This window comes from Levilactobacillus wangkuiensis (genome assembly GCF_016861605.1).
Classification (GTDB): domain Bacteria; phylum Bacillota; class Bacilli; order Lactobacillales; family Lactobacillaceae; genus Levilactobacillus; species Levilactobacillus wangkuiensis.
Genome location: NZ_BOLM01000003.1, coordinates 57,672 through 115,342, shown reverse-complemented (window position 1 = coordinate 115,342; position 57,671 = coordinate 57,672). Strand labels below are relative to the sequence as shown.

The 57,671-nt window shown below is 50.6% G+C and carries 45 protein-coding genes (2 of these 45 cut by a window edge); 28 read left to right on the top strand and 17 right to left on the bottom strand.

Annotation, left to right across the window (positions count from 1 at the left end; all coding sequences use genetic code 11):
* On the bottom strand, positions 1-592 hold the 5' portion of the coding sequence (locus tag JUF13_RS02865) for a phage integrase N-terminal SAM-like domain-containing protein (RefSeq protein ID WP_203637623.1). 233 nt of this gene lie to the left of the window's left edge; 592 of the gene's 825 nt are visible here — the first part of the coding sequence; its start codon is at positions 590-592; the stop codon falls past the left edge of the window.
* Positions 593-1,539: 947 nt separating this feature from the next.
* Positions 1,540-2,577, bottom strand: coding sequence for an adenosine deaminase (gene add / locus JUF13_RS02860; protein ID WP_203637622.1), 1,038 nt, complete (start codon positions 2,575-2,577; stop codon positions 1,540-1,542).
* Positions 2,578-3,558: 981 nt separating this feature from the next.
* On the opposite strand from add, the gene JUF13_RS02855 reads away from it, so the two are divergent.
* From JUF13_RS02855 to JUF13_RS02840, 4 genes are all read left to right on the top strand, one after another.
* Complete coding sequence (locus tag JUF13_RS02855) at positions 3,559-5,502, top strand: acyltransferase family protein (RefSeq protein ID WP_203637621.1); 1,944 nt, start codon at positions 3,559-3,561, stop codon at positions 5,500-5,502.
* Between the two features lie 632 nt (positions 5,503-6,134).
* On the top strand, positions 6,135-6,881 hold the full coding sequence (locus tag JUF13_RS02850; protein ID WP_203637620.1) for a hypothetical protein: 747 nt from the start codon (positions 6,135-6,137) through the stop codon (positions 6,879-6,881).
* Positions 6,882-8,122: 1,241 nt separating this feature from the next.
* Positions 8,123-9,817, top strand: coding sequence for an oleate hydratase (locus JUF13_RS02845; protein WP_125764368.1), 1,695 nt, complete (start codon positions 8,123-8,125; stop codon positions 9,815-9,817).
* A gap of 208 nt (positions 9,818-10,025) precedes the next feature.
* Positions 10,026-10,196 carry a hypothetical protein gene (locus tag JUF13_RS02840; protein ID WP_203637619.1) on the top strand — a complete coding sequence of 57 codons (171 nt, stop codon included), beginning with the start codon at positions 10,026-10,028 and terminating at the stop codon, positions 10,194-10,196.
* A 64-nt stretch (positions 10,197-10,260) separates the two neighbouring features.
* Here the strand turns inward: JUF13_RS02840 and lepB are convergent, their stop codons facing one another.
* Complete coding sequence (gene lepB, locus JUF13_RS02835; RefSeq protein ID WP_203637618.1) at positions 10,261-10,845, bottom strand: signal peptidase I; 585 nt, start codon at positions 10,843-10,845, stop codon at positions 10,261-10,263.
* 269 nt (positions 10,846-11,114) lie between these two features.
* On the opposite strand from lepB, the gene JUF13_RS02830 reads away from it, so the two are divergent.
* The 3 genes from JUF13_RS02830 (at position 11,115) to JUF13_RS02820 (ending at position 14,344) form a co-directional block, all read left to right on the top strand.
* Positions 11,115-11,507 (top strand): cytidine deaminase, encoded by a 393-nt coding sequence (locus tag JUF13_RS02830; RefSeq protein WP_125764372.1) that lies wholly within the window; start codon positions 11,115-11,117, stop codon positions 11,505-11,507.
* A gap of 1,008 nt (positions 11,508-12,515) precedes the next feature.
* Entirely contained in the window at positions 12,516-12,869 is a 354-nt protein-coding gene (locus JUF13_RS02825; RefSeq protein ID WP_203637617.1) for a PadR family transcriptional regulator, read from the top strand.
* Between the two features lie 2 nt (positions 12,870-12,871).
* The gene (locus tag JUF13_RS02820; RefSeq protein ID WP_203637616.1) at positions 12,872-14,344 is read left to right on the top strand and encodes a DUF4097 family beta strand repeat-containing protein; all 1,473 of its coding nucleotides are present in this window, start codon (positions 12,872-12,874) and stop codon (positions 14,342-14,344) included.
* A gap of 332 nt (positions 14,345-14,676) precedes the next feature.
* Here JUF13_RS02820 and JUF13_RS02815 read toward each other — a convergent pair whose 3' ends face one another.
* Positions 14,677-14,919: a hypothetical protein gene (locus JUF13_RS02815; RefSeq protein WP_236000673.1), complete on the bottom strand. Its 243-nt coding sequence runs from the start codon at positions 14,917-14,919 to the stop codon at positions 14,677-14,679.
* 255 nt (positions 14,920-15,174) lie between these two features.
* Here JUF13_RS02815 and JUF13_RS02810 point away from each other — a divergent pair, with 255 nt between their 5' ends.
* Positions 15,175-15,705, top strand: coding sequence for a MarR family winged helix-turn-helix transcriptional regulator (locus tag JUF13_RS02810; RefSeq protein WP_203637614.1), 531 nt, complete (start codon positions 15,175-15,177; stop codon positions 15,703-15,705).
* 486 nt (positions 15,706-16,191) lie between these two features.
* Here JUF13_RS02810 and JUF13_RS02805 read toward each other — a convergent pair whose 3' ends face one another.
* Positions 16,192-16,716, bottom strand: a complete 525-nt coding sequence (locus JUF13_RS02805; RefSeq protein WP_203637613.1) for a DUF1440 domain-containing protein — start codon at positions 16,714-16,716, stop codon at positions 16,192-16,194.
* Between the two features lie 577 nt (positions 16,717-17,293).
* On the opposite strand from JUF13_RS02805, the gene JUF13_RS02800 reads away from it, so the two are divergent.
* The 16 genes from JUF13_RS02800 to JUF13_RS02725 all read left to right on the top strand — a co-directional run bounded on the left by JUF13_RS02800 (position 17,294) and on the right by JUF13_RS02725 (position 37,487).
* Positions 17,294-19,564, top strand: a complete 2,271-nt coding sequence (locus JUF13_RS02800; protein ID WP_203637612.1) for an ATP-binding cassette domain-containing protein — start codon at positions 17,294-17,296, stop codon at positions 19,562-19,564.
* 234 nt (positions 19,565-19,798) lie between these two features.
* Positions 19,799-20,191, top strand: coding sequence for a tautomerase family protein (locus JUF13_RS02795; protein WP_203637611.1), 393 nt, complete (start codon positions 19,799-19,801; stop codon positions 20,189-20,191).
* 23 nt (positions 20,192-20,214) lie between these two features.
* Complete coding sequence (locus tag JUF13_RS02790; RefSeq protein ID WP_203637610.1) at positions 20,215-20,928, top strand: SDR family oxidoreductase; 714 nt, start codon at positions 20,215-20,217, stop codon at positions 20,926-20,928.
* Positions 20,929-21,448: 520 nt separating this feature from the next.
* Positions 21,449-22,978, top strand: a complete 1,530-nt coding sequence (locus tag JUF13_RS02785) for a hypothetical protein (protein ID WP_203637609.1) — start codon at positions 21,449-21,451, stop codon at positions 22,976-22,978.
* A 592-nt stretch (positions 22,979-23,570) separates the two neighbouring features.
* Positions 23,571-24,344 (top strand): WxL domain-containing protein, encoded by a 774-nt coding sequence (locus tag JUF13_RS02780; RefSeq protein ID WP_203637608.1) that lies wholly within the window; start codon positions 23,571-23,573, stop codon positions 24,342-24,344.
* Positions 24,345-24,477: 133 nt separating this feature from the next.
* Positions 24,478-25,542, top strand: a complete 1,065-nt coding sequence (locus JUF13_RS02775) for a WxLIP family cell surface protein (protein WP_203637607.1) — start codon at positions 24,478-24,480, stop codon at positions 25,540-25,542.
* A gap of 30 nt (positions 25,543-25,572) precedes the next feature.
* Positions 25,573-26,028 carry a hypothetical protein gene (locus JUF13_RS02770; protein ID WP_203637606.1) on the top strand — a complete coding sequence of 152 codons (456 nt, stop codon included), beginning with the start codon at positions 25,573-25,575 and terminating at the stop codon, positions 26,026-26,028.
* A 6-nt stretch (positions 26,029-26,034) separates the two neighbouring features.
* Positions 26,035-27,891 (top strand): hypothetical protein, encoded by a 1,857-nt coding sequence (locus JUF13_RS02765; RefSeq protein WP_203637605.1) that lies wholly within the window; start codon positions 26,035-26,037, stop codon positions 27,889-27,891.
* A gap of 636 nt (positions 27,892-28,527) precedes the next feature.
* The gene (locus JUF13_RS02760) at positions 28,528-29,328 is read left to right on the top strand and encodes a WxL domain-containing protein (RefSeq protein WP_203637604.1); all 801 of its coding nucleotides are present in this window, start codon (positions 28,528-28,530) and stop codon (positions 29,326-29,328) included.
* A gap of 124 nt (positions 29,329-29,452) precedes the next feature.
* Positions 29,453-30,511, top strand: coding sequence for a WxLIP family cell surface protein (locus JUF13_RS02755; protein WP_203637603.1), 1,059 nt, complete (start codon positions 29,453-29,455; stop codon positions 30,509-30,511).
* A 31-nt stretch (positions 30,512-30,542) separates the two neighbouring features.
* On the top strand, positions 30,543-31,004 hold the full coding sequence (locus tag JUF13_RS02750; protein WP_203637602.1) for a hypothetical protein: 462 nt from the start codon (positions 30,543-30,545) through the stop codon (positions 31,002-31,004).
* An 8-nt stretch (positions 31,005-31,012) separates the two neighbouring features.
* Positions 31,013-32,683: an Ig-like domain-containing protein gene (locus tag JUF13_RS02745; protein ID WP_203637601.1), complete on the top strand. Its 1,671-nt coding sequence runs from the start codon at positions 31,013-31,015 to the stop codon at positions 32,681-32,683.
* A 722-nt stretch (positions 32,684-33,405) separates the two neighbouring features.
* Entirely contained in the window at positions 33,406-34,203 is a 798-nt protein-coding gene (locus JUF13_RS02740) for a WxL domain-containing protein (RefSeq protein ID WP_203637600.1), read from the top strand.
* A 119-nt stretch (positions 34,204-34,322) separates the two neighbouring features.
* Positions 34,323-35,378 (top strand): WxLIP family cell surface protein, encoded by a 1,056-nt coding sequence (locus JUF13_RS02735; RefSeq protein ID WP_203637599.1) that lies wholly within the window; start codon positions 34,323-34,325, stop codon positions 35,376-35,378.
* Positions 35,379-35,408: 30 nt separating this feature from the next.
* Positions 35,409-35,870, top strand: coding sequence for an LPXTG cell wall anchor domain-containing protein (locus JUF13_RS02730; protein WP_203637598.1), 462 nt, complete (start codon positions 35,409-35,411; stop codon positions 35,868-35,870).
* A 6-nt stretch (positions 35,871-35,876) separates the two neighbouring features.
* Positions 35,877-37,487 carry an Ig-like domain-containing protein gene (locus tag JUF13_RS02725; RefSeq protein WP_203637597.1) on the top strand — a complete coding sequence of 537 codons (1,611 nt, stop codon included), beginning with the start codon at positions 35,877-35,879 and terminating at the stop codon, positions 37,485-37,487.
* A gap of 133 nt (positions 37,488-37,620) precedes the next feature.
* Here JUF13_RS02725 and JUF13_RS14485 read toward each other — a convergent pair whose 3' ends face one another.
* Together JUF13_RS14485 and JUF13_RS02720 are read right to left on the bottom strand one after the other, a co-directional pair.
* The gene (locus JUF13_RS14485; protein WP_268890180.1) at positions 37,621-37,743 is read right to left on the bottom strand and encodes a hypothetical protein; all 123 of its coding nucleotides are present in this window, start codon (positions 37,741-37,743) and stop codon (positions 37,621-37,623) included.
* Positions 37,744-37,769: 26 nt separating this feature from the next.
* The gene (locus JUF13_RS02720; protein ID WP_203637596.1) at positions 37,770-38,324 is read right to left on the bottom strand and encodes a hypothetical protein; all 555 of its coding nucleotides are present in this window, start codon (positions 38,322-38,324) and stop codon (positions 37,770-37,772) included.
* Between the two features lie 100 nt (positions 38,325-38,424).
* On the opposite strand from JUF13_RS02720, the gene JUF13_RS02715 reads away from it, so the two are divergent.
* The gene (locus JUF13_RS02715; protein WP_203637595.1) at positions 38,425-39,075 is read left to right on the top strand and encodes a Crp/Fnr family transcriptional regulator; all 651 of its coding nucleotides are present in this window, start codon (positions 38,425-38,427) and stop codon (positions 39,073-39,075) included.
* Between the two features lie 160 nt (positions 39,076-39,235).
* A complete protein-coding gene (locus JUF13_RS02710) occupies positions 39,236-40,405 on the top strand; it encodes a DUF5776 domain-containing protein (RefSeq protein ID WP_203637594.1) in 1,170 nt (389 codons plus the stop codon).
* 54 nt (positions 40,406-40,459) lie between these two features.
* On the opposite strand, the gene JUF13_RS02705 is transcribed toward JUF13_RS02710, so the two are convergent.
* From JUF13_RS02705 to JUF13_RS02670, 8 genes are all read right to left on the bottom strand, one after another.
* Positions 40,460-42,475, bottom strand: coding sequence for a DUF5776 domain-containing protein (locus JUF13_RS02705; protein ID WP_203637593.1), 2,016 nt, complete (start codon positions 42,473-42,475; stop codon positions 40,460-40,462).
* 206 nt (positions 42,476-42,681) lie between these two features.
* A complete protein-coding gene (locus tag JUF13_RS02700) occupies positions 42,682-44,406 on the bottom strand; it encodes a DUF5776 domain-containing protein (protein WP_203637592.1) in 1,725 nt (574 codons plus the stop codon).
* A gap of 210 nt (positions 44,407-44,616) precedes the next feature.
* Positions 44,617-46,338 (bottom strand): DUF5776 domain-containing protein, encoded by a 1,722-nt coding sequence (locus JUF13_RS02695; protein ID WP_203637591.1) that lies wholly within the window; start codon positions 46,336-46,338, stop codon positions 44,617-44,619.
* 246 nt (positions 46,339-46,584) lie between these two features.
* Positions 46,585-47,913, bottom strand: coding sequence for a hypothetical protein (locus tag JUF13_RS02690; RefSeq protein ID WP_203637590.1), 1,329 nt, complete (start codon positions 47,911-47,913; stop codon positions 46,585-46,587).
* An 808-nt stretch (positions 47,914-48,721) separates the two neighbouring features.
* Positions 48,722-49,384, bottom strand: coding sequence for an ABC transporter permease (locus JUF13_RS02685; RefSeq protein WP_308439863.1), 663 nt, complete (start codon positions 49,382-49,384; stop codon positions 48,722-48,724).
* Positions 49,385-49,386: 2 nt separating this feature from the next.
* Complete coding sequence (locus JUF13_RS02680; protein WP_203637589.1) at positions 49,387-50,319, bottom strand: osmoprotectant ABC transporter substrate-binding protein; 933 nt, start codon at positions 50,317-50,319, stop codon at positions 49,387-49,389.
* Between the two features lie 9 nt (positions 50,320-50,328).
* Positions 50,329-50,955, bottom strand: coding sequence for an ABC transporter permease (locus JUF13_RS02675; protein WP_203637588.1), 627 nt, complete (start codon positions 50,953-50,955; stop codon positions 50,329-50,331).
* Positions 50,952-52,160, bottom strand: coding sequence for a betaine/proline/choline family ABC transporter ATP-binding protein (locus JUF13_RS02670; RefSeq protein ID WP_203637587.1), 1,209 nt, complete (start codon positions 52,158-52,160; stop codon positions 50,952-50,954). Before JUF13_RS02670 ends, JUF13_RS02675 begins: the two co-directional genes overlap by 4 nt.
* Positions 52,161-53,224: 1,064 nt before the next feature.
* On the opposite strand from JUF13_RS02670, the gene JUF13_RS02665 reads away from it, so the two are divergent.
* Entirely contained in the window at positions 53,225-53,704 is a 480-nt protein-coding gene (locus tag JUF13_RS02665) for a hypothetical protein (RefSeq protein WP_203637586.1), read from the top strand.
* A gap of 160 nt (positions 53,705-53,864) precedes the next feature.
* Here the strand turns inward: JUF13_RS02665 and JUF13_RS02660 are convergent, their stop codons facing one another.
* On the bottom strand, positions 53,865-54,455 hold the full coding sequence (locus JUF13_RS02660) for a TetR/AcrR family transcriptional regulator (RefSeq protein WP_203637585.1): 591 nt from the start codon (positions 54,453-54,455) through the stop codon (positions 53,865-53,867).
* Between the two features lie 142 nt (positions 54,456-54,597).
* On the opposite strand from JUF13_RS02660, the gene JUF13_RS02655 reads away from it, so the two are divergent.
* On the top strand, positions 54,598-56,526 hold the full coding sequence (locus tag JUF13_RS02655; protein WP_203637584.1) for an FAD-dependent oxidoreductase: 1,929 nt from the start codon (positions 54,598-54,600) through the stop codon (positions 56,524-56,526).
* 66 nt (positions 56,527-56,592) lie between these two features.
* On the opposite strand, the gene JUF13_RS02650 is transcribed toward JUF13_RS02655, so the two are convergent.
* On the bottom strand, positions 56,593-57,671 hold the 3' portion of the coding sequence (locus tag JUF13_RS02650) for an MFS transporter (protein ID WP_203637583.1). It continues 151 nt past the right edge of the window; 1,079 of the gene's 1,230 nt are visible here — the last part of the coding sequence; its start codon lies off the right edge, out of view; the stop codon is at positions 56,593-56,595.

Sequence of the window (57,671 nt, the reverse complement as noted above, 5' to 3'; positions counted from 1 at the left end):
TGAGAAACCAGTCGTCACAAAGAAACCGCTGCTGAAGCGGGTCGATGAAGTCCCGAAAGGCCTTGAGAAAGGGCTGGACGGTAGCTGGCCAATCGTGGGTATCGATTTTTTCCGTCACGCCGGGCTTGAGGAAGCTTTGCACGGGATAGCCCTGTGACACCAGCAGGAGGGTCAGACGCGTATAAATGTGGAGCCGCTCATCGGCGAGGTAGTCGGTCAGGTCGTCAACCCAGCGATAGTTGACCGGTTGCGGCGCTTGCTTGGGCTTGCTTTTAAGGTCCAGCGTTGGCAAGTAGGGCGTCCAGCGGTGCGAGAACAAAAATTTGAAATAAATGTTCAGGTGGGACAACACCTTGTTGTAGGTCTGATTCTGGATTTGGCGGGCGGTGAGCAACATGCTGAGGTACTGCTCGACGTCCTGCGTTTGGAGATCACGCACGCGGTGGGTCTTCTGATAAGTTGGGTTGAAGTTCTCTAAGTAATGGAAGAAATCCTTCAGCGTGGTCGTGTATTCGTCGCGCGTGGCTTCGGCCATGGCCCGGTCGGTTAGTAACCGGTTGAAGGCGTCTTGGTAGGGGTATTCTTGCGGCATCCAACCGCCTCACTTTCTTTTAAAATTTACTTTGCTAGTTTCATTGCGTTCCCGGCGGCGGATTCAAGTTGCCCTGCTATGGGGCCGCTTCCAGCCTGAGAGGCGGGCTTCCAGCTCGACTTTGAGCCGAAGGGCGGTCTCAAAGGTCGTCCCGTGGGCTAGGCTGGAATAAAACTCCAGCCAAGGCCACCGACACAGCTGGGCAACTTGATCTGCCTCTGGTCACTCACGTTGTGTTAATTTGAAAGACGTGGTCGTGGATGGCTGGTGTGTTGGTGGTTGGGTGTTAAATTTCGCCGGCGGGCTCAAACCGGCCTGCTATGGGGTCGGCTCCAGCCAAAGGACGGGCTTCCACCTCAACTTTGAGCCTGAGGGGCGGTCTCAAAGGTTGCCCCGTGGTCTAGGTTGGCACAGAACGCCAGCCAAGGCCACCGACACAGCTGGCCGGTTTGGCCCGCCTCTGGTCACTCACGGCCGCGTTAATTTTTAAAGACGTAGTCGTGGGTGGTAGGTGTGTTGGTGGTTGGGCGGGTTACATTTCGCCGGCGGATTCAAGTTGCCTTGCTATGGGGTCGGCTCCAGCCTGAAAAGCGGGATTCCGCCTAGACTTTGAGCCGAAGGGCGGTCTCAAAGGTCGTCCCGTGGGCTAGGCTGGCACAGAACGCCAGTCAAGGCCACCGACACAGCTGGGCAACTTGATCCGCTTCTGGTCACTCACAGCCGCGTTAATTTGAAAGACGTGGTCGTGGATGGCTGGTGAGTTGGTGGTTGGGTGGTTAAATTTATCTCGCTAGCAAAAAATTACTGTAGGTTTGCTAAACAATAATTACGTTAACTTGAGTATACCATTCAACGGCTGTCTAGCCGTAGGTTGGCGCTTTTGGCTCAATAGGAAAGGCACGCCTAAATTTACCGGCGTGCCCTAATCGTTTCATATCATTTAATACCTAAGCCGTGACGGTTTCTGCCGCCCTGACCTTGGCGCGGAGCTGTTCCTTTTGGTCTTCGGGGATGAAGGCGCCGTCGATGGCGTTTAGCGTGAGCCGTTCGAGTAGGGACCAGTTCAGGCCAAATTGTTCGTGCATCTTCATGACCTCGCTGGTCAACGTAACATCGGAGACGGTGCGGTCGTCGGTGTTTAGCGTGACCTTCAGACCGGCACTGAGGAACTCTGCCAGCGGGAAGTTTTCGTAGCCGTCGATGGCCTTGGTCTGCACGTTGCTGGATGGGCACATTTCAATCGTGGCGCCCGCGCGCTTGGCTTGTTCGATGGTTGCTGGGAAGCCACTCATGTGTACGCTGTGGCCGATACGCTTGGCGCCTAACGTCAGAGAGACCGCCACGTTATCCACGGGACCCGCTTCGCCAGCGTGCAGCGTGAATGGCAAGCCCGTTTTGAGACCAGCCTTGACTGCGGGGGCGATTTCCAAAGCTGGGTGATTGAATTCATCGCCGGCAAAGTCTAAGCCGACCACACCCTGGTCCTTGAATTTCGCCGCCGTCTGGAATACGTCGATGCATTCGTCCAGTGGGCGATCACGCATGGCACAGACGATGGCGTTGACGGGGATGCCGAAATGTTTGGTGCCGGCATGTAAGCCGTCCAGCAAGGCTGCGATGACTTCTTCAACGGAAAGGCCCTTGGCTGTGGAAATTTGTGGGGCAAACCGGGCTTCTAAGTAGATGAGACCATCTTTGGCGGCCGTTTCGACCATGTCGTAGCCGGCAATCTTCAGTTGTTCCGGCGTTTGCATCAGGTCGGTCACAATTTGGAATCGTTTCAGGTATTGGATGAGGCTGTCCGTTTCCAAGGGTGCCGTGGTCAAATCGTAAAGCGCGGCATCGTCGGCGGGCAGTTCGGCCCCGGTGACAGCGGCCATCTTCCGCAGGGCGGACAGAGAGAGTGAGCCATCGAGGTGGCAGTGCAATTCAACCTTGGGGTATTGTTGGACATTTTCTTTAGTAAAAGGTTTGACGTGGGACATTGCTGAACTCCTCCTTCAATATGTAGCGTACTACGCCATTCTGGGCTGAACTTTGGCGTTGGGTGGCGCCTTACCGGGCGGAAAAAATGAGATCGGAACGCTGTGGGCAGGACGCCCAGAGCCAAAGGGCGGTCTCTGGACTCGCTTTGAACCGCCAAGACCGCGTTTCAAAGTCGCTATTTACGCTGCTAGCGCACCGTAAATCCCACGGCTGGACTCATTTTTTCCGCCCTCACGGCTAACACTGGTTTAGCCCAGATGGTGTGGCTGATTGTTTTTAGTCATGATCAAATGAAATTTCAGCCAATAGCTTCCTTCCAGTATACCATGTAAGCGTTTAACTATCAGTGCAAATTAGGTTGGTTTTGACGGGTTCGCAGCGAAGAACGGACTTTCTCCTCAGAAAAACGTCAGTATTTGACGGTAGCTTGCGTACGTCCTGAGGCGGTTGTTTCGTTGACCTAATTAATGCTGGTACCAGCCAAAATATTTTTTGCGAGTGGGCGGTGGCTAGGGTTCCCGTGAGCGTTGGGCTGGGGACTGAGCTGACTTCCCCGTTGAACGATTAAGGGGTGCTATTTATCGGGTTTCGTGCTAATATTTAGGCTTACCCAACTGTTTTAGGAACTCTTGGTTTGCGATTCTCGCAGGTGAGTTGACTGGTTTCATGCAGGCAGCTTTACCCGTGAAAATGCTGATTAAGATGTCAAATTTTACATTTTCTTTAAATGGCGCAAAACCATTGTTTCCGCGGGGTAAACATTATATGATTAGTTTAATTAAAAAGGCTAATTTGGCGCGATTATGACCGCTGATTAGACCAGCTTGGATGGCAATTAGTTTGGTTGACAAGTGAATCACCATAAAATAAGTCAATATCATAAATAACATTAGCAACTTAAACAACTTGGCGTACCACCATTCGGGGGAGTATGACCAGTCTTGGCAGTTACTGGTTTCAAAAGAGAAGGAGCAATTAAAATGGATCAATCTTACACGCGGCTTACGCGGGAGCTCATCCGCAACCGGCGCGCGGGCAAGCGGCGGTACATAACCGGATTCGACGGGATTCGGACACTAGCCGTTTTGGGGGTCATCATCTATCACCTGGCGCCATCGACGCTACAAGGGGGCTACTTAGGGGTTCCCATTTTCTTCGTAGTTTCTGGCTATTTAATTACTTATTTACTAATACAAGAATGGGATTCAACCCATAGCATTAATATTTTAGGTTTTTACGGGCGACGGTTGAAACGACTGTATCCCGCGCTAGTCACGATGTTACTGGGAACCACGGCGTACATCACGCTGTTTCAGCGGAGTTTGTTGGCCAATATTCGGGGGACCGTGCTGACCAACATGATCTACGGGTATAACTGGTTTGAAATTAAACACGGCCAGTCCTACTTCGACCGGTTCAGTGGCGAGTCACCGTTTACCCATCTGTGGTCGCTGTCCATTGAAGGCCAATTCTACTTGATCTGGCCGTTCGTTGTGCTGGGACTCCTCTGGTTCCTGCGTAAACGGGCACGGGCAGCCGCCATTCTGTTTGGTATCGCCATCTGCTCAGCAATCGCAATGGCTGTGCTGTACGATCCCGCCAACACTAACCGGGTTTACTACGGGACGGACACACGGATGTTTGCGATTCTGGTCGGGACCGCCATGGCCTTTCTGTGGCCAGCGCATAAGCTTAATGAAAATGTGACGACCGCCCATCGGGTCATTTTAGATGTGGCCGGGGGTTTGTCCTTACTGACTTTAGTTTACATGTTCTTTACCATGAATGGCCAAGCGGCTAGCACGTACCGGGGCGGCATGTTCTGGTTCACGGTGTTGTCCGGTATCCTGGTCGGCACAGTGGCCCATCCCGGGAGTGATTTAAACCGGGTGCTGACTAACCGCGCCTTCAGCTACATTGGCCAACGAAGCTACGGCATTTACCTGTACCAATTCCCCGTGATGATTTTCTACGAATCACGGATCAACATTGGGAATCATCCGTTGTTAAACTCGCTAATTGAAGTGGCTCTGATCATGCTGGTCACCGAGATCAGTTACCGCTGGATCGAAAATCCCATGCGGCACTACCACTACGGGCAAATCACCAATGACGTGGCAAGCTACCTGCAACAACCACGGGCGCACCGGCTGGTCAACAGTTTGGGCGTTGTCGCGGCCTTGCTATTTGGCTTAACGGCAGTCGGCTTTGTCCAACAGCCTGCCGCAGCCAAGCCAACGGCCCTGCAACAGACGATTACGCAACGATCTGCCGCAGCTAAGAAGAAGAACGAAGCGGCCGCCAAGAAGCAGAAGGCCTTAGCCAAGGCGGCTTCCAAACGTAAGCACGAAAAGGCCGTGGCATTCTCCAAGATGTCCAAGGCCAACCAGAAGACGGCGAAGTATTACTTCTTAACGGCCGATGAGTTGATGACCAGTAAGCAAACGCCATTGACGGCGGTCGGGGACTCCGTCTTGTTGGATGACTCCGGTGACCTGCAAAAGGTCTTCCCAGGCGCCATCGTCGACGGGGCTGTGGGTCGTCAGGCCGATGCCATGCCAGGCATCATTAGCAGCTTGTCGCAACGCGGTCAGCTCGCCAAAAATGTGCTGGTCAACATCGGGACGAACGGGTACGTGACGCCAGCGCAGGCTGACCAAATCGTGCACGCCATTGGCCCGAATCGCCAGATTTTCTGGGTCACGGCTCACGTGCCAACGCGTGAATGGCAAAATTCCGTGAACAACCGAATCAACAAGACGGCGGACAAGTACAAGAACGTTCACGTGATCGACTGGTACACGACGGCGCAGAACCACAGTAGTTGGTTCGTTAGCGACCACGTGCACCCGAACGACCATGGGAATCGCTACTACACCTCCCTCATCGCCAAGACCATCACCAAGGTCACTAACGCGAAATAGTCTCTGGCAACGCCTTACCGGGCGGTAAAAATGAGACCGGAACGCTGTGGGCAGGACGCCCAGAGCCAAAGGACGGTCTCTGGACTTGCTTTGAGCCTCAAGAAGCGAGTCTCAAAGACACCATTTACGCTGCTAGCGCATCGTAAATCCCACGGCTGGGCTCATTTTTACCGCCCTCACGGCTGAGACTGGTTTGGGTTTGTGAGCTTGTTGTGGGACGTTCGTTTTGAACTCTTAAATATAAAATGATCTTTACGACAGGACGTTTTACCCATGTTTTTGGGTGAACGTCCTGTTTTGTTTTGGTCAGCTTTCACTGAAATTTTGTGCAGTGTGTGAGGCAAAATGGGTTCGTTTTCAGGGAAATTGTACGGCGAAAAAACAGTGAAGTCGCTGGGCGATGATGGGACTTCACTGACTGCCGAATACCGATTTAACAGGGATTTGGCGTCTTTAATTTCCGCCACCTTTTCGCCCCTTAACGTTAGTTGGTTTAATTTACCGTTGGGGTCAGATTTTTACAGTTTTTCAGTCGTTTTTAGGAGATTATCCCGGTCACTTTTTTCCGTGCGTGATATGATACCAAGTGAATTCAGAGATGGATTCACATATAATCTACGGGGGGAATTGTTATGATGAAGAAAGTTGCAATGATTGCTGCGGCAGCTGCGATGGTATTACCTTTAGGGTTAGGCGCCATCGCACCCGCCCAAGCCGAAACGACGGCATTTGCGGCCGCTAAAGTAGCTGCGAAAAAGACGACGTTGACGCTGGTAAGTAGCAAGGCCATCAAGAAGGCGGCCTTCCACGTGAAGAGCGGCAAGCCAGCCCTGTATAGCGCAGCGTTTGCGGCCGACAAAGCCAAAGTTACCATGGCTAAGAAGGGGACCTTAGCTGGTGGCGCCACTTACTACGCAACCAAGAAGATCGTGGTGAAAACCAAGGCGACCAAGACGGCCAAGGCCAAGAACGTCACTTACGCTTACATCAAGAGCGCTAACGGCAAGGTCAAAGGCTGGGTCGCCCTTTCCAAACTGACTGCGGGTAAATTTATGGCTGCAGACGGCAAGAAAGTGGTCAAGGCTGCCGACAAGATCTCTAGCAAGACCTACACGCTGGTAAAGGCAACGAATTTGAAGAAGACCGCTTACCACTTTAAGGCGAACCAACCAGCTGTCTTTAGCGGCAAATTCGCTGCTAACCAGTCCAAAGTGACTTTAGCTAAGAAGGGCGTTTTACCAGAAAGCAGGACCTTCTACGCAACGAAGAAGATTACCATCAAGCAAAACAAGAAGAACGTGGCCTACCTGTACATCACTAAGGAAGGCTGGGTTAAGGCTTCTGCGTTGACTGCTGGCAAGTTCATGGCGGCTGACTAAGGAAAGACCTCAGTAGGTTTTAAAATGGCGCGGGGATGCGGTCCCACGCCATTTTTGTGTGGCCAGCCAGTATAACAAAATTTGTAAAGGGTCCGCCGTGCTATTTGCGTAACATCATGGTAGACTTGAGCCAATCAAAAAGGGCCGCCGCGTACCAGCACGACCACCCTCCCTGGCTTCAGTTACGAAAACGTGGCCAGCAACGAACACCAATAACCTCCCCGTTACTAACCTAAATGATGCGTGGGAAGGTTATTTTTTTTGAGTATGATCACGATGGTCTTTGTAGATTGCGAATATCAATGCAAGCACCGATACGCCTACGCCACACCTACGCCACACCATGTAGCCAAAGCTGAAGCCTCTTTTGTTGGATTTAGTCAAAGACCCATCCCCTTAAGAAACAAAACAGCCACCGTTCCCGCAACGTTCACAAGACCCAGCATACCAGATAATGGTTGGATAACTGGTCTAGACGTCTTACAAATTTCCTTATAAAAACGTTGAAGCCATTCCGGCTGGTATTACAGTATTTGTAAGGGGTCAACGCGGTAACTGTGAGGCAAAGGTGGTAGACTTTGAACTGTTCCGATAGAGATATTGGCGACGAACAACAGCTTTCTCGTCACTTGGCTAAGTGTCAGGGAAGGCTATTTTTTTTGCGAAAAATTCCGTAGAAAATTAACGATTATCGCCAAATCACAGGCAACCAGAGCGATTACATCCAGCTAATCATCACGGTTAGTCTGGCTGAAATCAGTCCAAGACCTGTTGAGCAAATGGCGCCCAATTCGATTGCTGAGACCGGTTGCGGGTTAAACCAGTGTGAGCCGCAGGGATGGTGAAAATGAGCTCAGCCGTGGGAGTTCCCTTGGTGGCAGAGCCACTTAGGGAACTGATATCTTTGAGACGCGGTTCTTAGCGGCTCAAAGTAAGTTCGGAGACCGCTCTTTGGCTCCGGACGTGCGCCCACAGCGTCCCGGCTCATTTTCACCGTCCCGGAGGCGGATGAACGAAACTAGTTTAACCCACATCTAATCATTTAGATAAGCCGGCAATCAAGATTGGACCGTCCAATTTCGCCGGAAAATTGTAACACGACCTGTTGCAATCGCCGTTAGATTAAGCTTTCCTAGCGTTTCTTAGAAATGGCTAATTTTCAAAGTAAACGCTTTACAATGCATGACAAAGCAAGCATAATGGAGTCGTAAAAGGCACATGAATCTACGGAGGTGTTTTTGATGGTAAAAACAAAAGCAGTAATGATCGGTGCAGGTTTAGGGAACATGGCCGCAGCGGTTTACCTGATTCAAGAGGCCCATTGGAGCGGTAAGCAAATCACGTTCTACGGGGTCGATATGCATGGGGCCAACGATGGCGGCACGACCAGCGAATTCAATGATGAATACTGGAACAAAAACCATCCTCTAGACAACCAAACGGGGTACGTTGCCCGTGGTGGCCGGATGCTGAATTACCGGACTTACGTTGATTTGATGGACTTACTGGACCGGATTCCTTCCGCTACTGAGGACGGGATGACGGCCGCTGAAGATACCCACGACTTTGATTCTCATCACCAGACCTACGACAAGGCGCGTCTGTTGCAGGGTGGCAAGGGCATCATCGACGGCGGCAAGCTGGGTCTGAACAACAAGGACCGCGTCTTACTCTCCAAGTTAGTCTTAATGCCAGATGAAGAAGAAACTAAACTAGACAATATCACGATTGCTGAATACTTTAAGGACGATCCGCATATGTTCCAAACCAATTTCTGGTACATGTGGGAAACGACTTTCGCCTTCAGAATTGAAAGCTCCGTCCAAGAATTACGGCGTTACATGCACCAAATGATTTATGAATTCACGCAAATTGAACACCTGGTTGGGGTCAACCGGACCCGTTACAACCAATTTGAAAGTATCATGCTGCCATTGATCAACTACTTGAAAGATCAAGGCGTGACCTTTATTGATAACCGCATCGTCACGGACTGGGAGTTTGCGGACAGTGCCTTACAAGACGAAATCACGGTTACCGGTTTACACATCAAGAATTTGGAAACGGACAGCGAAGACTTAGTCGACATCGATGACGACACCGCCGTGATCTTTACTAACGGCTCCATCACCGACTCCGCCACCATGGGGGACTACAACACGCCGGCCCGGGAAAACATGGAATACGGCATCAGTGCCGCCCTCTGGAAGAAAGCCACGGAACGCTTCTACAACCTGGGGACGCCAGACAAGTTCTTTAACGACCGGAAGAATTCCGAATGGGTCAGCTTCACGTTGACCACGAAGAACCACCTGCTGTTGAACGAAATTACCCGGATCACCACGCAAGTTCCTGGGAACGCGTTGAACTCCTTCCTGTCCACGACGCCAATCACGCCACTGGGCCAGAAGGATGTGAACATGTCCATCGTGGTTCACCACCAGCCACACTTTACCACCCAGAAGCCAAACGAATCCGTTATCTGGGGCTACTTCCTGTACCCACGCCGGACGGGTGAATTCGTCCACAAGCAGTACATCAAGATGACCGGTAAGGAAATGGCGCAAGAACTGATTGGGCAACTGTCCAAGGTCGACCCTGGTCCCGTTAACATTAAGAGCAAGGAACCAGAAATCATGGACAGCATCATCAACAACATTCCGGTCTACATGCCATACGCCTCAGCTCTGTTCAACAACCGGGCTAAGACCGACCGGCCAGAAGTCATTCCGGCACACTCCACGAACTTGGCCTTCACGGGTGAATTTGCGGAACAGCCTTACCAAATGATCTTCACGGAACAAAGCGCCGTTCGTTCGGGTGAAATTGCTGCTTACCACTTCACGGGCATCTCGATGGATAACTTAGTCGACACGCCACGGTATGACAAGGATCCGAAGACATTGTTGAAGGCAACGAGAAGAATGTTTAGCTAAATAATTAGGGGTAGGGGCCGGTTAAGTGGGGCAGTCCTCCTTGCGACGGCCATCGCTTATGTTGTGGGCACAACGCCTTTACCCTGGAAATGAAGGAACCGACCTGATTGGGTTGGCTCCTTTTTTGTTGGAAATTGAAGGGCCTGGCTAGTCTTGTTGCGCCAAGGATGTTAGATTATCCCCAATACAGTCATCGAGGAGGCCCATCGTGACAGAGGTAGACGCACAAAATAACCATCCCCAACCAGAATCAACTGATCAAGACCACGAAAAACTGACAGAGTTAGAGGAGGCGCTCGCTGATGTGAAAGCGGGACGCGTCACGACGTTTAGTAGCGTAGAAGAATTTTTTGCCTTTTTGGAGCATCCAGAAGATTAGCAAACCAAACAAAAATGGCAGCTCAATCATCGCTGATTGTGGCTGTCATTTTTTGTCGGCGAAATTAACTTGCCAAGCTATTCACATTGGTTCGATGTTCAGTGGTTCCTTGCCAGAAGGGCACTTTGACGACACCCATCACCTTGTTGGCACTGACGTAGCCCCAGGCCCGGCCGTCCTCGGAAACGCTGCGGTGGTCGCCCAGGACGAAGTAGTGCCCCTTAGGCACCCGGTTGCCCTTGTAGGTCCAGTTGCCCTTTTGTGCCAGGGAACTCAGTGTCCAATCGCCGGTTCCCGTGGTCCGCTCATTCTGGTTGATGAAGGACTGATTGATTTTTTTATTATTGACGTAAATGTAGCCATTTTGGCTGACGACCTTGTCGCCGGGCAGGCCAATCACGCGTTTGACGTAGTTGGTGTTCTTGGCCGCAGCGGGATCCTCGCCGTAAGCGTCGAAGACAATCACGCTGAGGCGTTTTAACTTAAGCGGCTTGACCACGACCATCCGCTCCTGGTCGACGAGGTTGGGTTCCATGGAGTCCCCCGAAACCTTGACGACCTCAAACAGGAAGGTCCGCACCAGCACCACTAAGACGAGCGCCACTAAAATGGGGATGATCCAACTAAAAACACTGCGTAACACTTTCATGAAGTTATTTCTCCTTGGTTAATTAGGATTAGGGGCCAATCGATTCTGGGGCAGGCAGGATGACCACCACCCACGGCGACCGCTAAATTCAAGTTGCGGATATCTGTGGTCAATTCTAGCATAGTGGACCCCAGCGTTAGCCCGTTTAGGCGGCCGTTTAGGAAAAAATTAAGTAAACCCCAAGAAAATTCGTTCAAATGGTAGCGTTTTCAGTGAAAATATGTAACAATGAAGACGTAAACCGTTTTATTAACGAAGGAGGATTCATCATGGCTGATAAACAAGAATTGTTAAAGGTCGCAACTGACATGCTCGACAAGGCGTACACCCCATACTCGCATTTCCACGTTGGAGCAGCAGCGGTCGGTGCCAGCGGCAAGATTTACGGTGGCTGTAACATTGAAAACGCTTCGTACGGTGCCACCAACTGTGCCGAACGGACGGCAATCTTCTCCGGTATCGCTGCGGGTGAAAAACACTTCACGGCTTTGCTGGTGACCGGGAACACGGACGGTCCAATTGCCCCTTGTGGGATTTGCCGTCAGGTTATTTCCGAATTCTTTGATGCCGATGCGCCGATCTACCTGACCAACCAGAAGGGTGCTTTCACGGAGACCACGGTTGAGGGCATCCTCCCCGGCGCCTTCGTCGACTTGAACTAATCGTAAACGGGTCCATCCGAAGTTCGCTCCCGACGGCGGGTTCAAGGTGCCCTGCTATGGGGCCGGTTCCAGCCTGTGAAGCGGGCTTCCACCTCAACTTTGAGCCAAAGTGCGGTCTCAAAGGTTGTCCCGTGGGCTAGGCTGGAAAAGAACTCCAGCCAAGACCACCGACACAGCCGGGAACCTTGACCCGCCTCTGGTCGCTGACACGGATGTGGGCATTTACGGTTAGTTCAAGGAGCTTGGTTTTGTCCTTTTCACTTTTTCCTGCGACTAGGGCCAGCTCCATCCATTGAAGATTGAGTTGAGGCGTGATTGCTTGTGTCTAGTGGATAACCACGAACTGTTAGGTTAGCTTAAATTTTTGAATACTTAGAATGTGACGCTCAGTAGAAACTTGCTGAGCGTTTTTGTCGTGGAGTGGGAAGGTAGCTATGGATTTGGTGCGGGTTAAACCAGTGTTAGCCGCAGGGATGGTGAAAATGAGCTTAGCCGTGGGAGTTGCCTTAGCGGCGGGCTTGGCCACTTAGGCAACTGCTATCTTTGAGACTCGGGTTGTGAGGCTCAAAGTAAGTCTGGAGACCGCTCTTTGGCTCCAGACGGGCGCCCACAGCGTTCCGGTTCATTTTCACCATCCCGGAGGCGAATTGCCTAACCAAACCCAAAGCGAATTAGCTGAAATCGTAAAATTCAACGCACAACCTGAGCCGGAGGAAGCCAGGACGGAGCCAGCTGTGTCGAGGGTGTTAGTCGGCGTTTCTTAGCCGGCTTACAGCCTGGGACGACTTTGGAAACTCGCGAACTTCAGCGAGGTTTCAAAGCGAGGTGGAGGACCGTTCCTCAGGCCGGAACCGGGCCCCACAGCAGGCGTAGTCCTGGAAGCCGCAGGCGGCCAATCCTCCACAACCAGCACCAAACAAGAATTTTACTATTTCAGATAAATTACTTTGACACACACAGTAGTACGTGATACAGTAGTCTCATCAAAACAGAAAAGGAAGTGGCAGCATGGCTGAGGTTATTTCCAAAGATTTAATCCGGGGCCATACGGATACGATTATTTTAAACATCCTTCAGCAGGGGGATAGTTACGGCTATCAGGTGGCTAAGCAGGTGAAGGCGCTTAGCGATGGCCATTATGAATTGAACGAAGCCACGCTGTACACGGTCTTTCGGCGATTAAAAAAGAACGGCGCGTTGACGGATTACTGGGGCGATGAGTCACAGGGATCACGGCGCAAGTACTATCACATTACGGCAACCGGCACGGAAATGTTGCAGGTGAACACGGCGGCCTGGCGCGTGGCCAAGCCAATTATTGATGATCTGATCACAGGCAAGATTACTGAGGAGGAAGACTAAGCATGGACGATATCACAATGGAAATTCGCACCCGGCTGGACCAACTATTCAGCCAATACCAACCGTCACGCGCACTGACCGAGTTGAAAGAGGAGTTGGTCGGTGACCTGACCGAGGCTGTCACGGATAAAGTCAATCAGGGCCAGGACCCAACCAGCGCCATCGACGAGGCCATGGACCAACTGGGGGACATCGATACGCTACTCAAGGAAGTGGCTGACGATGAGGGTACCACTAAAAATGCCGACACCACGGAGCGTGACGACACGACCGCGTCCGGTTCTGACCAAGACAGCGACGGTGAAACCATCCACATCGACAACACCGGTGATGAATCCCGCGTCCAAATTGGTAAGCTGCAAATTCACGGCGACAAGGTGACCTGGGGCGACCACGTGCTGGTCGACGGGGACAATGATAAGGTTGATCTTGGCAAATTGGTCCAGGTCGATGGGGACCACGTGACGGTGGCCGATGGCTTGGTCGACGTGGACGGCGACGACGTCAAAATCAACGGCGAGCGGCCCCGGCGGACCTATGTCGAATCCCTGCGGTTGGTCAACACGCAATCATTTGCCATCGAAGACATCAATGAACTCGACATTAACTACCGCGATGCCGCTATCAAATTGGGGCCGGCCAGCGCTGATAAAATTGTGGTCAACGAGTACATGAGCCGCGACAACAGCCGTTACTACCTGCGGGCAGCCCGGCACGGCAACTTGTTGGTCATCAAGCAGGGCGACCGGCCGCGGTTGTGGCCACTTCATGCCCGGACTGAGATTTTCCTACCAGTTAGCTTAGCGGGCAAGGTTCTGGTTCACGCCGGCAACGGCAGCTTGGAAATCAGCGACTTGCGGGCCGACTTAGCCGTCGATGCGCACGCCACGAACGGCAGTGTGCGGGCCTTCGACGACCACCTGAAGCAGTTGAAAATGCACTCGACCAACGGCTCCGTACGGCTCGACCAGGTGACGGCCACCACCGATTTATTTAGCAAGAACGGGAGCGTCACGGTGCGTGAGGGTGCCGGGGATGTGCGCGTTGAGTCTAGTAACGGCGCGGTCCGAATCGCCGATCACGTCGGGAACGCCGACCTGCGGAATCACAATGGGGCCATCAAGCTGGATGGCGTCACGGGGCAGGTGCACGCGGCCACGGCCAACGGCACCATTCGCGGGCGAAACGTGAACGGCGGGGGGATCTTCAGTACCGGCAACGGCAGCGTGAATTTACAGCTGACGGGCCTGACCAGCGACGTGTCCGTCGAGAGTGGTAGCGGCAGTGCCACCTTGCAGATGCCGTTACTGACGGACTACCAATTTGACGCGAAGAATTGGAGCGCTAGCGTCAAGGTGCCAGAAGAGGCGAAATTAAGCCTCGATGACCACCACCACAAGATTGGCACTGTGGGGGAGAACGCTGAACACCGTGTGACCATTCAAGCCAGCTCTGGTAGTATTCGTTTAAGTTAGAATGCCTTAAAAAAATCCGTGGATAGTCAATCTAATTGACTGTGCACGGATTTTTTAGGGCAATTGGTTTAGGCCACTCAATTAATCAATCTATGTAACTTTCTAATTGTTACCAGTTCACTTAAACTGTGGTCAATTTTTTGGGCCGTGAGGGTTTATAATCTAGGTAGACTAGGACTAACTTAAAAGGGACTTTTTCGGAATTTGCGGATTGCCGAAAAAGCCAGACGGATTAAATGAAGACAGCGTTTTCTTTGAATTGTAAAGAAAAAGCCAACAATTTAGCAAAAAGGGGTTTATTTTTTGCTGGGGAGAGGCGATACTAGAAGAAGTTACTGACGAGAGCCCTCGTAGAGATGCCACCAAGATTGTAATTGGTGTAAGCGCACTTGGCTGATCCCGGTCAGGGGAATTTCCCGAGAATGGCCCGCGGCTAAACCGAGGTAAACGGTGGAAGCTGAAACGTAGTCGACGGTTCCCGTATACGTAACGTTATTGAATATTAGCGTGGTCACTTGATTGTTTTGATAGGCTAGTTGGAGTAGGTGCTTAATTGGCTGGCTAACACGTTGCATGATAATCATCACGTCCTTGATGAAATAAGATTAATTTCATTATAGAACATCCGTTCGCTTTTTAAAACCCAATTTTTAAATACTACTGGATAACTTAATTTCATGGTAAAATGTACGGAGGGTTGTCCATTTGGGAAAAGCTGACCGGTGACGGGCGGAATTTCATCAGCTAGAATTAAGACCCGTAGCTGTGCGCAATCAAAGGACATAAATGACAGCGCCTGGCGCTGGACTAGAAGGAGTAATGGACTGATAATGACAGAATCGACTAATGAGGCTGTAACCGAAGCTGAACTGAAAAAAGAATTTGACGATCTTTACATGCACATTTTCAAATATATTGGTGACTTTGTCTCCATCCCTACGCAGAAGTATAACCTCACCTTCGAAGCGTTTATGGTCATGGACAATGTCGCCCGAAGCAAGAACGGCCAGACTTTGGTTGAACTCGCTAAATTAGAAGGCGTCTCCAAGAGTGCCATTGCTCGCCAGGTCAACGTTTTGTTGAAAGAAAACTACGTGATGCAAAAGGTTGACCCTAACGACCGTCGGGTGAAGTACATTACCTTGACGGCTGCCGGGAGCCGGGTTCAACGGAACCTCTCCCAAGCCACTGACGAACGGTTCCACCGTTGGTTAGAATTTTTCGGTGGCAAGGACGAAGCCGAACGCTTCATTCGCGTGCTTCACCAAGCTAACGAACGGGCCGTCGCTGCCGGGTTCGTCGGCTTCGACAGTCTGCACGACAAGCGCCGGAACTCCAACCGGAGCCACACGAATCACTAGTAAATAAGTAAACTGTTGAAAAGGCGTGGGCATTCCACGTCCTTTTGACTGCGTAAAATTAAAAACGGTGTGACCTTGAGAAATTTCTCGGTCACACCGTTTTTTGTTGTCGAGATGCTGGCGCCACATAAATAGTTGTATCAAAAAAGGTTCAGTCAGCGGAAGCGGTCATAGGGACCAAAGGATACGTAAGTGCTAACCGAACCAGCGAAACGATTTTAATACGTAATATAAGAGAAACCAGAAACCGCAGCGTAACTAAACGCCAGTGTAGGGGATGGCGGCGGAGGCAGGCAAGGATGAGACCTGGTGTCGGTGTTCTTAGATCGAGCGATTTTAGCTCGACCTTAGAACACGGGCCAACCTTCCAGACGTGATTTGTCGGCTGGAAGTTGCCCTGAAGACCGTACTGCAGGCTTCAGGGCTGCCCCACCAGCGTCGAAATCCTTGACCTGCCGCAGCCGGAATCCCCGGCCGACAAGCAGTTTATTTACAGCGTTGGCTTTCGCGGGTTAGACGGCGGTAGACCTCCGCCCCCACCAGATCATTCGTGACCATCCACACGATGTGGCCCAGCGATTCGGACACGTGTTCCTCCGTGGGTTGGTCCTCAGCGGCGGGAACGGTGCCCATGGCTGGCATGATGCCGAGATGGAAGGCGACCCAGATGGCGAGGCCAAACCAAGTGCCAGCGTCCTTTTTCACGGCCGGAATCTTCTCACCGATGATTTGGTAAAGTACGGCAAACGTGGTCGAGAAGCCAAAGTGAATCACGTAGCTGACCCACGGCAATTGTTGGCCGGAGTAGGTGTAGGTGGCGTGCGTTACCTTAGCAGGGATGCCGAATTGTTCCAGCAAACGCTGGGGTGGGTTGGTGGCGTTGCGCTCCTCGGTGCGGGGTGGCAGGACGTTTTCCCAGCCGAGCTTAACTAAGCCGGAAACAATCCCGGCCGCGCCGCCAGCGATGACGGCTGCGCGGAGATTCAATGGATGACGTTTAAAAAGAGACATGGAAGATTCCTCCTTCGGAATAGTTGCTACGCCCTAAATTATAGCCTTTCGGGGATGGGATTGGGGCAGATTTGTTTGTGGATTTTGGAACAAAATGATGAAAGAAAATCTAACGTCGCTATCCCCGCACAAAATTTTAGAATATGGTAAGGTGAAACGGTAGCGCCGATGACAGGGGAAGCAATTATCTGACTAACATTACAAGACAGTCTGTCGTCAAATCAGTTAAAGAGTTATCCATGAATTGAGTACAGACTAACGCCACGTCAGCCGTAGAATTGCTGAAAATAAGCCAACGCGGTCGATGTGAGTGACCAGAGGCGGGCCAAAGTGATCAGCTGTGTCGGTGGTCTTAACTGAGTGGTTTTCTCAGTTTAGCCCACGGGACGACCTTTGAGACCGCACTTTGGCTCAAAGTCGAGGTGGAAGCCCGCTCTTCAGGCTGGAACCGGCCCCACAGCAGGGCGCTTTGAGCCAGCCGCCGGGAACGGACAGCACCGCGTACCGGCGCAGTTTTCACCATTTTCCAAAGGCCATGACACAGCGTTAGCCCAAAACCATGAGAGGGGAAGAGAAGATGCAACCAACTTTCAAGCAAGGCTTCATTGACATCAAGGATGCCACGCAAAACAACCTGCAGCACGTAAACCTGCGGGTGCCCAAGTACCAGACGACGGTGTTTGTCGGGCTATCGGGGTCCGGTAAGTCCTCACTGGTGTTCGATACGATTGCGGCGGCCTCGCGGCGGGAACTGAACGAGACGTTCCCCAGTTTCACGCAACAGTATTTGCCCAAATATGGCCAACCGCACGTCGGCGACATTGAACATTTGCCGGTCGCCATCGTCATCGCTCAACAGCGGCTGGGGAAGAATGCCCGGTCGACGCTGGCGACGTACACCGGGATCTATTCGTTGATGCGGCTGTTATTTTCACGAATCGGTAAGCCCTTCATCGGCTATTCCGACAGCTTCTCGTTCAACCTGCCACAGGGGATGTGTCCGGCCTGCCAGGGCCTGGGATACGTGGACGACATTGATGAAAGCAAGCTGATTGACCCCGAAAAATCGTTAAATCAGGGCGCCATCACGTTTGTTAGCTTTGGCCCAGACACCTGGCGTTGGCGGCGGTACGCGACCAGCGGGCTGTTTGACGACGACAAGCCAATCAAGGATTACACGGACGAAGAATACGAGCTACTGATGCATGCGCCGCAACAGAAGCTGGACCATCCCGGCGAGGGCTTTCCTCGCACGGCGCTGTATGAGGGCGTTGTGCCGCGGATTCGCCGCTCCGTGATTGGCAAGAAGGAAGCCGAACACCACCGCGAGGCCATTGCGGAAATTGTGACGCGCAAGCCGTGTCCCGTTTGCCAGGGCACGCGGCTGAAGCCGGAAGTCCTGACCAACTACCTCAACGGCCACAACATTGCCGAGGTCACGGCAATGGACCTGCGCCATGTGCTGGCGTTTCTGCAGGGCATCACCGAACCGCTGGCCGCCGACGTGGTGCGAGAACTTAGCACCAAGATTCAGTCGTTGGTCGACATCGGCCTGGGCTACCTGACGCTGGACCGCGGCACCAGTTCGCTGTCTGGTGGGGAAGCCCAACGGATCAAGATTGCCAAATACCTGACCAGCGCCTTGGTCGATATGGTCTACATTTTAGATGAACCCAGCGTCGGGTTACATCCGCACGACATTCAGTTGGTCAAGCAGGCGTTGACCCGGTTGAAGGATAAAGGCAACACCATTTTGGTGGTCGAACATAATCCGGCGATGATCGACTTCGCGGATTACGTGGTTGAAATGGGGCCGTTAGCCGGTAAGGGCGGCGGGACCGTCACATTTACCGGGACCTATCCGGAGCTGCTAGCCTCGGATTCGCTGACCGGCAAATGGTTGCGCCAGGCCCATCATTGGGGCACGGAACGGCAGCCAACCGGGCATTTAGCCTTACGACACGTCACGCAGAACAACTTACAAAACGTGGACGTGGATGTCCCACTGGGCGTGATGACCGTCATCTCGGGGGTCGCCGGGTCCGGGAAGTCTTCACTAGTCACGGCGTTGAAGTCGCAGCTCACGGAGGACTATATCGACCTGGCCCAAGCGCCCGTGGGCATCAACATTCGCTCGACACCGGCCACCTATCTGGGCATTTTGGATGAGATTCGCAAGCTCTTTAGTGACGCCAACAATCGGGTTGGTACCAGCCTGTTCAGCTATAACGGCAAGGGCGCCTGCCCGCGGTGTAAGGGGAAGGGCGTCACGATTACCAACATGGCGTTCATGGACCCGGTCGTGCAGACCTGTGAGCTGTGTCACGGCCAGCGCTACAGCGAGGAAGCCCTGCAGTATACCTATCAGGGCAAGAACATCGCGGCGGTGCTACAGCTGTCGGTCAAGGCGGCGACGGCCTTCTTCCAGGACACGCCGAAGCTGGCCAGTCAGTTGGCCAATCTGGACCGCGTGGGCCTGGGTTACCTGACGTTGGCCCAACCCCTGACGACACTGTCCGGTGGGGAACTCCAACGGCTGAAATTAGCGGTCGAGTTGGGTAAGCGGGGCACCATTTACCTGCTGGATGAACCCACGGCCGGCCTGCATTTGCAGGATACCGCGCGCCTGTTGAAACTGTTCAATGAGCTGGTCGCGGCCGGCAACTCGCTGATCATCATCGAGCACAACCTCGCCGTGATTGGTCAGGCCGACTGGTTGATCGACGTCGGCCCGGATGCCGGGCGCTACGGCGGTCACATCCAGTACAGCGGCACGCCGCGTGAGTCCGTCAACGTGGCCGATTCGCGGACCGGGGTGGCGTTGAAGCGCTGGATCGCCGAAAATTAAAATTTGTGGGAATCCGCTGTCCGGGAGTGTGGGGACGGCGGATTTTATTTAAAGTGGCAGAAACGGCCTGGAATTGACAATTATCAAGTTATTAGGCACCGTTTCGCAGTAAACTAGGTTCTGTTGTTAGCGCGCCACGTCGGATGAGATGGCGCGAGTCACGTAAATCAGTTATTGAAGCCACCCGTGGTAAGATTCAGGGTGAAAATGAAATTAAAAAAAGGAGTTTTTACGATGCCATTAATGCGGATTGATATGTTTAGAGGTCGCAGTAAAGCCGAGATCAAAAAAATTCTGGATATTTCCTATCAGGTGGCGACGGAAGAGCTACACTTGTTGCCCCGAGACCGGTACCAAATCGTGACCCAGCACGACCCGGAAGAAATGATCATTCAAGACGTTGGCTTGGGCTTCGACCGGACGGATCAGTTCCTGATGTTCAGTCTGACCTCCAGCCCCCGCGCCGAGGACGATAAGCAACGCTTCTACGCGCGGCTGGTAAAGGAACTCGAGGCTGGCGCTGGTGTTGCCCCCGCTGATGTGATGATCAATATCGTGGGGAATACACGGGCGGACTGGAGCTTTGGCAACGGTGAGGCACAGTTTATGAACGGAAAACTGAAGTAACTTTAACTTAACGAATGAGGCGAATGGGTTTGGAACAAGCAAAGACGATTATTATTACGGGCGCAACTAGTGGCATTGGTCAAGCAACGGCATTATTGGCCGCGAGTCATGGGCATCGCGTCGTGTTGGCTGCGCGTAAGGAAGCGGACCTGCAAGCCACGGCGGCAGCCATTCACCAAGCGGGTGGTCAGGCGATTTTTAAAGTGACCGATGTCAGTAACCGGGATGAGGTTCAGGCGTTGATTGATTTTGCTTTAGCCGAATATGGCCGGATTGATGTTTTAGACTTGAACGCTGGCGTGATGAGCTTTGCGCCAATGAATGAGATCCGGGTCGATGAATGGGAAAGAATGATCGACATCAACGTGAAGGGGGTCTTGTACGGCCTGGCTTCGGCGATTCCGGTCATGGAAAAACAGCGGGGCGGCCAGATCATTGCGACTGATTCAACGGCTGGCCATCAGGTCGGGCAAAATAATACGGTTTACGCCAGCACTAAATTTAGCGTGCGGGCCATTATGGATGGGGTTCGCGCGGAAGAAGCCGGAGCGCACATCAGGACCATGATGGTTTCTCCAGCATTTGTGAAGACTGGGTTCTTTGCGGACCAGCGCAACGCTAACCTGGAATCGGTCCCAAAACTGCGGCCTGAGGATATTGCGGCCTCGGTGGTCTTTGCCATTGAGCAACCGGCGAATGTGGATATCAATGAAATTGTTTTGCGACCGACTTTGTAAGTGAATATGTGTGTTAGGTAGGCCGTTCATCTCACTGGGTATTTGTGAAATGAGCGGTCTATTTTACATGGTTAGGACATTCGTAGTGGTGAAACCAGTCAGAATTTCAGCTGGCAATAATCCATCCGTGCGCAGATGGGAAGTAGGATTGTGGGTGAAACCTGTGTCAGCGGCAGGGATGATGAAAATGAGCTGACAGGGTCGATGTGAGTGACCAGCGGCGGGCCAAAGCGACCAGCTGTGTCGATGGCCTTAGCTGAGTGATTTCCTCAGCTTAGCCCATGGGACAACCTTTGTGACCGCCTCTCAGGCATAAAGTTGAGGTGGAAGCCCGACCTTTGGCTGGAGCCGGCCCCACAGCAGGGCGCTTTGAGCCCGCCGGCGGGAACGGATGCGACCGCGTTTCGGCTCAGTTTTCACCATCCCGAAGGCGAAAGAAAAAATAAACGTACGTTCCCTATTTTGCGGCGAGTTATGGTAGACTAAAAGAACGCGAATTTTAGATGAAAGGACGTTACGCATGGCAACCACCATTTTGACGCCGGCCGAGAACCGGTTCCTACAACTGAGTCAGCGCGCACTGGCGTTGCCGGGATTGACCCGACTGATGCCACTGCTGCGCGACCACCCCACGATTAAGGACAGCAGTGATTTTCTACCCCGCTCGGCGCGAGAGGCCTTGCTGGAGCAGCGGGTCGACTGGCTAGTTCAGAGCAGCGAGGCGTGGAAATTATTGGCGGACTCGCCGTACGTGATCAATCCCAGCAATAACCGGCTGGATTGGCGGCACTGTGCGCTTTGCCACAAGCCGGTGCGCTACGAATACCACGTGGTGTTGCGCAAGGACGGCCACAAGATCATCGTGGGTTCCGAGTGCGTGAAGAAGTTCATGAGTGATGAAATGCAGTACCTGATGACCATCACTACCGAGGACAACATCCACGCGGTCGCCCAATATGACGATTTGACTGCCCATTATCCACAGGTGCCAGAAATTTTATGGGACCCAGAGGCTTTGCCTAACCTGCCCCAAACCCACCAACGGCGCCAGCACTGGGTGCGACACGGGACCAAGGATACGGTGACGGGGTATTTGAAACGCCCTCAAACGACCTTGCCGGAAACCCAGTTAAAGCCGTACCTGACGGAATATGACGTCCTGACGGGGATTGACCAGGAAGCCGCCACGGCCACCCAGCAGGCCGCTCAACGTCGAGCTGAACGGGAGAAACAGTTGGCCGAAGAAGAGGCGCAGGCGGCTTGGCAACACGCCGAGCACCAAGAAAGTACGGCGGTCCAGGAATTGCGGGCGTCGGCACCGTACCGAAGCTATTTACGGCAGGTGGCTGACTTGATTACGCGCCACTTGCCGCTGACTGCGTTTAAGGAAAAAGTCGCGGCACTCACCATGCCGGCAAGTTTGAAGAAACTGGTCAACTCCTATCAACTAGGGGTGATGGCTACGGAATTTGCCAGAACCGGTCAGATTCAGGCGGCGCGGCTCCAAATCGTGCCACGGTACCTGGTGGCGGATTTGAACCGGGCCAGTCGGCAGCGTGCCAACCAACGCCAACGTGATTGGTGGGATGATCTGTTTAACGCGGCGATTGGCTTTGACCTGACACCAGCGGAACGGACGGCGAGCTTGGCTAAGCTCCAACACTCCTGGGAGGGTCAACAGGTGCCGGCGAGCGTTTACCGAGACTGTGAGACCTTGCGGGACCAGCTAACGGCGGGGGAGGCGTTGCCAGCCACTTGGCCGGCGGAATTGCGGCAGGCGTTCACGCAGCGTCTGGCGGTTCAACCCGCAAATGACTGGGTGCCAGCCAAGAAAAATCATGTGACGACCACCCAACTTCGGGGACTGGTTCACGAGAATACTGAATTTGACCAGATCAAACGGGCCTATCATCGCCTGTATGCCTTGCCAGACGGGGCTGAAGCGGCCACGCTGTCGGCGCTCCAGCAGGTTGCCCTGCGGCGGGCCGATGCGCGCGAAAAACGTGAAAGTGTTACACAATCGTTGGTTCGGAAATTACTAGATGAATAGTTTAGAAGCCAGTGTTGACGGGAGATACCGTTGATCTGGCTTTTTTATTTGCCTGTAAATGTTTATACAGAATATGAGAAACCAATACAATTTGACTGTAATTACTCCAGCAATAGTTTATAGGGTTTCTTTCATGAAAATATAGTATAAATGATTGTTCACCATTGATTGGCGCACTATTCACGGCATGCCGGCGTTTATCGTGATTATAACGAATAGTCTCGTTGATTGGACAACTAAGGGACTTTGTTGTCCAATAAAGTGCCTATTAGACATTGTATAAAACATTCAGAATGGCTATAACAGCCTAAATACCGGCGTTTCAACGTTTTTAAGTTAACTTTAAAAAAGTTGAATATATTTTAACAGAAAAGGTTTACACGCAGGCTATTTTGACATATACTGTCGTTGTTACATAGTTAGTTGATTGTAACGCAGTTGGGCGCTATTCTGGTGCCGAATTGTTAGCCAGAATGGGTGCATCCGTTACTTGGGAACGTAAGCCCGTTAAGGATTAAGGCAACAACTAGCATATGGTGCTTAATTATGTGGGAACCATGCAGATAACAAATACAAGAGGGGTGTATTCTTCATGAAGAAATCAATTAGTAGTATTTTATTAGCCAGCGCTTTGTTGTTAGGTGCTGTGGCACCAATTACGGCCAATGCGGCTACCGGGGACACTGGTCAGATGACTGGTAAGACGGTAGGTTCAATTTCATTTAACAAGCCAAAGGCTACGACCGACCCAGTTGACCCAACTGATCCAACCAAGCCGGACCCAGGTGACAAGGGTGGGGTTGATACCACTAATCCTGCCGGCGATTTGGCTTTGCTCTACGTTTCTAAGGGCATTGACTTTGGGTCACATGACGTTTCAACGGCTACCCAAGATGCTACGGCTGAAAAGGTTGATAACAGCCGGACCTCTGGGACTGGTACTGCTATTGCAGAGAACACCAATCTGTTGACTGAAGTCACGGATACTCGTGGGACAAACGCTGGTTGGTCAATCAGCTTGAGTGCTGACCCAATGACGGTTGGCGGCAAGGCTGATGCCACTTCTGATAAGTCCAACACACTGACCGGGGCTGTGCTTAATTTGAACAGTAAGAAAGCTGCCACTATTAAGAGTTCTTCCGATACTGAAAGTGGGATTACCCAAAGTGCTGTTAGCGGCATGACCACTGATGGTACCTCGACGCAACCAATCTACGGTGCTAAGGCTGGTAGTGGGATGTTGACCACGACCTTCCAAATGGACCCAGGCGACGTCCAATTAGCTTCGATTCCAGCTAACACTAAGAGTGGTGTGACCTACTCTGGCGACATCAACTGGACGCTGAGTGATACCCCAGCTAAATAAGTTTCTTATATGGTAGAGGGTGTTCATTGGTTTATGGATGAGCACCTTTTTACCTTACATAACACGGTTATAACCAACACATAGCAATAATCATCATAGATAAAAACTAACTAGGGTAGTCAGGGGTGTAGAGATGCAAGGGTTTAAGAAGATTCAATTTCTCGTTTTAGCAGTTTTTAGTTTGATTTTAGGTGGTTTGGGATTCACGAAGGTGGCCAATGCGGCCGGGGAAAACGAAGTCGGGTATAGCGTGAAGGCGTCGATTCCCAAGAACCAGATCAACAAGAAGAACTCGTTCTTTGATTTGAAAATGGCTTCAAACCAAACGGAATACCTAAAGGTTCGCGTCTACAACGTAACCAATCAGGATATTCAGGTAAAGACCGCGATTCATACGGCCTGGACCAGCAGTGCCGGTGCCATCGAATACGTGAAGCCAGCCAGTTCATTTGACTCCTCACTCCGTTACAAGATGAGCGATATCAGTAAGATTCAAGGTAAGTCCACGCTGACGATTCCGGCCGGGAGCTCTAAGGTTGTCACGGCGAAGGTTCAGATGCCAAAGACGTCCTTCAAAGGCGTTATTTTGGGTGGCTGGTATTTCAAACGAGTCGACAGTAAGGTCACCGGTGACGTCAAGGGTGCCAGCAACCTGCGGAACAGTTATTCCTACGTGGTTGGGATGAAATACACGATGGGCAACACGACGCCTAACCCCGATATGAAATTGGGCAAGGTTGCCGCTGGGCTAGGTGACTATCACCGTGGGGTGTTCGCAAATCTGCGGAACCCAACGGTGGTGATCATTCCTAATTTAAACATGAAGACGACGATTACCGACCGTGACGGCGGCAAAGTTATCAAGCAAGCAACTAAGAAAAACGTTCAGATGGCTCCGAACACGACCTTCCGCTACCCGATGTACTTTGGGAAGGAAGAATTGAAGGCGGGTCATTATCACCTGCACATGGTCGTCAAAAATACGGACCGGACCTGGGTCTTTGACCGTAACTTTACGATTACGGCGGCTCAAGCGGCCAAGTTTAACCGTGGATCGGTTGAAAGCTCCGGCATCAGTTTGTGGCTAGTGCTGGCCTTAGGGGCTCTGGGTATGCTGATTCTGATTCTCTTGATTTTACTGATCATTTACCTGATTCGGCGGAACAAGAAGAAGCAAGAAGAACAAGCCGAGGACTAACGAGTCTGCCTGGAAAGGAGGGCGTTGATCATGAAGAAACTCATCATGCAACTAGTGTTGGTGCTCACGATGGCTTTTGGTCTAGGCATGGGGACATCAGCGCTCGCTGACAACGTGGTTAGTCGGGGTGAAACGCAGGTGGGCATTACCTTTACGGGAAATCCCACAACTCGGATTTCCGATGATAAGATTCCAAATGGCAAAACGCCAACGAAGACTTCTGGGGCGGCGACTACGGCGACTCATGGTCATGACTTGCGGCGGGATGGCGCTGGTGGCAGTACGGCAGATAACGCCAATCCGGGTAAGAAGGCTGGTGTCACGGCATTGAAGGCCGCAGCGTCCGATGTTCTAGCCGGACGCTTGCCGCAGACGAGTGAAGTCCAATCTTTACTAGCTGATTTAGTGGGTATTCTACTATTGATTGTGTTGATTTTAGTGGCGATTATTTACCATCAAGCACGCCAGCTACAGGAGAAGGAGTGAGTCAAAATGAAGTTTCGTAAATTCATCATGCAACTTGGCTTACTGCTGACCGTGGTGTTGGGATTCAGCTTGGTTGGGAATTGTTCAGCCAATGCCGCAACGATGCCAGCGGGTGCTAAACCGGTAAATACTGCTAGTGCCTACTATTCGGCGAGGTCAGATAAAGGTGCGATGTACATGGGACAGATAGAGCCGACTTGGTCGGTTCCAACAAGGCCCAAGTTGGGAGTCGTTGCGGCCAACGGACTATCAGGCACAAATAGAATTACAATGAGCACGACTAAAATCTATCTACAGGTGTCTGGAAGTTTTGGCATGGCTAGTGGTGCGACCAGCAAGATTAAAAGCATCAAGCCAGAGGTTATGCGATCTAATATGGATCCCAATGCACCAGCTGGAGATGCTAAACCTTTTGCTGTGGGAACTGATTTGATTAGTGGATCTGCTGTTCCTAGTGTGACGACGTCGGGTGATTATTATGAGATTGATGTCAATTTGTCAAAGCTCTATACTTTGCTCCCCTTATCTCTGGGTTTTGCCATTACCTATACCAACTCAACGAAAACGGATTATTTAGTTTATGCCAGAATCACTGAAGATGATGCGCTTGAAACTACCTGGAAAGGGACCGACTGGCTGTTTGATCCTAAGATGTATATCAATTCGACATTTAAAGCAACAGGTACAGGGAATATTAAGAACATCATGGCGTCGGACAAGAAAGTTACAGGAGTCGGGTATCCGGGGCTAAAGATTGCCGCGACCTTGACCAAGGGTAACGAGGATACGGACTATTCTGGCGATAACGTTAGTGCAGATGGAACATTTGAAATTGATTTTCCAGATTATATTGGAAATTTAGTCAGCATGCCCGATACGGGAACAACTACCCTTGGGGTAACTGAATATAATGACATGGGTGATCACGCAACTGCTGGAGCGACAATTAATCCGGCGCTGAAAATTACGCCGCCTACGAATAGCCTAGACATCGATCCAGATACCTTGGAGGACTTGCAAGGCATGTCATCCGACAACCAGGTATTAAACTGGATTGCTAAACAGGCCGGGGTTACCGTTTCTTATCTGGGAACGCCATATGATTTAAGCAAGGTGACGCTGAAGTCTGATCAGACTGATATTGCAACGCAGCTTGCTGGACTGGCCAACGATGGTAGTCTAACCGTTAAAATTGGGGCGACAAATTCAGATGGTGTTGGGACGACAAGTACGGCTGATATTACCCTTAAACGGAATGCGGGTGAGCTTTACCTGAGTCATGTTGATAACGAGATGGACTTTGGCGCAATCAGTGTACCATCTAAGGAAACATTGATTGCACCTAAAACACTGCCACAAGTGTTAGTACATGATACACAAGCCTCAGGCACACAGTGGACCGTTTTGGCCCAGACAACGGACTTAACTTCTACTGATGGAAATCAACGGAAGCTAGATGGTCATATGGTGTACGTTGACACTGACGGCAACCGCGAATCAATGGCTTCTGCTGTGGCAGTTTCTGCAGGTGCCCGTGACCGTTCAGTTACTCAGGACGTGAACGCGACGGACGGTTGGTCAACAACGACACAGACGCTGAATCAGCCGGCTACAGGGATGTACCTGGATGCGATGCCGACAATCTTTTCGGGTAGTAATACGACAACGTACCAAGGCACAATCTATTGGGAGCTGACAAATGCACCCGGTTCTGTTGCTAGCACGGATATTAGCGCGGATTATGCTAAGGAACATGGAAGTGAGAGCTCTGAATCCGGTGGTAATACTGCTATTAGTAGCCCAGCTAGCGATAGTTCAACGAGCAGTTCAAGCAGTTTACCCGTTAACAATGCTCTTGGATAAACTGAGTCAGCGTGAGTTGGAGTAAAGTCAGCTAAATAAGTCCTGAATCACCCGAGTCCTTTTGCCGGCTATGACAAGGACTCGGGTGATTTTTGTTTTTTCAAAAATGACAGTAAAGATGGTGGTCGTCAGTGGACACCATTTTTTGAGTTCGTAACGAATATAAAGTAGCGTTTATTAGTTTAATTACCTTTTTAGCTAATTTAGCGTAATCAGCTATTTGGAACAGGCTATTGCTAGAATGCTGATAGCCCTGTACGATTGTAGGGCTGTTAGGGGTTATGGCCCCTTGTCCACAGTCGACCATATGGCTATTTTTGCAAACAATAAGCATCTTTGATAGTTGTTAAAAACATAGTATAAACGCTTTAAACACAGTATTTGGGCTGATTTTATCATCTGATTAATATTTTTTAAAATATAAGCACAAAAATTGTTTACAACGAAATCAATTGGCCTTATAATAGCTTTGTTACATAGTTAGTGAATCGTAACACCTTTTCAGGGGCGTTGCGTTTATCCAACTGGCCGCAATGGTTGAGGTGCTTAGGCTTTTACTGAGATCAGCGAGACCCATAAGCTTGTTGCATTGTTTTGGGAATTTATTAAAAGATAAATCTAAGGGGTGCTTTATTTATGAAGAAGACATTAAGTACAATCGTATTAGCCAGTGCATTATTGTTGGGGACTGTTGCACCAGTTGCTGCTCATGCCGCAGCCGTCGATGGAACTAAAGGTACGACCGAAACGCATGCGACTTTCACGGCACCAGACAACAAGACCAACCCAGTTGATCCAAACAAGCCAGATACGGATGCCGGCGGTTCTGCCACCACACCTGATGGTAATAACGGTGCTACGAACAGTGATGGTCCATTAAGCTTCTTATACGTAACCAAGGACATGGCTTTCAAGTCTGTTCAAGCTGTTACCACTGCTACTCAGCCTGACATCGATGTTGACAAGATCAGTACAGATACTTTCAGTGCCGCTACTGATGCGCAAGCCAACCCTAACTTCGTTACTGAAATCTCTGACACGCGTGCATCTAACGCCGGTTGGTCTGTCAGCGTTTCTAGCTCACCAATGACGGATAAAGATACGAACGTTGCTTTGAAGGGTGCCACGGTTGATTTCAACGGTGCTGGCGATACGACGACCATCAAGAACTCTGGTGATGCCGCAGGTGCTACTGGTAACTCAGCAGGAATCTCAGCTTACACGGTTAGTGTGCCAACCACGACAGCTACCGCAAAAACTATTTACAATGCTGAAAAGGGCTTCGGTGCTGGGTCAACCTCATTCCAACTCGATCCAACGAACATTAAATTAGCCAATGTCGGTGGGAACACCGCCGCCGGGACTTACGACGGGACGTTAACTTGGGCCTTATCTGATACTCCAGTGACTGCCCCAGTTACCACACCTGCTAACTAAAAAAATGTGTTATTTACGAGAAAAGGTGTCCATTGGATAAAATGAACACCTTTTTTATTTACATATGGCGTATTATGAAATTAATGAGTTAAGTATTTAACTAGGGTAAATCAGGGGTGAAAGTATGACAAAGTTCAAGAAGTTTCAACTAATTTTTCTCGCAGTTTTTGGTGTGCTTATGGGTGGTCTAGCGACGGTTAAGGCCAACGCTGCGGCACAAAATAACATCGGGTACAGTGTGGCGGCCCAGTTGCCGAAGAACCAGATTGACAAGCGCAACTCCTTTTTCGAGTTGAAAATGAAGTCGGGCCAAACGCAAACGCTGCATACCAAGATTTTTAACGTGACAAATCAAGAGATCAAAGTGAAGTCTGCGATTCATACGGCTTGGACCAACTCTGGTGGGGCGATTGATTACGTTAACCCAACTAAGACTTACGATTCTTCATTGAAGTACAAGATGAGTGAGTTGACGAAGGTGCAGGGCCAGAAGACCGTCACGATTCCAGCTCATGGGTCTAAAGTAGTGACTGCTAAAGCCACGCTACCCCAAATGTCTGGGTTTAATGGCTTGGTTCTGGGTGCCTGGTACTTTGAACGGACCGACACCAAGGTGACTGGCAACGTCAAAGGCGCTAATAACGTTCGGAATAAGTACGCTTACGTGGTCGGCATGGAATACGTTCTGGGCAAGGTTCCCAGTGGTAATTTGACCTTAGGCAAGGTGGGTGCTGGTCTCAGTAACTATCACCGCGGTGTGATTGCGAACCTGCGGAACCCAACGGCAACAATTGTGCCTAACTTGAAGATGAACACCACCATTACCAATCGGGATGGTGGCAAAGTTGTGAAGCAACTGAAACAATCGAATGTCCAAATGGCCCCAAACACGACATTTGGCTACCCGATGCTTTATGGTAAGACACCTTTAAAGGCGGGATACTACCATCTGCACATGGTCGTGAAGAATACGGATCGAACCTGGGTATTTGACCGTGACTTCACGATTACCAAGGCCCAAGCCAACAAGTACAACCGCAGTTCCGTGGACAATCCCGGGATGAATATGTGGTTACTCATTGGGATCGGTGCGTTAGTCATGCTGTTATTGATTCTATTAATCTTGTTGATTATCTACCTGATTCGTCGCCGTCGTCGGGATGAAGAAGATACTGAAAAATAAGCACGTTCGGCCTGAGAGGAGGGCGTGGGTGATGAAAAAGTTAATCATGAGCGTCATCTTGGCTGTCACACTGGTTGTGGGGGTCGGCGTTGGTACGCCTGCACTCGCCACGACGGTTGGCGGAACCGGTGGGACGACGCAGATGGGGGTTCATATTATTGGCAACCCCCAGCAACAGCGGTTAGCTGACCTGGTGGATCAAATTCCCAGTGGGCAAACACCCATAACCGGGGCGGATGGCGATCGGCTAACCGGTTCCCAGCCAGCCGCATCAAAGAAAACTGGATCCAAGACGGGGAACAAGCAGACTGTCCCAGGGGCCGTTGTTACGGCGGTTAAATCTGGCTCAGCTGACTTGGTCGCGGGTCGGTTGCCACAAACGAGTGAGTCACAATTATTTTTGGTGAGCTTGTTCGGCATGCTGTTATTAATGGTCGTCATGTTAGCCATGCTGGTTTATCAGCAAGCACGTCGGCTCAGGGAGAGGAATTAAGTTTCGAGATGAAGGTCAAGAAGGTTTTAGAACAACTGGTTTTGCTACTCGCATTTGCGGGACTTGCGACTGGCATGCAAGTGGCGCGGGCAGATACCTTGACCCCAATAACCACAGATTCAGGCGTTTACGGCAGAAATACCGACTTCGTTTTGGCTAAAGGCGATAGTGTTCCCTTTGGGACTTCGTCTTACCCTAATATAGGCGATGTATCTGCGAATGGGGTGGTTAATGGCCGAATCACAAACAAGACAACACAGTTTAAGATTATGTATGATGGGACGGCAACCACAACTAAAGGGAAGTATGGGACGTTCTATACCGATGTGATTGCCATGGTAGACGGCAAGCCGAAGTCGTTAGCAACTTCAACACCGACGCCCTGGACGATTACCAATTCTGGTCAGACGGCCACACCGCCAACGACAGGATTTATTTTCACGAATACGGTTGCGACAACGATCAACGTCGATTTGTCTCAATTAGGGACGAAGATTCCTCTACCAATCTACATTGGCTTTTCATACGTGGCCCCCTCAAGTACGGAGTGGGTTCACTATGGGGATATGGAGCTGACCGCTGCCAGTGACGCTGTTTCTAAAATGGCGGATGTCACGATTAATAAAGGGGCAGACCTGCCTTCGTCTAGTGCAACGATTACGGGTACCGGTGAACCTGGTGCGACGGTCACGCTGTCTGGGGAATCTATTCCGGATGATAAATATACGGCGACGGTTGATACTAATGGCAATTACAGCATTAGCCTCGGTACAGCAACGCTTAAGAGTCTAGGAGATACGTCAAGTGTGAAGGTGACCGAGAGCGATGAATTTGGCGATACCAAATCAGCAACGGCTAACGTTAGTGATGCAACACCACTGGCGATTTCGCCAGGGACGTCGACTGTAAGTGTGTCGCCAGATGAGTGGACCGAGCATATTACGGGTAAATCATCGGCGGATATTGCCGATTGGCTGGCTGATAAAGCTGGGTTGACCGTCACCAAGCAAGGTGACACAACGGCGTTAACGAAAACGAAGGACGATCTGACTTTTAATACCAGTACAACGGCGGACACATTGAGCTCAGTGATGGCTGGCGGTAACACGAGTGTGGCGATTAACGCCAAGGACTCGGCCGGTGATACGAGTACGAGTGACGCGACGGTTAATGTGTTGCGGAGTGCTGGTCAGCTCCAGTTTGGGACGTATACGTCACTGGAATTTGGTAGTAAGAGTCAGCCGTTACGGATTCCAAATCAGTCGACTTTGATTGCACCCAATGGGAGCTTGAACGCGGATGGTTCAGATGCAGGCGCCTATAGCGTCCACATTTCTGATACGCGGGCGAAAGGTTCGCCTTGGTACTTGGCAGTGCAAGCAACGCCGCTGACGGATGGTAGTGGCCATACCCTGAATCTGGTTTACGCAGATGGTAATGGGCAAAATCAAATCCTGGATGGTAGTTTGGCTAAAATAACGTCTGGAACGCGGTCAAGTGATGATACTAATGTCGCTAGTGCTTGGGCGCATTCTGGTCAACAGTACCCGGGAAATGGATCGACTGCACCAGCAGGCATGTATTTGCAAGCACAACCCAACAATATTTACGCGGGTGGCGGCCAGCAAGCAAATTACGATGGCAACATTACGTGGTGGTTGAACAACACGCCTGATTAAAGGGCTAAACTAAATTTAATGAACGCCTCAACAAGGATTTATGGCCAACTTGTTGGGACGTTTTTTTGTTAAGTTTACTATTGAACTGTCGATTAAAATTGGTGGAAATCAGGTTGATCCGATTCTGGCTGGAAATCACCATTGAGAATTTGATTGCCTGTTATCGGTGCAGTTATGGACAGCCATCCCAGCCTGAACGTCAGACAATAATTTCTGGTTGAAGCGGGATACTATCACCATAACGTCAATAGTCGTCGCCATACCCACTGATTAGCCAGTGTGACTTTAGCCGATAAAGGTGTAAAACTATGGATTGAAAGCAAACGGCCCTATACGATTGATGACCTAACGGAATTTAGAAAGCGCTATCCACAATCGTTTTAGTGGCTAGTTTGTATAAACGATAAACAGGTGGAATAGTGCCGCTAAATAGGCTATAAATGCCTAAAGTACGGTAATTCACTTAACTTTTATCAATCGATTAATCTTTTTAAAATATATGCAAGAAAATGGTTTACAACTGAACTATTTGGACTTATAATAGCTTTGTTACATAGTTAGTGAAGCGTAACATCCTTCTAGGGGGAGTTGCTTTTCCACAACTGGTCTTAATGATTGAGGTGCTCATCTTCTTACCGAAAGTCATGACGACCCATAAGATGTGTTGTCTGTCACAGTGTTTTGGGAATCCGTAAAAGATCAATCTAAGGGGTGCTTTATTTATGAAGAAGACATTAAGTACAATCGTATTAGCCAGTGCATTGTTGTTGGGGACAGTTGCACCAGTTGCTGCCAATGCGGACACAACTGATCCAACTTCGACTGGGAATACTGCTACGCACGTTCAAATTGATGCGCCAGCTAACATGACTAATCCTGTTGATCCAACTGATCCATCGAATCCTGCAACTAATACGGATCCAACAGATTCAACGAGTCCTAGCAATCCAGCAGATAACGGTGCTAAAGTTAGTGGTCCATTAACCTTCCTGTACGTTACGAAGGACATGACCTTTGAAGAAACGACTTCATCAATCAGTAAAGCACAAACCATTCCAGTTAAGACCATCACAGAAAGCACCTTCATGAAGGATGGCACGCCTAACGCCAACTTCGTCACTGAAGTTGGTGACTCTCGTGGGACGAACGCCGGTTGGTCAGTTCAGGTTCAGAGTTCTCAAATGACTAATGCAAGTAAAGATGTTTTGAAGGGTGCCACGGTTGACTTTGGTACTGGTGTTGCCGGCACTAACAATGGTGACACAACCATTACCAACTCTGCGGACAACGCTGGCATTACTGCCAACAACGTTAGCTTAGCTACTGATGGTGCGACGAACGCGCCAGCTACCATCTACACCGCAGCTGCTGACCATGGTGCCGGTGCCACTGCTTTCCAATTAGGGACTGACAAGATTGCCCTGAACAACGTGGCGCCTAACGCCAAGTCCGGGACTTACAACGGTAACTTAACTTGGAGCTTAAGCAACACCCCAACTTCCTCAGATTCAATTAAATAATTGTTTGATTGCGAGTGAAGGTGTCCATTGTTTAGAGATGAGCACCTTTTTCGCCTACATATGTAGTATCATGAGATTGATACGACAAAGTCTAACTAGGGTAAGGCAGAGGTGTAAGGATGTCAGGATTTAAGAAGCTTCAACTCATGGTACTCGCAATTTTCAGTGTGATGCTGGGGTTGTCAGTCCCAGTGATTTCAAAGGCCGCTGTGGCCAATGATATTGGTTATAGCGTGGAAGCCAAAATTCCACAGAATCAGATTGATAAGAACAAATCATTCTTTGATCTGGCCATGAAGCCGGGTCAAACGGAGACGCTCCAAACGCGGATTTACAACGTGACGAATCAAAATATTCGCGTTAAGTCCCAGGTGAATACCGCCTGGACGGGGTCATCGGGTGCAATCAACTATATGAGTGCCGCGAAGAGTTATGACCCATCGTTACGTTACAAGATGAGCGATATTAGTAAGCTACAAGGCAAACAGGTTGTGACGGTTCCTGCTAAAGGGTCCAAGGTTGTGACGGTCAAGGTTAAGATGCCCAAGAGCAACTTTAACGGCGCCATTCTCGGTGGCTGGTACTTTGAACGGGTCGATCGTAAGGTGACCGGTAGCGTTAAAGGGGCCAACAACATTACCAACAAGTATGCGTACGTGGTGGGGATGGCCTACACCGTGGGTAAGCTTCCGAACCCTGATTTGAAATTGGGCAAGGTCGGCGCTGGCATCAGTAATTACCACCGTGGCGTCATCGCTAATTTGCGGAACCCTACGGCCATCATCGTGCCTAACTTGAACATGACCACCACGATTACTAACCGTGATGGCGGCAAGACGGTGGGCCACTTCACCAAGGAAAATGTTCAGATGGCCCCTAACACTGGTTTTAGCTACCCCATGCTCTATGGGAAGACCAAGTTGGCGGTTGGTAATTATCACTTGCACATGGTGGTGAAGAATACGAATCGAACCTGGGTGTTTGACCGCAACTTCACGATTACCCGTGCACAAGCTAGTAAGTATAACAAGGACTCGGTCGATGATCCGGGTGTGAACATCTGGCTCTTGATTGGCTTGGGTGCCTTGGCCATGTTGATTTTAATTTTACTGATTCTATTGATTATGTACCTGATTCGTCGCCGTCGTCGGGATGATGAGGATAACAAGGAATAGGCTGCTGTGTACGAAAGGAGGGCGCTGGTCATGAAAAGAATATTCATGCGACTGGTTCTCGTTTTGACAGTTTTAATTGGCCTTGGCGCGGGAACGCCAGCGCTCGCCACCACAGTTGGTGGTACGGGCGGCAATACCGGAACAGCTGTCACAATTCATGCTAATCCGAATGCGGCCAAGCTGGACGGCTCAGGAATGGGCGCCGGTGCCGATGAAGGTTCTGACACCATTCCGAATGGCAAGAAACCTTCTATTAAGAATCAGACACAAGATGATCAAGCAACGACAACCGGCAATAAAAAGGCCTCACCGGCCGCGGCGGTGGCTACGGTTGTGAAGGCTGGCTCTGCTGATTTGATTGCCGGTCGGTTACCACAGACCAGTGAATCGCGGATGTTTTTAACCAGTATTTTCGGGTTGTTATTGTTAATTGTCCTAATCTTGTCGGTCACAGTTTATCGGCAAGCACGCCTATTACGGGAGAGGGAGTGAGCTAAGATGAAGTTGAAGAAAATTTTACTACAGCTTGGTTTGCTGCTACTCGCTGCTGTTGGATTGGGCATGCAGGTGGATATAGCTCATGCACAACCAGGTACTGACCTTAAAGGTCCTGATGCAGCAAAAGCTGGGGCTTTCAGTCAGGACCCGAATTTTATCGATGGGGATAGTAAGGAGCTGGGTTCTTCTTATCCCACATTAGACACTGTAACAGCAGATGGCGTCGATGGTGGACGGATTACTAAAAATACGAAGAATATTTACGTCGCGTTCTCCGGGTCAGCAACGATTAGTAAAACGTGGGCCGGTGCGCAATATGTTAAATTTTACGCGGATGTTTTAACATACAATGACAATAAAATGGTGTCATTGCAATCATCACCGAAATTGTGGACGCTGTCCTCAGGAAATAAGACAGCAACACCTCCAAGCGGTTACATTACGATACCAGTGAACCTTAAGAATTTAGGAAGTGATCCTAAACTGCCAATTTATATTGGGTTTTCCTATCAGGCGACGCGTTATTCTGGGGATCAGATTTGGTATAATTCGTATAAAGATTTAACTTTAACCGGAAGTAATTCTGCAATTTCTGCAATGGCTAATGTCACAATCAATGACGGAAATGATGTGCCCATTGCTAACCGTGAAATTACTGGGACGGCTGAGCCTAACACAACAGTTACACTTACGGGTGTTGATGGGAATCATTCAGCAGTTGTTAATTCTGATGGAACTTACACCATTTCCTTGGGAACAGATATGTTGAATGTTGGAACTATCACAGTGACAGAGAGCAATGATTTTGGTGATACTAAGTCTGCGACTGCAAATGTTGTTGATTCAGTGCCCTTAACAATTACACCAGCAACATCTAACCTGACCGTTAGTCCAGATGACTGGGATGCAAACATCAAGGGCAAGAGCTCTTCAGATATTGCTACTTGGCTGGCAAAGCAGTCGAATTTAGTGGTGACAAAACAAAATTCGTCTACAGCTTTAACTGCAAGTGGTGATGGACTAGCCTTTGATACAGCAAGTGACTTATCGACGTTAGCTGGTGGGGATACACAAGCCGTTCAAATTAACGCGAGTGATACTGCTGGTGACAAATCAACCGATCCAGCAACTATCAATGTCACTCGTGGACTGGGAAATATGCAGTTCACAACAATCTCTCAGTTGGTATTTGGTAATGGTGTAAACTTAGCCGTTCCTTCAACGCAGACTTTATATGCACCTGGAAAATACAACGTCGACGTTTCAGATTCACGGGCAACTGGTTCACCTTGGTACCTGACGGCGCAGGCTTCTACCTTAACCGATGCCGCGGGGCACACATTTAGTGGTCACGTGGTCTATGCGGATGGTAAAGGCACTGTCACGTCATTAGATGCAGGCAATGCTGTGCAAGTGGCTTCGGGTAACCGGTCTACTAGCACGGATGATTTGGCTAGTGACTGGAATCAGAAGGGTGGTTCTTATACCGGAAGTTCCGTGCCGGCTGGCGTTTACCTGCAGGCTAACCCCAACGTTTATGCTGGTGGGTCAGATAATGAATACAGCGGATCGATGACGTGGACTCTGTCCGATGCGCCTAAGGGTAATTAAATATGATGCATAACGATAACCTCTTCGGCCAACCATTCATGGTGAGTCGGCGGGGTTATTTTATTGCAAAAATTCAGTCAACCGAAAAAAATCACCCCAGTCCAACTAGACCAGAGTGACTCCCATAAATCTATTATCGCCGAACCAACTGCAATCCCGCGCCAACCAGCATCCCCACAGCCATGCCCCACATTGCCAGCATGTCCAAGTGAAACGCCACCAGCAACAGGATCACCGCGTAGTAGGCGGTTGCCACGATGGCGCCCCTTTTCTTACCGCCCATCACAGCGTCACAATCTTACCGACCGCAATCGGCAGGGTGACGTGGGTGGAGTAGTGGCCGACCGCACCGGCAACCGTGTCTGGCAGGACGACATCGTCCGTCACACCGTGGATGTAGATGACCCGCTTGTCGAGCGCCAACTCGCTATCGTTAAAGGTGGCCTTAAATTTTTCATCCAGCTTCGCCAGCGGCACGACCTTGGTGTAGGCGAAGTAGCCGTTCGCGTCCGCCACGGGGTAGGCGTCGTTGGGGATGTCCATCTCGTGGGGCGCGTCGTTGAACGGCACCATGGTGGTCCCGGAAACCGCGCCCGTCTCGGGGAGGTCCACGAAGCCATCGTGGTTCATGTCCTGCGCGCTCGTGGCGATATCAGCGGCCTTGCCATCCGGGAAGCCGTGGAAATGTTCCCAGTGTTGCAGGTTGGCCGGGGTGTCAAACATTTCAATATTAATGGTCAGGGTGTCCCCGTTGATGGTGAACAGCGCCGTCCCGTGGGCCGCGGTCCCGATGACCTGTTCGTTGAGTGGCACGATAGTTGCTTGATAGATTTTCATATGAAATGACCTCCTCGAATTGATGGGTTTAGTATATAATGGTTTTAAGAAATAAAAATTGATAAATATCAAGAAAATACCAAAAAAGGAGCGAAAAAAGATGACGCATTCGCCAGTTAAATGTGTGCGGAGTGCCCCCATTTTCAAGGGGCTGGATGACGCTGCCATTGCGGAGCTTGCCAAGATTTCCGTGCACCAGCAGCTATTCAAGAAGGGCACGGTGCTCTATGACCCGACCAGTCAGCTGGACCGGATGATGATCGTCGATTCCGGGCGGGTCAAGGTGTATCAGCTCAACGAAAACGGCAAGGAGAAGGTGCTGTACATGCTGCGGGCCGGGACCATCGACAGTGAAGCCGCGCTGTTTGCCAAGCGCCAGCACTTCAACTACGCCGAGGCCTTGGAGGATACGCGAATCTGTTCGATTGGCCGCGCGGACTTTCAGGACCTCCTGCGCCGGGAGCCAGACGTGGCGTTTAACCTCCTGAATATCCTGGGCGACCGCTTGACCGAGCTGGAGTCGGTGAGCGCGTTAACGGGCAACCTGACGGCGAAAAACCGGGTGCTGGCCTACCTCCAGCAGATTGGCCAGGCGCAACAGGCCACGGTCTTCGATTTGCCCGTGAAGAAAAAGGAGCTCGCCAGTTTCCTCGGCATCACGCCAGAAACGTTGAGTCGCCAGCTGGGCCAGTTGGTGGCGGACGGGCTGTTGGAGATTGTCGGGAAGCGTGTGACCTTGTTGGTGGAGTGAAACTGATTTGGACCAGGTTTAGCTGAGATATTTGACTGGCTTGGTCCTTTTTGCGTTATACTGGGGATAATCATTCCGGGTATATAAAGTCAGTGATGATAATTATTTTTATAAAACGTCATGACTTGACCCAATCATTTTGGCATAGGAAGTGGGAGTCGTGAAGACTGGAATTAAGGGAATTCTGGTTAGTGTTTTAGTGGGAGTCGTTTTGTTGATAGTAGTGGGGAAAACAGTTGTCGCGCACGGTGACGTTGTCACGGGGGAGGATTCATCGGAGCAACCGCAAGAAACGACATCTGGTAGTCAGGTGGTCGTTGAGGATGCGACTGGCGGGTACGTCACGACTCCAGTGATTGAAATAGAAAATACAAAATACGTGACTCATCTTTATAATGATGAAGATGAATTGATTGATGGACGCGCCTTAGGGCAGGGAACGGATTGGTTCGTGAATTCAGAAAAACTGAATCTCATGGATGGTTCCCAAAGCTGGCGAGTTAGTACGCATGATTGGGTTAGGGATAGTGATGTTAGGTTCCGTTTTTCTATGGATCCTAATCAGGTTGTACCTGATATGCAGAAATTAACCATTAACTTTGTAGATACTGCGGGAAAGGCTTTACGGGCACCAGAGAACGTGACGGTAGCTTTCGATTTTACCGCTGAGTTGAAAAAGGCGGTCTTACCCATTGCTGGTTATGACTTAGCCCGAACGGATGCCACCAAGCCAGGTGAGTTCACGTACATTTACCAGAAGAAGGTGCCAGCGGAGAACGGCGGTGGTACAGCGGTCACCACGCCACCAACGACAGTTACACCCACACCATCGACCCCAGCGCCAACTGATCCGGTCAAAGTCGTTCCTAAGGGTCAGGCGGTATCGGCGTTTAAAAAGATTGGCCTCTACCGTACGGTCAATTTTAATCGGCAAACCCGCCTGCACTGGTATACCAAACGCCCACGGAATCAGTGGCCTCAGTTTGTGGTAATGGGGTACCGACGGAACGCTTCTGGTGTCTTGCGGTATCGGGTCCGTGATGTGAATCATCACTCCAAGACGGCCGGCCTGACGGGCTACGTGACGGCGAGCGATAGTGACATGACCAACACCTATTTCCGCGTTAAACCACGGCGCGTTCGGGTGTTGAATCCCTTGGGGGTCAATGCATATTGTCAAGCTGATTTGAGTGGCCAGCGTCTACAGCATTTCAAACGGGGAACGGTACTGAAGATAAAAGCCATTCGGCATTATCATTTAACGACGCGGTTAGTCTTAACCGATGGACGTTACGTGACGGCGAACAAAACGTTAGTTGTTAAAAAATAAGTGTATGCAAAAACGAGATGATTGGTCTGAAGCGGCCGGTCATCTCGTTTTTAGTTAATGGATGGTTTTGACGTAGTGGCGGTTGGCCGTCACATACCCATGAGCCACGCGATAACGCTTAGTCCCATGAACGCTGAAGTCCCAACCCTTCACGGTGAACGTGGTGCCATTGCGGAAATGTTTCTGCCGACGAGTAAAGTTCACATCACGATACCGGTTGATAGCGGTCTTAGCCTTAAGCTTCTTTGGCATGGCAACCCGCCCATTCTGTACCAATTTCTTATTTGCCGTGATGTAGCGGCCATTCGTGAGGACATACCGCGTAGTCAGGTTGTGTTTGACCAGCTTCTTCACCCGCAGCGTTTGACCCTGACGGTAGTGGGCAACTTTGCCCGTCAATCCGCGGTGGCGGTACGCATTCACACCGCGCGGATTGATCACCGTCACCTGCTTGGCCGCTTGCCGGTAGTAAGTCGGCGTCACAAATTTACGGTTGGCTGTGATGTAACCGGTCTTGCCCGCCGTTTTCGAGTGGTGGTTGACGTCCTTGACCAGGTATCGCGGCGTGCCGTGGACCGAGCGCGCGTAGCCGGTGACTTTGAACATCGGCTGATAGACGCGGGGCTGGCGGCGATACCAGTGTTGGCGGGTGGCGCGTTTGAAAGCCGTATCCGTGTACAGCCCAATCTTTCGGGTAGCCGTGACCACCGTTCCCGCGGGCACACCACCGTCGCCAGCGCCGCCCGAGCTGAGGGAGGGCCGACTGGCACTCGTGCTACCGCCGGAACTGGCGTCGCTACTTGAACTTCCGTCCGAGCTACTGGACGTCGAGGTGTCCGGCCAGGTCAGGGGGATGGTGTAGTCCTGCGTGAAGCCGCGGAACGTCTCGCTGTACATGTAACGAAAGGCCGCGCGCACCTGGATGGACGGCGTGCCCGAGGGGATGTTGGTGATCTGCGGGTCGGCACGAAAACTGTCGGTGGCCGAGTAGCCGGCCGTTGCCAGACTACTGAGGCTACTGGCTTGTTCGGTCGGCGACAGCCAGCGGCGGTAAGCTAAGGGGGTCGCGTTCTGATAATCGAGCACACCAAAATTAGCTAAGCCACTCACCGTTTTTGCCCCTTCATCAATCGTCAGTTTGGGCGCCGGTTGGACCATGGGAATGTCGTCGTACTGTAGGACAGGCTGGCCCATCTCTTGAGCTGTCAGTGCGTTTGGCACAAACGTATCCGTTGTTAGCGCGTGGAGCCCGTCTTCGTTCAGCTCCGGATGGACGCGAAACGCAGCCATTTGGAATCTAGGATCGTCGAAAGGCTCCGACGGGGTGTGGTGGTAAAGCCGCAGCGGTAATAGGTCATCGGCTTTTAGTGTGAGTTGGTTGTGAACGACGCGTTGTGCCGGGAGTGGGTTCAAGTGGCGCGACTGCCCCCAAGCCACCAACGTTCGGATGATCCGACCACCAGGGCGCGTGCTGTCGGCGAGGTCGGCTACGGGGGTCAGGTCGTCGATTTGATTTTCACTCAGATTAAGGGTGTGAACGGGCAGGGTGTCACCGTCCGACGGCAGTGTTTTCAAATAATCAACCAGCACAGCCAGATCCGCGTCGGTCAGCTGGTCACGATAAAGTAAAAACGAGCTATTGGCCTCAGCTGGCAACTGGTTAAGGGCCACAATCACTTGCTGCAAGCCAGCGCCAGCAAGATGCGTTTGATTAGAAATTCGTACGGACCGGGGGTAGGCGGCGAGGTGGCGGAGGTCCTGGTAGTCGCGGATACGGGGATTGCTGAGAATCAGGGGGGTGTAAAGGCCGAAGTTTGCGGTTACGCTCACGGGTGAGTCGGCCGTGACCTCGTCGTAACTATACCGCTGGAGGGTGCGGACGATGTCTGCCTGGAGGTAGATGTCATGTTTAAAGGCCTCCCGAATGGTTAGGGTGTCAGCCGCGGGAATCTCACGAGTCTGCGTTGCACTGGAGGTCGATTGGGCGTGAACGGGTGGCAGCGTGGCTGTGGCGGTGCCGAGTAAACAGCCGGTGAGGCATAGAATTATGGGACGGAAGGAATTTAGCATGCGGAACGCCGCCTTTCTAGTTTACTATGTAAGCGCTTCATTCAGAAAACATCATATCATGGCAGCCGGGTTATCGATACTGCCAGGCCTTAAGTGAGGCTGATTTTCGTTTTACCCTAGCGGATGGTTAAATTATGAATTGATTAATTTGCATAACTAGTCGCCAAAAAAGTCAGCTCACGGTGTGTGGGCTGACTTGGTCGACGCTATTTGACTTGGATAACCAGTCGTTTGTTAGCCGAAACGTAGCAACCATTGGGCAACTGATACCGCGTGGTTAGGTTGTGGGTGACGAGCTTTTTGACCTGGATGACTTGGTGCTTACGGTAGTGGATCTTTTTGCCGGTGAGGGCCTTGGTTTTATAGCTGTTGAGGCCGCGAAGCACCTTGATCTTCTTCGCCTGAGTCTGGTAGTAGTCGTGGCTGACAAAGCTGTCTTTAGTCGTGATGTAGCCGGTTTGGCCGTTCGTCTTGGTGTTCGGTGTCACGTCCTTGACCTTATAGCGGAGCACACCATTCTTGGAGCGGGCGTAGCCGATGACCTTGAACATGGGCCGGTTCGTCCGTTTAGCCTTGGTGTACCAGCGAATGCGAGCTTGGTTGGTGAAGGTTGGGGATTTGTAGAGGCCAATTTTCTTAGTGGCGTAGACGACTTTGCTTTCTGACTGGGCCTTGTCTGCCACTGGGGTTGGCGTATTGACGGTTGTGGATTCACTGGATTCGTTAGATTCGACACTGGTGACAGTATTGCTTGTAGCAGGTGATTTCAATGGAATCGTGTAATTCTGAACGTAGGTGGTCCACATCTGGGGGTAGGTTAAGTAAACAAGGTTGGCAATCTTAAGGGTGAGTTGGTGGCTGCCTGCTGGAATATTATTGATTGTGAGGTGAGTCGTATCGGCTGGTAAAACATAGTCTTGTGGGTCGTAATCAGACAGCAGGTCACGCAGTGTTGATATGTTTAACGTTTGTGTATAGGTATCTGGACTTAAGACAATAGTGTACATATCTGAAAAGTCTGTGTCTGAGGAGTTATTGGTATCATCACGAGAAAGCTGATCAGTTACTAAATTAATAATAATTCTGTCTTGATTATCAAAATTATCAGCCTTATCAAAAAAGTCTTTATTAGAGGTGAGCGATGCATTAACCAGTGTGTATTCGTCACTATACGAGTCGGCAAAATTAGTCGTTATTTCCGGAAGATCCGTGAAGGGAATCTTAATGCTTGTGCCAGTTAAGTTCTGTGCGGGTAGGATAGCCGTAGTTTCAGAATCTTGCATGGGCGCGTTCAATGCGCCGATGACGTTCTTGTCGTCTGAATTTTTGAAAGCTGCCCAGGAATTGAAATTACTAAGTTTGTTATGGCTGAGGTCAAGCAGACTAATATAATCACTTTGTTGATTGGGCGTATATTTTTTTGCTAGGCCTATAAGCATCTCTAAATCTGTATCAGTTAGGTCATCATTGGGAAATTCAAGGGAACCAATGTCGGTACGGTTAATCATGAGGCTTTGTGTGATATCGTAAAGATTATCTTCAGACAACTGTAACTGATTGGCTAGGCGTAATGAGCGAGCGAGACCGACTACTTTAATGAGTGGCGCATAATTCGTCATTGATTTGGTGATGATGACACGGGGAACGCTGTTTTGTACGTCCTTCAAGGTACTGGTACTGTCGATTTGACCGGTATATGGATACGGATATTCTGCGTTAAGCAGGGCATCTCTGACGATGGCTTCGTTTTGATCTGTTTGGTAGTTGGGAAAGGCTTGGTCAATGGTCTGGTTCAAATCAAGGCTAGTGGCAGCGTCGGTCGGGGGTGTTGCGGCTTGTGCCGAGGCAGGGTTAACCAGCACCAGGCTGGTTAACAGGACAATTGTGCTAAGTATACTGAGGCAAAATGTTCTAAATAGGTTTCCTTTCATTGGAATTCACTCCTTATCATGTGCAGTTAGCTACAAACTAAGCATACCAGCTAAGTGGAAGGGGAGGTAAGACTAGTGAATAGATTGTGGACATGAAAAATCACCCGCCAAAATGATACAGGGTGGGTGATTATGAAAGCTTGATGGCGTAGGCTTTGTTGGTGTTCAGACAAAGGGATTTAAGCGCTTAGGCTAGTTAGGTGAAATGACTTACTCCACCTGAATGACCAGTCGTTTGTTAGCCGAAACATAGCGGCCATTGGGCAACTGGTACCGCGTGGTCAGGTTGTGGGTGACTAGCTTCTTCACCCGGATGACCTGGTTCTTGCGGTAGTGGACTTTCTTGCCAGTGAGGGCTTGGGTCTTATAGCTGTTGAGGCCACGAAGCACCTTGATTTTCTTAGCCTTTGTCTGGTAGTAGGCGTTACCGGCAAAACTGTCGTTGGCTGTGATGTAGCCGATTTGACCGTACGTCTTGGCGTTCGGTGTCACGTCCTTGACCTTGTAGCGGAGTAGACCGTTCTTAGAGCGGGCGTAGCCGATGACCTTGAACATGGGCCGATTCGTCCGAGTCGCCTGATTGTACCAGCAAACGCGATCTTTACTGGTAAAGGTTGGGGATTTGTAGAGGCCAATTTTCTTGGTGGTGTAGACAACCTTGTTCTCTGGTTGAGCTTTGTCTGGCTGTGAGACGATTGGGGCAGTGTCCTTAGATGAGGAGTCTGTGGTTGGTGTAGTTGTAGCGGCACTCGAAGTCGGGTGAAGTTTAACCGTATAGTTTTGAATATACGTTATTGCTGGCTTGTCTTCTGGCTCGGGATAGACTAACACGCGAAGGTGCAGGACGGTGCTGTTGGCAGGCACGTTGGTGATGGTGAGGCTGTTTGGGTCTGCCGGTGGTAGCAGTGTATCCTCTGAATTTGAGGCCGCCAGTGCGTCTTGGTAGAATGCCAACACATTGGCAGGTATTGGCTCATGGTAACCATCACCCTGAGCGTCAATGGTATCGATTTTTTGGAGATCAAATGGAGAATTAGCTAGTGCCTCTAGGAATGTTGTTGCGGGAACGGTTTTTCCGGAGATGAGCCTACCGGTGCTGTCAAAATTACTTGGGTCGTCAAAGAAGTCTGGGCCATTGTTAACTTTGAAAGCAATTGTCCCGCCGTGAAAAGTGGCAGTTCCCATACTACTTGGATCGGTAAATGGTGTCGTAAGTTCGCGGAGTGTTGTAAATGGCATCTTGACCGTAGTGCCAGTGAGTTGTGCAGTCAGTACGGGTGCTTCGGCTTCCGGCGAGCTAGGGGCAATTAAGCTATAAATTGGCTTATTGTCTCCCGGTGAATCCTTATAGTCCATCCAAGGAGAAAAATCGCTGATGTTATTTTGGTAGAGGCTGAGGATTAGATGCGCTGTGCTAAATTTAAACTGGTTAGCAGTATCTAAAAGCGCGGAAAGGTCATAATTTGATAAGTTGTCCTGATTTAAATTTAAAAATTCAACCGGCGAATAGGTTGGATGATTGGTTAACAGAGTAGAAATGAGGTTGGGAAGGTTATCTTTGGTCTCAGCAGTACTGCCACTCAGGCTACTTTGATGGGTTAAAGTTAGTCCGTTAAGTGTGCAAGCAATCTTAAGGAGTGGGGTATAGTCCGTCAATGGCTGATCAATCGTAATTTGAGGTTTGTTTTCCTGAACCTGGGTCAGGGTCATGGTGGACTCGATTTTTGTTTTGGAGTTGGCGCTAAGCAAGGCTTTTTTGACGATTTGTTCATCGTTCGACCCATTATCGGGAAGGACTTGGTCAACGGTTTGGTTCATATCAATCGTCGTTGCTGCCTGAACAGTAGTCGTGTTAATCAGTAAAAACCCAGTAAGCAAGACAATGAAACTAAGTACGCTGAAGCAAAATGCTCTAAATGTTTTTCCTTTCATCAGAAGTCACTCCTTCTCAAGTGCGATAATTCACAAGTTAAGCGTAGCACCTAATCTGTTGGATAGTAACTGATTGGCATTGTGAAAAATCACCCACCGTAATGACTCGCGGTGGGTGATAGTGAAAGCTTGATATGATGGGGGTTAACGGCTAAAACTAAAGCTAGTGAAATGCGCCAAATTGTTCGATGAAATTACATACTGAATGGCGTAGACGATAGCAATTAAAAAGGGACAGCCAACCGGCTACCCCTTAGGTTCGTGCAAAATATTTCCCAGCGAAATGCCCAACGAGGCCAGCGTTAACGGCCAGCTCATAGATAGGGTATACAGCCAGAAATGACTGGCATCACTGGGTTTGAAGAATGACAGGATTGATAAATGGGCACCCGCGCTCACCGCCACCAACAGGCCAAACATGACCAGTTGGCACAACAGGCCGCCGTACGTGGAGAAGCGGTATTTGTGAACGATGGCCATATCGTGGTCAATCTCCGGCGCGCCATACAGGGTAGCGTTGATGGTCGGGTTGTCGTAACCGACGTACAGGGTAATCAGTAAAATTCCCACCACGTAGGACCAGCGCCATGGAATCAGCAAGAGCACGTGCCCCGCCAGCAAACTCACCTGACTGAGCCGTAGCGCCCGTTTGGTCGACCCACGTCCCAGTTTATTAAAGAGGGGATAACCGGTCTCAAACCCGACGAGGTACAGCGCAAAGACCACGTACATCCCCGCATGCCCAAAGTAGAAGTAGGCGAAGAACCCGCTAAATAGCAGCACCAGGCTCATCAGGAAGCCCCGATTTAACAGGCGAATCTTGTAGTTGGGCAGCACGTGGCGGTCGCCGTACAGCTCGATGGCTAGAATCACCAGCGCCACACCGATGATGGCGAGCACCAACCCATTTGGCAGGTTCAGCGCGGCCTTCCGTAACGTCGTCAGTAAGGCAATGGCCGCGAAGCCAATCAGAGACAATGCCCAGCGCCAGCCCTGTTGGAGACCGTGGGGATGCGTTGGCCGGTTCTGGTAGAAATCGTTGGTAAAGTTGTCCAGCAAAATACCGCCGGGCAGGGCACCCAAGTAGAGCAGTGCCAGCACGCTAAAGGTCAGCGTATAGCTCCACCCGGCCGCCAGATCGATGGCCAGCATCACGCCGAGCCCCAGGAAGATGAGCCAGTACAGCCGCTTCATTTTAAATTCACTCGACTGACTGAGGTGCAGCTTGAGAGTCAAAAAGTACGGCCAAATCGTGGCGGCACTGTAGCCCCACAACAGGCTGCCGATAACGAGCCAACCCACCGCATTTGTTAGGGCAAAGATTAAGCTGCCCAGCGCGCCCAGCACCAGACTCACGATGAGGTAGGTGCTCGACCGCAGATTTAAGCGTTTGGTATAAAAAATGCTGGCCGCCCGCGAAATGTAGAAGGCCACCAGGGCAATCAGATACGTCTCGCTCTGCGTTTCCTGGTACTTCAATAACATTAAAATGTAGGGTAACATGAGGCCAATATTTGCTAGAAAGTTCAGGGTACCGACGGAAAAGTCGATGCCCGCTTGCCGTAACCGCTCCACCCAATCATCTCCTTGATTTTCCGTTTTGTGGTTGGTTCTAACTTTACCGCCTGCGTCAGCTAGGTGCTCTCGTCCCATGAGGCACGCCCGAAGCCGAAGGGCGGTCTTCGGCCTTGCGGTCAAGTCTTACTGAAACCCGTAAGTCTCGACCACAGCCCGTGCTGTAAGGCCGAGAAGACCACTCGCCCTAACAACCACCGACACGGGACTTCGCACCTAGCTGACTCCGGCTGAGAGTTGTGCACCGACCCCAAAGGAAAATTAAGGGATGGTTGGTACTTTGGCCGGGTGTGGGGGTTGTTCAGGCAGCATTTAACTAACATATGGCGTCGATAGTCATTGACACCTACGAATATTACTTTACACAGTATAGCATTGATTGCCCGCAAAGGTGGCTGGGGAGTTAAGTCAATTACGGACAATAGAAAAGCGCCACCCACCTCGGGTTAACCGAAGCAGGTGGCGCTAAAATTATCGAAACAAATAACCAGCGTGACAGCCATCGAGCCCATCACACTAGCAAACTGACCACGACCACGGCTGCCGCCTAAGACTTCGCCAAACCAACGTTAGATTGGTGTCACAATCTGAGCCGGAGGAAGCCAGGACGGAGACGGCTGTGTCGAGTCTGTTGGTCGGCGTCTTGTGCCGGCTTACAGACTGGGACAACCTTTGAGACCTGCACGGTTCTCGCAGGGCTCAAAGTTGAGGTGGGAGCCCGCACCACAGGCGGAAACCGGCCCCACAGCAGGCGTAGTCCTGGAAGCCGCAGGCGGCCAAGTTTACACGCACTTGACCCAAACCAATACTACCGTTCAGAAGAAGTCTTAGGCGTCAGGCGCTTTTCGATGAAGGAGAGGACCAGGTCCGTGATAATCGCCATCAAAGCCGTTGGCAATGCCCCGGCCAGGATAATCGCCCCACCATTCGTGGCGTTGGTCCCGCGGACGATGATGTCCCCGAGCCCACCGGAACCGATGAATGAGCCGATAACGGTGATCCCGATACCGATGACTAAGGCGTTGCGAATCCCAGCGATGATCACTGATAGCGATAGGGGAATCCGGATGGTCATCATGACCTGAAAGCGGGTCATCCCCATGCCCTTCCCGGCATCCAGCACGTCGGCGTCAACGCTCAGCATACCGGTGTAGGTGTTTTTAATGATGGGCAGCAGGGAGTAGAGGAAGACGGTCACGATGACCGTGGTCTGCCCCAAGCCCAGGCCTAGCATCAAGATGGACAGCATCGCCAGTGACGGAATCGTTTGGATCACGTTGGCAATACCAATAATGACGGGCGAGAGGCGCCGGTACTGGGAAATCCAAATGCCCAGGGGAATCCCGACGATGGCGCCCAGCAGCACCCCGTAGATGGAAACGAGGAACGTTTGGTTAAATTGACTGAGGACGTACATCCCGTTGTGGCTAAAGTAATAAACTAGCTGACTGAGTAAACCCATGTCTTTCATAACTAGTCGTTCCCCCCTTCAAAGTAGTGGTGTTCTTTCAAGAAATTGTTGGCAACCGTCTGGGGTTCTTCCAGTTGGTCGTCGACTTGGTAGTTTAATTTTTGCATGGTCTGTAGCGAAACCTTGCCGACCAAACGATTCAGCACGCTGCGTAGTTCGGGATGCTGTTTCAAAATAGCATCGGTGGCGACGGGACTCGCATCGTAGGGTGGGAAGAAGTTCTTGTCGTCCTTCAGCAGTTTCAAATGATAGCTGGCGACCCGGCCGTCGGTGGAGTAGCCTAGAATGGCGTCCATCTTGTCGGCGGATAAGGCGTCGTAGAGCAACCCGGTCTGCATGGGCAGCACCGTGCCGAAGCTATAGCCGTACATCTTCTGAAAGGCCGGGTACCCGTCGCCTTGACGGTTTTGCCAAATTTGGTCGATCCCGACTTTCATAGTGGGAGCCAGTTTTTGCAGGTCACTGACGGTCTTCAGGTGGTGTTTCTTCGCGAAGGCTGGCTTGACCATCCAGGCGTAGGTGTCGGCGAAACCGTATGATTTGAAATAAGTCATCTGGTAACGTTGCTGAAATTCACGCGTGACGGTCGCTTTGACCTTGGCGGGGTCCCGCTCAAATTTTTCATTCAAAATGGTCGTCAGGTCGGTCCCGTTGAAGCGGATGGATGAGATGTCCGCCTGCTTGTTTTTCAGGGCGTTGAAGCTGACGTTCCCGGATCCCAGGTTATTGATGATCGTCGTGTTTAAGTTTGTATAGTGACCAATCATTCCTGCAATGACGTAGGCCATGATCTGTTGTTCCGTGGTATTCTGTGACGCGATTCGCACGGTGTTATTGCCCGAGCCAGACAGTCCCGGCAGCGCGCACCCGCCCAAAGGCAGGAGGACGACCGCAACGAGAAAGGCAGCGAGCCATTTGCGTAACTGTTTTCGCATAGCGGCCTCCTATCGTAATTGGCGTGGCGTGACGGCCGTTTCCACTTTACCCAATAAATAGTCGACGAGAAGCGCCAACAGGATAACGGGAATCGAGCCGCCAAGAATCAGGTCAGAGCGGTACAGGTTCAGTCCGTTGAAAATGAAATCCCCCAGACCACCGGCACCGATGTAGGACGCCAGGGTGGCCCACGCAATCACGTAGGTCGCGGACAGCCGGATACCGGCCATGATGACCGGTGCGGCTAAGGGAATCTCGGCCTGAATCATCATTTGCCACCAGGTCATGCCCATACCTTTGGCCGCGTCACGCACGGTCGGGGAGACCCCTTGCATGCCCAAATAAGTGTTGCGCAAAATGGGCAGCAGGGAGTAAATGAACAGGGCCACGATGGCGGGCGTCGAGCCAATGCCGAAGAGGGGAATCATCATGGCTAACAACGCCATGGCCGGAATCGTTTGCAGCACGCCGGCCAGGGTAATGACAAAGTTGGCGCCATGTTTCATCCGCGTCAACAGGATGCCCAGTGGCACGGCCACGATGACCCCAAGGGCCAGGGCGGCCGCCGAGATGTACAGGTGTTGGCCAGTCTTGGCGATCAGTTGGGTCCCATAAGTTGCTAGAAAATGCATCATTGTGGGATTTCGCCCCCTTCATCGTGGGTCGCAGCGGCGTGGATATCCGCGTTGATCGGTGAGGCCGGTTCTTCATTAGCTTCGGGCGCGCCACGCAGGGCATCGTAGACGATGTCGACCAGCGCCGTCCGGGTGACGATGCCGACCAGGTGCTTGTCCTTGTCGACCACGGGGACGTTTTTAACTCCTTGTTTCAGAATCCGGTCGACGGTATCGCCAATCAGCGAGTCGGCCTTCACAAAGAAGACTTGCCGGTTGGTGAAATCACCCACGGCCGTGTGGGGGTCGGTGATCCGGTTGATGTCTTCCAGGTCAACGTAACCCTGGAGTACGCCGGCGTCGTCGGTGACCAGCAGCGTATCAACTCGCCGGTCATGCATCAGTTCGATGGCATCGTCGACGGTCTTGTCGGGTGTGATGGAAACGGGGTTCTTTAACATGATTTGGCTAACGGATAAAATGTTTGGTTGGGCCCGGATCAGTCGTTCCTCACCGATCAGGTTGGTGACGAAGTCGTTGGCCGGGTGACGCAAGATATTTTCGGGCGTGTCGACCTGGACCTGCTTGCCTTGGCTCATGATGACGACCTTGGTGGCTAGATGTAGCGCCTCGTCCATGTCGTGGGTTACGAAGATGAAGGTCTTACCCAGGTCTTCTTGTAAATGCTTGACCAGATCCTGCAGCGATTCCCGCGTGATGGGGTCGAGGGCACCGAAGGGTTCATCCATTAAAATGATCTCTTGGTCGGCGGCTAGGGCCCGCACAACGCCGATCCGTTGCTGTTGCCCACCGGAAAGTTCGCCGGGGTAGCGTTTCAGCATGTCGTCGGGCAGTTGGGCCAGCTCAATCATCTTGTGGGCTTGTTCGGCCCGCTTTTCCTTGGACCAGCCGAGGAGTTTGGGCACCATTTCGATGTTTTCTTGAATGGTCATGTGGGGCATCAGGCCAATGTTTTGGATGACATAGCCGATGGACCGCCGGAGCTTGACCGGGTCCATTTTAGAAATATCTTTGTCGTTGATCTTGATGGTCCCGGACGTTTGTTTCAGCATGCGGTTAATCATCCGCATGGTCGTGGTCTTCCCCGAGCCGGACGTCCCGATGAACGCAATAAATTCACCGCGGCCGACTTGCAAATTGAAGTCGTCGACGGCAATCTTGCCATTGGGATATTCCTTACGTAGATGTTCCATTGAAAGTAGCATAGATTAACCTCCTGTATGATGGTGTTGCAAAAAAATTAACAAATGTGGCGTTAAGCCCGCTCCCGCCGGCGGATTCAAGGTGCCCTGCTATGGGGACCGACGCCAGCCTGAGAAGCGGTCTGGCGTCTCGCCTTGAAACCACGCTGTGAAGCGCGTGTTTCCAAGGTCGTCCCAGAATATAAGCTGAGAAAGGCGTTCAGCTTATATTCTCGACACAGCAGGGCACCTTGATCCGCCTCTGGTCGCTCACCCAACAGGTTGATTTTTATGGGGGTGAGTGAACGGTGATCACGCGACCGTGTTCGGTGGTCTGCGTGGTTGGACGGGTTAAGACAGAATGATGATAGGACTGCCAGGGCGTCTCAAAGATAGCAATTATCTAAGCAGCAAAAATCGCCGCTAAGATAATTCCCACGGCTGAGCCTATTTTTATTCTCCCTGTGGCTGGCACTAGTTTAAGGCGGCGACGAATGTGTCGGTGGTTAAACTCGTGTGGCCTGTAGGTAGTGATAAACTGTAACGAGTAAGCCCGGAGGCCTGGACGACACAGCTTAGTCCGCGTACAAAAATAACGATCGGTGTGCCGGGAGCACACGTCAAGACGGGCAGCCTGGAGACCGGTCGTATTCGGTTTTTCGTTTCGCAGTTAGGTCTATTGTACATGAAAGAGTTACATTTACCAAAAGATAACTATTCCTTCTGTTGATAATCTTCTAGTGTAAACGGATTCGGGACGTAACCGTATCGTTGTTGTGTCAGGCCTGCAGGGTATTTCGACACAATAACATATTTTTATGAGTTTTTAATAAGTAATTGCTTATTTATTCGCTCAGAATTTTTTTAAAATAGGGGTTGCCTTCGACCTACTGTAACCCTTTATAATCATTTACATTGGGTTAGGGACATCGCATGATTGGTTGCTTAAAAGAGACCAATAACGGGCGTCACTGTGGGATTTCAACCACACCCAATCACTTGAAGACGCACATATTCGCTGGTCAGCTAATACGCTAAGAAAATGACCAGCGCTTAAATCGATACATGAATGAAAGGAAGTTACGACCTTGAAACGACTCTTACTCGCTGGTGCCCTCGATGCTGCCAGTCAAAATTTTGTCCGTCAATTAAGCCAAAATAGTCAGTTAGACCTGACCGTTTACACCTCCAGTGCGGTGAGTTTGCCCGAATCTGTGACGGCGTTGACCGAAGAAGTGCTGGATGAAGGTGGCCTGAGCGCCGCCATGCTGGATCAGGACCTGGTCGTGGCCTTGGTGCCAACAATTCGCTTGGCCAAAACGGCTAGCACGTTGGCAACGGCGGTCCAGGCTGCTGGTAATCCACAACTGATCATCAGTCGCACGGATGACATCGAAGAGTTGCCGCTGGAAGAACGCCATGCCCGGCAAACCTTAGCCGCAGCTGGTGTTGCTTTCGATATGGTCGACGGCTTCGGCGGCATCAGCAGTTTACTCGGTGTCAGCACGACGTCGGCAACGGTTTTTGGGCCGGGTGAAGAGGTTCCCCTTGAACGTTTTGCGGGGTAAATAGCCATTGAAGGTCTTTATAGGCTGAACTTGCTGATGATTTTTACTAGCACTCTCTAAATTATTTTAAAGTGCAATGTGATTTACCATGTAAATTAAGATGCCAAAAAACGACAATCCACAAGCTGAGAATGGCTTGAAGACTGTCGTTTTTTTATGTCTAAAGATTAGGAAATTTTTCGTGAATACTTGGTAAGACACCGTCTTCGAAGCTTTCCATAATTAGTGAAATGAGCTCATCTTTACGTAACAATGGTTTTTCAGTATGCTGCCACCTAATTGTTGTTAAGATATTGCCAGCAATTAAGCGGGCATAAAAAGACATCACTTGAACCTGCTTTTCAGAAGCATCAGGTTCTTTGACGTTAAATGCGGTCAGTAGAACTGACTGAAAAACGGTGAGCATGTCATCAAATAAGGTGACTGGCAATGGACGGTGGAGCAAGATGAGCAGTGTTTCTTGATTTTGTTCAAAGTAATCAATAATGGGTACCAAGTAGGAAGGGTCGCCGGTCAAAATCGTTGGCTCACGGTCAACCACATGGATGTAATGCTCAAGCAGATCCGTTGAAATTTTGTTTAGTAAATCGTACTTATCAGCATAATTTCTGTAGAAGGTCGTCTTATTAATTTGGCAAGTTGTTGTCAGCAACTTTATAGTGATGTCATTAAAATCGAATTGACCGAGTAGCTGAACAAAGTGATATTCAATGTTACGTCTAGTTTTAACGATTCGAATGTCTGTGGACATGAATTCTCCTCCTTTAAGCAACCTTCTCTTTTTTTTCGTTGCTTAAGCAACTTTTTAGGTAGTTCTTGTGATTGTGGCAACAAGTGAATTATAGCACAATGAAAGCGTATTCAAATAAGTGATTGATAAGGAGATCTGACTGATGAAAAGTAGCCATTATCCAAAATTATTTACAAAAGGCAAAATTGGTAATGTTGTTATCAAAAATAGAATTGTGCGTAACTCAATGGGAACTTACTTAGGAAATCCTAATGGGACGGTCACGGATAGACAAATTAAAGCTTATGCCGAAGCAGCAGATGGTGGTGCGGGGTTAATTTTCATGGATAATGCGACACCAGTTCCGATGACATCCTGCGGTTTGCGAGCAGATAAAGATGAATTTATTGCTGGGCTATCATTGTTGGCAGATGCCTTGAAAGAACATGGTGCTGTGCCTGCCATGCAGCTAGCCCACCCAGGCCGTGATGCAGGTTTCGTAGGAAGTGCAGATGTCATTGGTGCTTCAGCAATCACTTACGAACCATGGTATCAGGCCGGAGCAAAATTACCACGGGCTTTGAGTGTTGGTGAAATTCATGATTTGGTACATAAGTTTGGTGATGCTGCGTTGCGATGTAAGCGGGCAGGATTTGAAGTCCTTGAGATTCATGGGGCAGCAGGCTGTATTCCAACGAATTTTTTGTCACCACACGATAATCAACGAACAGACATGTATGGTGGCTCACTTGAAAATCGGATGCGTTTTTTGCTAGAGATCATTAGAGATGTTAAACAAAAGTGTGGCCCTGACTTCCCGGTCGGCGTGAAATTATCAACGGACGATTGGGAGCCAGATGGCATCCGATTGCCAGAAACAATTAAGGTTTGCCAGGAGCTTGAACGTGAAGGGGTTTCCCATTTGAATTTGATGGGTGGTACCCACGCTACGGCCTCAATGGAAATGTTAAAACCTAACGCCTTCAATGCAGGAGATACACAGAAAATTAAGGAAGCCGTCCACATTCCCGTATTTGCGGGTCATAATGTTTTTACACCAGAGATTGCTGAGCAGCTTTTAGAAAAAAATGCCGGAGATTTTGTTGCTCTGGGTCGGGCATTCTTAGCAGATCCTGCATGGGCAAAAAAGGCTCAGAGAAATCAGGCACACGATATTAATCCTTGTATCAATTGCCTAATCGGCTGTATGGATCGTGGCTTGTTGGCAAATACGCCGATTCATTGTACGGTTAATCCAACGCTTTATAAATATGAATCAAATCCTTATGAACCAGCAAGTGTCAGCAAGAATATCGCAGTGATTGGTGCTGGACCTGCAGGATGTGAGGCCGCTTTGGTTGCGGCAAGTCGTGGTCATCAGGTCACACTCTATGAGCGGCGTTCATTTGGCGGAGCCATGGTTGAAGCCGCGGCGCCAGAGAGTAAAGCCAATATTCGTAGACTTACGACTTACTACGAAGAGCATGTGACACGGAGTAAAAATATTAAATTAGAAAAGAAAACAGCAACTTACGCAGATTTAGTGAATCAAGGCTATCAAGCTGTGATTGTTGCAGTAGGGGGTGCCGAACGTAAACTTGACGTGCCAGGAATTAATCAAGATAATGTAATTTCGGCAATGGATTATTTAGGTGGTCGTCAGGATGTATCTGGGGATGATGTTGTCGTTATTGGTGGCGGCGTGACGGGAGCCGAAACAGCTTTGGAATTGAAAGCTGCTGGTAAACAAGTCACAATTGTTGAAATGATGGATGAGTTTTTAGCAAGTCCTGCACAGTCTTCCCTAGTTTATAAAATTGCAATCAAACAAGCACAGGTCAAAGTATTGACGGGGCTGAGATTGCAAGAGGTAACGACCAAGGGGGTTAACTTAGTGGATCGGTTTGGCAATATAACGACTTTGTCAGCGACAGCAGTTGTGACGGCGGCTGGTTTCGTCCCACAAACTTCATTGGCAGATAAACTTGAAGAGCAAACGGATATGGATATTTATAATATTGGGGACTCCGAACGTGTTCGTCAGATTTACGATGCAGTTCATGAAGGATTTGTCGTAGCTCGACAACTGTAAGTGTAGTGGATAGAAAAATGGACACGACATTAAAAAATTGTCGTGTCCATTTAATTTGCTTTTAACTTAAGCTGTTTTGACGCGTGCTTTACGAATCTCTGGGACTAACCACCAGATTAACGCGAGGTTGACCAGCATCAACAGGGCCGTGGAGAAGAAGACCGCGTTGTAGTCGAAGACCCCGGCAATCCAGCCACCGAGGAGTGAGCCCATCATGTTGCCGATGGCTTGGAAGGATTGGTTCCAGCTGAAGACGGTGGAGGTCAATTCGACCGGCGAGTTTTTCGTCAGGAGGGTTTGGATTTCTGGGAACAGGGCTCCGTCAGAAATCCCGATCATGAACCGTAAAATTCCGAGCATCCAGACGCTGGTGACGAATCCTTGTGGGAGGTACATCAGAAAGGCAAACACATAGCCGAAGATCAAGACCTTACCAGAGCCGTGCTCATCCCCGTAACGCCCGAGGCGCGGGGAAGCAAAGATGTTTGAGATCCCTGGTAAAGCCGCGATGATTCCGGCGACCACTGTAATCGGGCCAACGTTGTGCATTAACTCTTTCACGTACAAACTAATGATTGGTGAAATTGAAATGTTCCCGAATTGAACAATCATGGTTGAGGATAACAGGACCAGAATCAATTTGGGATTGGGGAAGGCGGCCAGGGGATTGTGGCTCTTGGGCGCATCCGGTTGCTTGGTGACCGGTTTGAATTTTTCTTCGACCAGCACCCAACTCATGATGAACGTGAGGAACAACAGGGCGGCCGTGATGAAGAAGGTCAGCCGAATCGAGAAGACCTGCGCCAGGATCCCACCAATGACGGGTCCCAGCAACATGCCGCTGGTCACTCCGGTCATCAGAGTGCTGAGTGAAGCCCCGCTGTGTTTGCGGGGTGTCTGCGAGGCGACCAAGGCCTGCGCGTTGGAAATGAATCCGGCGAAGACCCCTTGTAAGGCTCGCAAGGCCACTAACTGCCAAACGCTGGTGGCAAATCCCATCAACGCCATGGCGCCGGCCGTTCCGAGTGAAGCCCGCATCAGCATCAATTTCCGACCCTTGCGATCGGCGACCATGCCCCAAAGTGGGGAAGCAATCGCACTCACGAAGAAGTCCGCAGCGTAGACCAAACCACTATACATGGTCA

What these genes read in the sequence shown, in the direction of transcription:
- add (WP_203637622.1), bottom strand. Translation starts at nt 2,577, where the DNA reads ATGTCCCACGTCAAACCTTTTACTAAAGAAAATGTCCAACAATACCCC.
- JUF13_RS02855 (WP_203637621.1), top strand. Translation starts at nt 3,559, where the DNA reads ATGGATCAATCTTACACGCGGCTTACGCGGGAGCTCATCCGCAACCGG.
- JUF13_RS02850 (WP_203637620.1), top strand. Translation starts at nt 6,135, where the DNA reads ATGATGAAGAAAGTTGCAATGATTGCTGCGGCAGCTGCGATGGTATTA.
- JUF13_RS02845 (WP_125764368.1), top strand. Translation starts at nt 8,123, where the DNA reads ATGGTAAAAACAAAAGCAGTAATGATCGGTGCAGGTTTAGGGAACATG.
- lepB (WP_203637618.1), bottom strand. Translation starts at nt 10,845, where the DNA reads ATGAAAGTGTTACGCAGTGTTTTTAGTTGGATCATCCCCATTTTAGTG.
- JUF13_RS02830 (WP_125764372.1), top strand. Translation starts at nt 11,115, where the DNA reads ATGGCTGATAAACAAGAATTGTTAAAGGTCGCAACTGACATGCTCGAC.
- JUF13_RS02825 (WP_203637617.1), top strand. Translation starts at nt 12,516, where the DNA reads ATGGCTGAGGTTATTTCCAAAGATTTAATCCGGGGCCATACGGATACG.
- JUF13_RS02820 (WP_203637616.1), top strand. Translation starts at nt 12,872, where the DNA reads ATGGACGATATCACAATGGAAATTCGCACCCGGCTGGACCAACTATTC.
- JUF13_RS02815 (WP_236000673.1), bottom strand. Translation starts at nt 14,919, where the DNA reads ATGCAACGTGTTAGCCAGCCAATTAAGCACCTACTCCAACTAGCCTAT.
- JUF13_RS02810 (WP_203637614.1), top strand. Translation starts at nt 15,175, where the DNA reads ATGACAGAATCGACTAATGAGGCTGTAACCGAAGCTGAACTGAAAAAA.
- JUF13_RS02805 (WP_203637613.1), bottom strand. Translation starts at nt 16,716, where the DNA reads ATGTCTCTTTTTAAACGTCATCCATTGAATCTCCGCGCAGCCGTCATC.
- JUF13_RS02800 (WP_203637612.1), top strand. Translation starts at nt 17,294, where the DNA reads ATGCAACCAACTTTCAAGCAAGGCTTCATTGACATCAAGGATGCCACG.
- JUF13_RS02795 (WP_203637611.1), top strand. Translation starts at nt 19,799, where the DNA reads ATGCCATTAATGCGGATTGATATGTTTAGAGGTCGCAGTAAAGCCGAG.
- JUF13_RS02790 (WP_203637610.1), top strand. Translation starts at nt 20,215, where the DNA reads ATGGGTTTGGAACAAGCAAAGACGATTATTATTACGGGCGCAACTAGT.
- JUF13_RS02785 (WP_203637609.1), top strand. Translation starts at nt 21,449, where the DNA reads ATGGCAACCACCATTTTGACGCCGGCCGAGAACCGGTTCCTACAACTG.
- JUF13_RS02780 (WP_203637608.1), top strand. Translation starts at nt 23,571, where the DNA reads ATGAAGAAATCAATTAGTAGTATTTTATTAGCCAGCGCTTTGTTGTTA.
- JUF13_RS02775 (WP_203637607.1), top strand. Translation starts at nt 24,478, where the DNA reads ATGCAAGGGTTTAAGAAGATTCAATTTCTCGTTTTAGCAGTTTTTAGT.
- JUF13_RS02770 (WP_203637606.1), top strand. Translation starts at nt 25,573, where the DNA reads ATGAAGAAACTCATCATGCAACTAGTGTTGGTGCTCACGATGGCTTTT.
- JUF13_RS02765 (WP_203637605.1), top strand. Translation starts at nt 26,035, where the DNA reads ATGAAGTTTCGTAAATTCATCATGCAACTTGGCTTACTGCTGACCGTG.
- JUF13_RS02760 (WP_203637604.1), top strand. Translation starts at nt 28,528, where the DNA reads ATGAAGAAGACATTAAGTACAATCGTATTAGCCAGTGCATTATTGTTG.
- JUF13_RS02755 (WP_203637603.1), top strand. Translation starts at nt 29,453, where the DNA reads ATGACAAAGTTCAAGAAGTTTCAACTAATTTTTCTCGCAGTTTTTGGT.
- JUF13_RS02750 (WP_203637602.1), top strand. Translation starts at nt 30,543, where the DNA reads ATGAAAAAGTTAATCATGAGCGTCATCTTGGCTGTCACACTGGTTGTG.
- JUF13_RS02745 (WP_203637601.1), top strand. Translation starts at nt 31,013, where the DNA reads ATGAAGGTCAAGAAGGTTTTAGAACAACTGGTTTTGCTACTCGCATTT.
- JUF13_RS02740 (WP_203637600.1), top strand. Translation starts at nt 33,406, where the DNA reads ATGAAGAAGACATTAAGTACAATCGTATTAGCCAGTGCATTGTTGTTG.
- JUF13_RS02735 (WP_203637599.1), top strand. Translation starts at nt 34,323, where the DNA reads ATGTCAGGATTTAAGAAGCTTCAACTCATGGTACTCGCAATTTTCAGT.
- JUF13_RS02730 (WP_203637598.1), top strand. Translation starts at nt 35,409, where the DNA reads ATGAAAAGAATATTCATGCGACTGGTTCTCGTTTTGACAGTTTTAATT.
- JUF13_RS02725 (WP_203637597.1), top strand. Translation starts at nt 35,877, where the DNA reads ATGAAGTTGAAGAAAATTTTACTACAGCTTGGTTTGCTGCTACTCGCT.
- JUF13_RS02720 (WP_203637596.1), bottom strand. Translation starts at nt 38,324, where the DNA reads ATGAAAATCTATCAAGCAACTATCGTGCCACTCAACGAACAGGTCATC.
- JUF13_RS02715 (WP_203637595.1), top strand. Translation starts at nt 38,425, where the DNA reads ATGACGCATTCGCCAGTTAAATGTGTGCGGAGTGCCCCCATTTTCAAG.
- JUF13_RS02705 (WP_203637593.1), bottom strand. Translation starts at nt 42,475, where the DNA reads ATGCTAAATTCCTTCCGTCCCATAATTCTATGCCTCACCGGCTGTTTA.
- JUF13_RS02700 (WP_203637592.1), bottom strand. Translation starts at nt 44,406, where the DNA reads ATGAAAGGAAACCTATTTAGAACATTTTGCCTCAGTATACTTAGCACA.
- JUF13_RS02695 (WP_203637591.1), bottom strand. Translation starts at nt 46,338, where the DNA reads ATGAAAGGAAAAACATTTAGAGCATTTTGCTTCAGCGTACTTAGTTTC.
- JUF13_RS02685 (WP_308439863.1), bottom strand. Translation starts at nt 49,384, where the DNA reads ATGAAAGACATGGGTTTACTCAGTCAGCTAGTTTATTACTTTAGCCAC.
- JUF13_RS02680 (WP_203637589.1), bottom strand. Translation starts at nt 50,319, where the DNA reads ATGCGAAAACAGTTACGCAAATGGCTCGCTGCCTTTCTCGTTGCGGTC.
- JUF13_RS02675 (WP_203637588.1), bottom strand. Translation starts at nt 50,955, where the DNA reads ATGATGCATTTTCTAGCAACTTATGGGACCCAACTGATCGCCAAGACT.
- JUF13_RS02670 (WP_203637587.1), bottom strand. Translation starts at nt 52,160, where the DNA reads ATGCTACTTTCAATGGAACATCTACGTAAGGAATATCCCAATGGCAAG.
- JUF13_RS02660 (WP_203637585.1), bottom strand. Translation starts at nt 54,455, where the DNA reads ATGTCCACAGACATTCGAATCGTTAAAACTAGACGTAACATTGAATAT.
- JUF13_RS02655 (WP_203637584.1), top strand. Translation starts at nt 54,598, where the DNA reads ATGAAAAGTAGCCATTATCCAAAATTATTTACAAAAGGCAAAATTGGT.